At 67.4% G+C, this 57671-nt stretch carries 50 protein-coding genes, 1 pseudogene and 1 CRISPR repeat array (1 of these 52 only partly in view); of the genes and pseudogenes, 18 read left to right on the top strand and 33 right to left on the bottom strand.

Annotated features, from left to right (window positions below):
* The 5 genes from AB7V09_RS01240 to AB7V09_RS01220 all read left to right on the top strand — a co-directional run.
* A protein-coding gene (locus AB7V09_RS01240; RefSeq protein WP_009407064.1) for a hypothetical protein crosses the window boundary here: on the top strand, positions 1–977 show its 3' portion. It extends 310 nt beyond the left edge of the window; the window shows 977 of its 1287 coding nt (coding positions 311–1287); its start codon lies beyond the left edge, outside the window; its stop codon occupies positions 975–977.
* Entirely contained in the window at positions 977–2095 is a 1119-nt protein-coding gene (locus AB7V09_RS01235) for a putative T7SS-secreted protein (RefSeq protein WP_279012701.1), read from the top strand. Before AB7V09_RS01240 ends, AB7V09_RS01235 begins: the two co-directional genes overlap by 1 nt.
* A 66-nt stretch (positions 2096–2161) precedes the next feature.
* Complete coding sequence (locus AB7V09_RS01230; RefSeq protein WP_419142680.1) at positions 2162–2797, top strand: hypothetical protein; 636 nt, start codon at positions 2162–2164, stop codon at positions 2795–2797.
* Positions 2794–3246, top strand: a complete 453-nt coding sequence (locus AB7V09_RS01225) for a hypothetical protein (RefSeq protein WP_279012702.1) — start codon at positions 2794–2796, stop codon at positions 3244–3246. The genes AB7V09_RS01230 and AB7V09_RS01225 overlap by 4 nt, the downstream gene beginning before the upstream one ends.
* Before the next feature lie 92 nt (positions 3247–3338).
* On the top strand, positions 3339–3635 hold the full coding sequence (locus AB7V09_RS01220) for a WXG100 family type VII secretion target (protein WP_009747753.1): 297 nt from the start codon (positions 3339–3341) through the stop codon (positions 3633–3635).
* Positions 3636–3678: 43 nt separating this feature from the next.
* Here AB7V09_RS01220 and AB7V09_RS01215 read toward each other — a convergent pair whose 3' ends face one another.
* From AB7V09_RS01215 to rpsP, 12 genes are all read right to left on the bottom strand, one after another.
* Complete coding sequence (locus AB7V09_RS01215; protein ID WP_419142679.1) at positions 3679–5127, bottom strand: DNA-processing protein DprA; 1449 nt, start codon at positions 5125–5127, stop codon at positions 3679–3681.
* Complete coding sequence (locus AB7V09_RS01210; protein WP_419142678.1) at positions 5124–6695, bottom strand: YifB family Mg chelatase-like AAA ATPase; 1572 nt, start codon at positions 6693–6695, stop codon at positions 5124–5126. The genes AB7V09_RS01215 and AB7V09_RS01210 overlap by 4 nt, the downstream gene beginning before the upstream one ends.
* A complete protein-coding gene (locus AB7V09_RS01205; protein WP_419142677.1) occupies positions 6686–7246 on the bottom strand; it encodes a YraN family protein in 561 nt (186 codons plus the stop codon). Before AB7V09_RS01205 ends, AB7V09_RS01210 begins: the two co-directional genes overlap by 10 nt.
* Before the next feature lie 162 nt (positions 7247–7408).
* Positions 7409–7717: a DUF2469 domain-containing protein gene (locus tag AB7V09_RS01200; protein WP_003781502.1), complete on the bottom strand. Its 309-nt coding sequence runs from the start codon at positions 7715–7717 to the stop codon at positions 7409–7411.
* Between the two features lie 108 nt (positions 7718–7825).
* Positions 7826–8548 carry a ribonuclease HII gene (locus AB7V09_RS01195; RefSeq protein ID WP_419142676.1) on the bottom strand — a complete coding sequence of 241 codons (723 nt, stop codon included), beginning with the start codon at positions 8546–8548 and terminating at the stop codon, positions 7826–7828.
* Complete coding sequence (lepB, locus tag AB7V09_RS01190) at positions 8545–9765, bottom strand: signal peptidase I (protein ID WP_419142675.1); 1221 nt, start codon at positions 9763–9765, stop codon at positions 8545–8547. The genes AB7V09_RS01195 and lepB (AB7V09_RS01190) overlap by 4 nt, the downstream gene beginning before the upstream one ends.
* Positions 9766–9876: 111 nt before the next feature.
* Positions 9877–10224 carry a 50S ribosomal protein L19 gene (gene rplS / locus AB7V09_RS01185; protein ID WP_003786428.1) on the bottom strand — a complete coding sequence of 116 codons (348 nt, stop codon included), beginning with the start codon at positions 10222–10224 and terminating at the stop codon, positions 9877–9879.
* Between the two features lie 243 nt (positions 10225–10467).
* Entirely contained in the window at positions 10468–11382 is a 915-nt protein-coding gene (gene lepB, locus AB7V09_RS01180) for a signal peptidase I (RefSeq protein ID WP_315032727.1), read from the bottom strand.
* On the bottom strand, positions 11379–12797 hold the full coding sequence (trmD, locus tag AB7V09_RS01175) for a tRNA (guanosine(37)-N1)-methyltransferase TrmD (protein ID WP_419142674.1): 1419 nt from the start codon (positions 12795–12797) through the stop codon (positions 11379–11381). Before trmD ends, lepB (AB7V09_RS01180) begins: the two co-directional genes overlap by 4 nt.
* Complete coding sequence (gene rimM, locus AB7V09_RS01170) at positions 12794–13339, bottom strand: ribosome maturation factor RimM (RefSeq protein WP_314158463.1); 546 nt, start codon at positions 13337–13339, stop codon at positions 12794–12796. Before rimM ends, trmD begins: the two co-directional genes overlap by 4 nt.
* Before the next feature lie 311 nt (positions 13340–13650).
* On the bottom strand, positions 13651–13887 hold the full coding sequence (locus AB7V09_RS01165) for an RNA-binding protein (protein ID WP_003786440.1): 237 nt from the start codon (positions 13885–13887) through the stop codon (positions 13651–13653).
* A gap of 1 nt (position 13888) precedes the next feature.
* On the bottom strand, positions 13889–14371 hold the full coding sequence (rpsP, locus tag AB7V09_RS01160) for a 30S ribosomal protein S16 (RefSeq protein ID WP_070512919.1): 483 nt from the start codon (positions 14369–14371) through the stop codon (positions 13889–13891).
* A 620-nt stretch (positions 14372–14991) separates the two neighbouring features.
* Here rpsP and AB7V09_RS01155 point away from each other — a divergent pair.
* The 6 genes from AB7V09_RS01155 to AB7V09_RS01130 all read left to right on the top strand — a co-directional run bounded on the left by AB7V09_RS01155 (position 14992) and on the right by AB7V09_RS01130 (position 20583).
* Entirely contained in the window at positions 14992–16245 is a 1254-nt protein-coding gene (locus tag AB7V09_RS01155; RefSeq protein ID WP_419142673.1) for a hypothetical protein, read from the top strand.
* A gap of 106 nt (positions 16246–16351) precedes the next feature.
* Positions 16352–17371 (top strand): ABC transporter ATP-binding protein, encoded by a 1020-nt coding sequence (locus AB7V09_RS01150; RefSeq protein ID WP_419142672.1) that lies wholly within the window; start codon positions 16352–16354, stop codon positions 17369–17371.
* A gap of 59 nt (positions 17372–17430) precedes the next feature.
* Positions 17431–18315 (top strand): hypothetical protein, encoded by an 885-nt coding sequence (locus tag AB7V09_RS01145; protein ID WP_419142671.1) that lies wholly within the window; start codon positions 17431–17433, stop codon positions 18313–18315.
* 134 nt (positions 18316–18449) lie between these two features.
* The gene (locus AB7V09_RS01140; protein WP_419142776.1) at positions 18450–19544 is read left to right on the top strand and encodes a sensor histidine kinase; all 1095 of its coding nucleotides are present in this window, start codon (positions 18450–18452) and stop codon (positions 19542–19544) included.
* On the top strand, positions 19541–20152 hold the full coding sequence (locus AB7V09_RS01135) for a response regulator transcription factor (protein ID WP_009747724.1): 612 nt from the start codon (positions 19541–19543) through the stop codon (positions 20150–20152). Before AB7V09_RS01140 ends, AB7V09_RS01135 begins: the two co-directional genes overlap by 4 nt.
* Positions 20153–20196: 44 nt before the next feature.
* A complete protein-coding gene (locus AB7V09_RS01130; RefSeq protein WP_419142670.1) occupies positions 20197–20583 on the top strand; it encodes a DUF4440 domain-containing protein in 387 nt (128 codons plus the stop codon).
* Between the two features lie 149 nt (positions 20584–20732).
* Here the strand turns inward: AB7V09_RS01130 and ffh are convergent, their stop codons facing one another.
* Complete coding sequence (gene ffh, locus AB7V09_RS01125) at positions 20733–22418, bottom strand: signal recognition particle protein (RefSeq protein WP_419142669.1); 1686 nt, start codon at positions 22416–22418, stop codon at positions 20733–20735.
* Positions 22419–22769: 351 nt separating this feature from the next.
* On the opposite strand from ffh, the gene AB7V09_RS01120 reads away from it, so the two are divergent.
* From AB7V09_RS01120 to AB7V09_RS01105, 4 genes are all read left to right on the top strand, one after another.
* The gene (locus tag AB7V09_RS01120; protein ID WP_279014752.1) at positions 22770–23762 is read left to right on the top strand and encodes an ABC transporter ATP-binding protein; all 993 of its coding nucleotides are present in this window, start codon (positions 22770–22772) and stop codon (positions 23760–23762) included.
* A gap of 155 nt (positions 23763–23917) precedes the next feature.
* Entirely contained in the window at positions 23918–24646 is a 729-nt protein-coding gene (locus tag AB7V09_RS01115) for an ABC transporter permease (RefSeq protein WP_341463230.1), read from the top strand.
* A 22-nt stretch (positions 24647–24668) separates the two neighbouring features.
* Positions 24669–25826, top strand: coding sequence for a sensor histidine kinase (locus tag AB7V09_RS01110; protein WP_279014750.1), 1158 nt, complete (start codon positions 24669–24671; stop codon positions 25824–25826).
* Between the two features lie 78 nt (positions 25827–25904).
* Positions 25905–26516 (top strand): response regulator transcription factor, encoded by a 612-nt coding sequence (locus AB7V09_RS01105; protein ID WP_279014747.1) that lies wholly within the window; start codon positions 25905–25907, stop codon positions 26514–26516.
* A gap of 22 nt (positions 26517–26538) precedes the next feature.
* Here AB7V09_RS01105 and ftsY read toward each other — a convergent pair whose 3' ends face one another.
* The 3 genes from ftsY to AB7V09_RS01090 form a co-directional block, all read right to left on the bottom strand.
* Positions 26539–27699 (bottom strand): signal recognition particle-docking protein FtsY, encoded by a 1161-nt coding sequence (gene ftsY / locus AB7V09_RS01100; RefSeq protein WP_419142668.1) that lies wholly within the window; start codon positions 27697–27699, stop codon positions 26539–26541.
* 351 nt (positions 27700–28050) lie between these two features.
* A complete protein-coding gene (locus AB7V09_RS01095) occupies positions 28051–28425 on the bottom strand; it encodes a hypothetical protein (protein WP_010613567.1) in 375 nt (124 codons plus the stop codon).
* A gap of 161 nt (positions 28426–28586) precedes the next feature.
* On the bottom strand, positions 28587–32393 hold the full coding sequence (locus AB7V09_RS01090) for an AAA family ATPase (RefSeq protein ID WP_419142667.1): 3807 nt from the start codon (positions 32391–32393) through the stop codon (positions 28587–28589).
* Between the two features lie 166 nt (positions 32394–32559).
* Here AB7V09_RS01090 and AB7V09_RS01085 point away from each other — a divergent pair, with 166 nt between their 5' ends.
* Both AB7V09_RS01085 and AB7V09_RS01080 read left to right on the top strand, forming a co-directional pair.
* Positions 32560–33507, top strand: a complete 948-nt coding sequence (locus tag AB7V09_RS01085) for an ABC transporter ATP-binding protein (RefSeq protein WP_315175176.1) — start codon at positions 32560–32562, stop codon at positions 33505–33507.
* Positions 33507–34751, top strand: a complete 1245-nt coding sequence (locus AB7V09_RS01080) for an ABC transporter permease (protein WP_419142666.1) — start codon at positions 33507–33509, stop codon at positions 34749–34751. The genes AB7V09_RS01085 and AB7V09_RS01080 overlap by 1 nt, the downstream gene beginning before the upstream one ends.
* A 123-nt stretch (positions 34752–34874) precedes the next feature.
* Here the strand turns inward: AB7V09_RS01080 and ndk are convergent, their stop codons facing one another.
* From ndk to AB7V09_RS01065, 3 genes are all read right to left on the bottom strand, one after another.
* Positions 34875–35315, bottom strand: a complete 441-nt coding sequence (gene ndk, locus AB7V09_RS01075) for a nucleoside-diphosphate kinase (protein ID WP_010613562.1) — start codon at positions 35313–35315, stop codon at positions 34875–34877.
* Between the two features lie 87 nt (positions 35316–35402).
* Positions 35403–36083 (bottom strand): dihydroxyacetone kinase subunit DhaL, encoded by a 681-nt coding sequence (gene dhaL, locus AB7V09_RS01070; protein WP_010613561.1) that lies wholly within the window; start codon positions 36081–36083, stop codon positions 35403–35405.
* 318 nt (positions 36084–36401) lie between these two features.
* Complete coding sequence (locus tag AB7V09_RS01065) at positions 36402–38204, bottom strand: bifunctional folylpolyglutamate synthase/dihydrofolate synthase (protein ID WP_419142665.1); 1803 nt, start codon at positions 38202–38204, stop codon at positions 36402–36404.
* A 362-nt stretch (positions 38205–38566) separates the two neighbouring features.
* Between AB7V09_RS01065 and AB7V09_RS01060 the strand changes: the two genes are divergently transcribed.
* The gene (locus AB7V09_RS01060) at positions 38567–39889 is read left to right on the top strand and encodes a UDP-glucose dehydrogenase family protein (protein WP_419142664.1); all 1323 of its coding nucleotides are present in this window, start codon (positions 38567–38569) and stop codon (positions 39887–39889) included.
* Between the two features lie 23 nt (positions 39890–39912).
* On the opposite strand, the gene AB7V09_RS01055 is transcribed toward AB7V09_RS01060, so the two are convergent.
* The 14 genes and pseudogenes from AB7V09_RS01055 to AB7V09_RS00990 form a co-directional block, all read right to left on the bottom strand.
* Positions 39913–41340 (bottom strand): lipopolysaccharide biosynthesis protein, encoded by a 1428-nt coding sequence (locus tag AB7V09_RS01055; RefSeq protein WP_419142663.1) that lies wholly within the window; start codon positions 41338–41340, stop codon positions 39913–39915.
* Complete coding sequence (locus AB7V09_RS01050; protein ID WP_256699596.1) at positions 41324–42265, bottom strand: polysaccharide pyruvyl transferase family protein; 942 nt, start codon at positions 42263–42265, stop codon at positions 41324–41326. The genes AB7V09_RS01055 and AB7V09_RS01050 overlap by 17 nt, the downstream gene beginning before the upstream one ends.
* A gap of 292 nt (positions 42266–42557) precedes the next feature.
* Positions 42558–43997, bottom strand: a complete 1440-nt coding sequence (locus AB7V09_RS01045) for a lipopolysaccharide biosynthesis protein (RefSeq protein ID WP_419142662.1) — start codon at positions 43995–43997, stop codon at positions 42558–42560.
* 108 nt (positions 43998–44105) lie between these two features.
* Positions 44106–45212 carry an EpsG family protein gene (locus tag AB7V09_RS01040; RefSeq protein ID WP_075415125.1) on the bottom strand — a complete coding sequence of 369 codons (1107 nt, stop codon included), beginning with the start codon at positions 45210–45212 and terminating at the stop codon, positions 44106–44108.
* A 9-nt stretch (positions 45213–45221) separates the two neighbouring features.
* Positions 45222–46373 (bottom strand): glycosyltransferase family 1 protein, encoded by a 1152-nt coding sequence (locus AB7V09_RS01035; RefSeq protein WP_419142661.1) that lies wholly within the window; start codon positions 46371–46373, stop codon positions 45222–45224.
* Positions 46374–46438: 65 nt separating this feature from the next.
* On the bottom strand, positions 46439–47221 hold the full coding sequence (locus tag AB7V09_RS01030) for a glycosyltransferase family 2 protein (protein WP_075415123.1): 783 nt from the start codon (positions 47219–47221) through the stop codon (positions 46439–46441).
* A gap of 31 nt (positions 47222–47252) precedes the next feature.
* Complete coding sequence (locus AB7V09_RS01025) at positions 47253–47933, bottom strand: sugar transferase (protein WP_419142775.1); 681 nt, start codon at positions 47931–47933, stop codon at positions 47253–47255.
* Positions 47934–47935: 2 nt separating this feature from the next.
* The gene (locus AB7V09_RS01020) at positions 47936–49147 is read right to left on the bottom strand and encodes a DegT/DnrJ/EryC1/StrS family aminotransferase (protein ID WP_075415121.1); all 1212 of its coding nucleotides are present in this window, start codon (positions 49145–49147) and stop codon (positions 47936–47938) included.
* A complete protein-coding gene (locus AB7V09_RS01015; protein WP_419142660.1) occupies positions 49147–51225 on the bottom strand; it encodes a polysaccharide biosynthesis protein in 2079 nt (692 codons plus the stop codon). The genes AB7V09_RS01020 and AB7V09_RS01015 overlap by 1 nt, the downstream gene beginning before the upstream one ends.
* Before the next feature lie 540 nt (positions 51226–51765).
* Positions 51766–53010 carry a polysaccharide biosynthesis tyrosine autokinase gene (locus AB7V09_RS01010; protein WP_419142659.1) on the bottom strand — a complete coding sequence of 415 codons (1245 nt, stop codon included), beginning with the start codon at positions 53008–53010 and terminating at the stop codon, positions 51766–51768.
* 356 nt (positions 53011–53366) lie between these two features.
* Complete coding sequence (locus AB7V09_RS01005) at positions 53367–54308, bottom strand: ATP-grasp fold amidoligase family protein (RefSeq protein WP_308503502.1); 942 nt, start codon at positions 54306–54308, stop codon at positions 53367–53369.
* A 741-nt stretch (positions 54309–55049) separates the two neighbouring features.
* Positions 55050–55301, bottom strand: coding sequence for a hypothetical protein (locus AB7V09_RS01000; protein WP_419142658.1), 252 nt, complete (start codon positions 55299–55301; stop codon positions 55050–55052).
* Positions 55302–55413: 112 nt separating this feature from the next.
* The gene (locus AB7V09_RS00995) at positions 55414–55920 is read right to left on the bottom strand and encodes an ISAs1 family transposase (RefSeq protein ID WP_419142657.1); all 507 of its coding nucleotides are present in this window, start codon (positions 55918–55920) and stop codon (positions 55414–55416) included.
* A 79-nt stretch (positions 55921–55999) separates the two neighbouring features.
* Positions 56000–56092 (bottom strand): annotated as a pseudogene (locus AB7V09_RS00990) (DDE transposase family protein); the annotation flags it as partial.
* A 225-nt stretch (positions 56093–56317) separates the two neighbouring features.
* Positions 56318–57625: a CRISPR direct-repeat array (repeat unit 28 nt; unit sequence GGATCATCCCCGCTCGCGCGGGGTTTAC).
* Between the last annotated feature and the right edge of the window lie 46 nt (positions 57626–57671).

The following is a 57671-nucleotide window of genomic DNA, read 5'->3' as shown; positions in this document are numbered from 1 at the left end:
ATACCGGAAGCCAGCAGCAACCGCAGACCAGTTCAACACAATCCAGCACACCGCACAGTGGCGAACCCCGACAGCCACTCTCAGCTGGGGACACTCCAACAAACTCGACGGAGAGTGCAGGAACGAGAGCCACGCCCGAATCGAGCGCCAATCGCGGCACCTCCGGCCCCCTTACCCCTTCCTTCAGCGCTTCAGCACAGACGGAACCGACAGACTCTTTTCAAAGCGGTTCGCCACTTTCCTCCCCACTCAACGAGTCAGGTCACCCCGAAGTTGAGCAGATGCGCCAGCTGCTCGGCCCCGCGGTTGATATCGGCCTTGCAGCCTCACCCGACGGCTCTCTGACCATGAGAATCGGCTCATTGACCGGGATCAGTCTTGCAGCCATCAGCAGCGTTCTGTCACACCGGAAGACATCTCCCCCTACCATAGACACATTGGGATCCGACACTCGCCAAGGCGACTCCTCCAACGACCTGCGCCAAGCCCTTGCCGAAATCAGCAATAACGACATCCCCACCTCACTACACTCCGACCGGGAGAGCACGCTGGCTAGCCTCCAAGGCATTGATGAGCAGCCACCGAAGGCTCCTCTCACAACGTCAACACCCCCGGACATGACGAGCGGCTCGAGCGCACCCCCATTACCTCAGGACCACCTTCCCTCAGAAGTCGACACGTCAGCCTCCCCCATATCGCCGACACCCCCAGCACCTCAGGCAGGAGAATCGACACCCCCCTCGCTCACACCTCCGCAGCCCAGCCCCTCCCCCTCCACTAGTGCCACATCCTCATCCACGTCAGCAGGCCACAAGGCAGAACCCTCATCCTCTTCAAGCACCCCCCTCATGAGCGGAATGGGGATGGCCGCAGGTCTGGGGACAGGAAGTGCCATACAGTCAGCAAACGACGATAAGCGAAATGAAGAAGCCCGTCGCCTGCGGGACCAACTGCAATCTCTTAAGGAGAAGAACTGATGAGTGCACGTCCCTCTGACTGGAGCCCACTCGGACAACAAAAGGATCCCATCCCCGGAGATCCGCTGGGAGTTCAAGCCGCAGCCCGCCAATACACCGAGACTGTTGAGGCCATAAAAACCGCCCAGAGCAGCCTCCAGAGCATTTCCTACGAGTCTCACGGCGAAGCCGTGGCCAAGCTGCAGAGTAAAGCCAAGCATCTGGTGGAACAGATTGGCCAAGCCCAGTCGCGCTGCGAAGGAGCAGCAGCAGCATTGAACACCTACGCACCACACCTGGAGAACGCCCAGAAGATCTCCCTCGAGGCACTCAAAGAGGCGGAAGGGCACGCAGGTCAGCTTAAGCAGGTAGAAAACCAGAAGAAAAACATCGAGAACGCCTATAATTCCAGCCGAAACCCCGAGGAAATGAAGTCCCTGAGATCAAGCTATGCCAACCTGCTTGGACAGCAGAGCGAGATCCAGGGGAACATCAACGCATCCAAGAAAAAGTTGAAGCAAGCGATCGAAGAGCGCGACTCTGCAGCAAGCAACGCCATCTCCCAACTTGATAAGACCGACGAGAACAGCCCCATGAAAGACGATTTCTGGGACACCGTCAAAGAGGTCCTCAGAGTCATGGCCAAAGTGGCTGAGCTCATCGAGCCAGTCTTTGACGCATTCAGCGAGTTCGTTGAGGGCATCCTTCCTGCAGTCACCGAAATCGCCTATGCAATTAATCCGGAACTTGGAGTCGCTGTGAGCATAGCAGTTCCGGTCACCCTGACCCAAATGAAGGGATGGATTCAGCGCATCCAGGACATCTCTAAGGTCGCGGACGGCAAGATGAGACCAGGAGAGTTTATTAAGAGAGAACTTAATCGAACCGGCGAACTATTCAAGTCACTAGCCAGCGGAGTCACAGAAATCTTCAACAAAGGAAAAGGGGGAGGAAAAAACAAGAAGACCCCTAAAACAAAACCGAAGAACAAGCCCAACCATCAAACCCACAATCCTCAAGACCCCCACCGCAAGAACAAAAATAGATCCCCAGAACCCAATCGTTCCCCCAAAAAACAGCCACACCCCATACCGGGGCGAAAAACCCCCAAGTCGATCCCCCTGACCAGACTCGCTTGACGCCTCCGAAAAAACAGGCTCCCACGCACTACATACGACACTTAGACAGCCAAGGCGAGAAATATCGTGAGACCCTTCAACTACATCATTCCCCCAGAATGGAGAACAGTCCACCTCAGCGGAGACCTATCCGCTCAGGCTACCGAACTAGCAGAGGAAATGATTTCTGCAGGCAACAGCGAGACACTACATCACATACGCGGGAAAATTGCAGAGGCATTGGCGAGCCATCTCATATCGCTGGCCGACCTTGAGGCATTCTTGCTGCTCATGGAGGTCGATGCAGTTGCAGGCATCCGCACCGGTACTTTCCTTGCAGCCCTCCCATTTCCTTACCAGGAAGGCGAGGATCCAATGGACACTCTTCTCGCCATCGCGGCTTCGACACCAGGCGCACAAGCATTAGAGGGCGGAGATCTGCTCATCATGCGTACACGAGTCGCGAAGGATTGCACCGATTCCATCAACACGGCCTTGGTTACGGCCAGAGGAGACCTGGGTCTCGATCTGTCAACGCTCACCCCGGGTTCCGCTGTGCGCTCGGAACGACTGACCTACTACCTCGGCCATCCAGATATTCCTGACAGCTGGTTCACCATGGTTGGAAACATCACCACTCACGACGACGCCGACGGACAAGCGTTGGCAGGGTCACTTCGGGATGTATGTGATGCGGTCGTCGAGTCAGTGAGGTTCTCATGAACTCATACTCTCTTCCCGAGTCTCCACAATGGACCGAGGTCCCTCGTGCCGACCAGCCAGAAGGGACAGTTCAGCCCTTTGCCCGGCTGGGTCTGAACAACGCAGACGGGGACATCATCGGCATCGTCGACCTCATCGCCTTCCCCGCTGAGGGAGAGGAGTCTGAGAGCCTCCCTACCCTCATCACGGCGCCAGAAGAGGCACCTGGTCCCCATGTGTGGGACACGGTGCTGCTACCTGGCGGAACCACGGCCTACCGCTCTCTGGGGCCGACTCTCGAACCATTGAACGAGCGAAGCACCCCTATCGAGTTTGTGTGCTACCACGCGCTGCGCCGCGGCAGCATCGATGTCGTCGCAGCCACCTGGCTGGGACCCGACCCAGGCATTCTAACGGAGGTGATCACCCCGCTCGAGACCATGCTTGACTCGCTCCAGATTGAATCGTGAGCGGGCCGATGGGGGTTGAGCCCCATCGCCGCAGATCCTGATGACCGCAATACTTACGTTCAACAGCAACACCACATGAAAGGACTACTTCCATGGCCAACATCTCCGCTTCCTACGAGGACATGCGCTCGCAGGCCAACGCCCTGATCACCACCCGCGACAACATCCAGCAGCAGCTCCAGCAGGCCAAGATGCAGGTGGACAACCTGGTCTCCTCGGGCTTCGTGACCGACGCCGCCTCCGGCGCCTTCCAGACGAGCTATCAGGAGTTCACCACGAGCGCCACCAAGACCATCGATTCCCTGACCAGCATCTCCAACAACCTCAACCAGGTCGTCTCGACCCTGGAGGAGACCGACACCTCGTTGGCCTCCCAGCTGCGTGCCTGACCGTACACCGACTCAACGAGGCGCCTTGGGTGCGCTCGCGACATCATGCGGGTCCCCCAAGGCGCCTCGGTCGTTGTGCTCCGGTCTCAGCCACGACAGGAGCCCCGGTCCAGTCACGTGGCTGGGGCCGGGTGCGTCGCCTCCAGCCGGAGGCGGTGCGCTCCACCTTCCCTGAGAGCTCCAGGATCCCCAGTGCCGACGTGGTCTCCTTCGGGGACAGCCCGGCGGAGCGGACGATGGACTCGGTACTCGCCGCGGCCCGGGCCGGCATGGCGTCCAGGACCAGCGAGGCGGCCGAGTCCAGGCCGTCGAGGAGCCCACTGCCTCTCAACTCGGGGTCCTGCTCCTTGGCGGCGTCCGCGTCGACGGTGCCCAGGGGCGTCAGCAGCTCCAGGGCATCGTCGGTATCGGTGATGCACACCGCCCCTTTGCGCAGGAGCCGGTGGCATCCGACTGAAGACATGGAGGTCACGGGGCCGGGAACGGCTCCCAGCTGCCTGCCCAGCTCGAGGGCGCGGTGGGCAGTGGACAGGGCGCCCGATCTCCAGGCCGCCTCCACCACGATCGTCGCCTGCGAGATCGCCGCGATGACGCGGTTGCGTGAGACGAACCGGTGGCGGCCGGGCTGACAGCCCGGCGGTACCTCCGCCACCAGGGCCCCGGAGGCGATGACTGCCTCCAGCACCCCGGTGTTTCCCACCGGGTAGAGGCGGTCCACTCCCCCGGCTGAGATTGACACCGTTGGTCCCTCGCCCAGTGCCCCACGGTGAGCGCAGGCATCGATGCCGAAGGCTCCCCCGGAGACGATGAGGCCGCCCTTGGCCGTCACCCCCGCGGCCAGGGAGGTGGCGACCGTTTCCCCGTACCGGGTAGAGGCCCGGGCCCCCACCAGTGCCAGGCACAGTCCGCTGGCCGGTCCCACCGGCATCCGCTGCTCACGTACAGGTTGACCAGCACCCGCGACACGTGGAGCCTCGTCGTCTCCGACGGCCCCGGGCTCGCCTCCCTCAAGGCCCTTGTCCCTCAGGTCCCCGGCGTTGACCAGCAGCGAGGGGTCGCCGCGCACCCACAGGCAGAAAGGCGGGTGCTCAAGCTGGTCGAGTCCCGGCGGCCACCAGGGCTCCCCCGGGAGGATGAGGCTGCCACCCAGGCGGTCAAGCACATCGAGCTCACGGCGGATATCGAGACCCTCCAGGCGCGGCGCCCACCGGGCGGCGACCTGGGCCCAGCAGGCGCTGATATCGGCGGAGCCGGACATCCCCGGGGGCGGCTGCGGCACCGGTGGCCGCGGGGAGCCGCGCACCTGTCCGGAGGGGTCGATGGCCTCCTCCAAAAGCCACCTCAGGGCGGGACTCGGCCCGAGCCGGCCCACCACCATGGCTGCGGTGGCGTTGTCGGGCTCAGCCAGGCGGGACCAGGTCGCGCGTGCCAACGCCGGATCGTCGATGTCGTAGGGCAGTGTCATGGGCGTCATGGGTGTTATGGGCGTCATGGCCGCACTCCTGAGGTTCTCAGGGCCAGGGCGGTCCCGATGTGGGCGAGGGAGAGGGTGTCGAGCTCCTCGAGGTCGGCGAGGGTCCAGGCCAGTCTGAGGACCCGGTCCACCCCGCGCAGGGAGAGGTCGCCGCGTTCGAGGGCGGTCATGAGCCGGTGGCTGAGCGGAGCGCTGAGTCCGCCGTCGGGTCCTCTGAGGTAGGAGCCGGGGACCTCCGCATTGAGGCGCCACGGGGTACCGGCCAGTCTGCGCTCCGCGGCCCGGCGGGCGCGCAGGACGCGCTGCGCCACCTCGGCGCTGGACTCTCCGTGTCCGGCGGAAGCGAGGTCGGCGGCGCTGACGGCACCGACCTCGACCTGGATGTCGACCCGGTCCAGCAGTGGACCGGACAGTCGTGAGAAATAGCGCCGCCGCTGCAGGGAGGTGCAGGTGCACTCCAGGCCGCGGCCGCCGGCCTTGCCGCAGGGGCAGGGGTTGGCGGCCAGGACGAGCTGGAAGGCGGCCGGGTAGCTGGCACGTCCACCCACCCGGTCGATGGTAACCGCTCCCGACTCCAGCGGCTGGCGCAGGCAGTCCAGAACGCCGGCACTGAACTCGGGGGCCTCATCGAGGAAGAGCACCCCGCGGTGAGCCAGGGAGACATCCCCGGGGCGGGGCAGGCCCGAGCCTCCCCCGACGACGGCGGCCCGGGTCGCCGTGTGGTGCGGCGCGCGCAACGGCGGCCGGGTGATGAGTCCGCGGGCGGGATCGAAGATGCCGGCCACGGAGTGCAGAGAGGTGACGGTGACGGCGTCGGCCTGCTCCAGGGGCGGCAGGATGGAGGGGAGCCTCTCAGCGAGCATGGTCTTGCCCGTACCCGGGGGCCCCACCATGATGAGGTGATGTCCCCCGGCGGCGGCGACCTCCAGGGCCTGGCGGGCCTCGGACTGCCCGACGACGTCGGCCAGGTCCGGCTGCTCGGCATCCTGCGGCGGGGTCGTGGGGGCATCGTCTGTGGCGGCCTCGGTGACCTGCTCCAGCGCGGCGGCCACGGCCGCGCTCAGGCGCCCTCCATAACGCTCGACGAGCTGGCCAACGTGCCTGACGGCGGTGACGCGGGCGCCGGGGACGAGCTCGGCCTCGGCGGCGGCCTCGTGGGCGACGACGATCTCCTCGACCCCAGCGGCCACCGCGGCCTGGACGCTGGGCAGGACACCGCGCACCGAGTGCACGGAGCCGTCCAGCCCGAGCTCGCCGATGTAGACGGTCCGTCCCAGGAGCCCGGCCGTGCTCCGTCCGAGCCGACCGCGGGCCCCCAGGACGGCCAGGGCGAGCGCCAGGTCCAGCCCGGTCCCGGTCTTGCGCAGATCCGCTGGGGAGAGGTTGACGGTCAGGCGCTGCTCGCCCCAGGTGACGCCGCAGGTGCTCAACGCGGCCCGGACGCGCTCACGCGACTCACGCACGGCGGCGTCGGGCAGGCCCACGAGGGTGAATCCGGGCAGGCCCTGGGCGGCATGAGCCTCGACCTCAACGATGTGTCCGGCCAGCCCGGTCAGCGTGACAGCGAGTGTACGAGCTAGCCCCATGACGCATCCACCGCCCGGTGGTGGCGCAGCAGCGCAGGACGCGCGTCGCGCAGAAGGATGGAGACGACGTCCAGGCGCATGCCGGCGTGCGGCGGGGTCTCGTGGGTACTCGCCCAGGCGGCAGCCAGGGCCCGCAGTCGGGCGACCTTGCGGGCGTCGACGGCGGCGGCCGGCGGCCCCTGGCGCAGGGAGCTGCGGGTCTTGACCTCGACGATGACGAGCCTTGCTCCTGCCCGCCCCTGAGCTGGGTCGGTGACGGACTCACTGCCCGGCTCGCGGTGCGCGTGACCGGGTTCCAGGGCGATGATGTCGAGCTCTCCGCGCAGGCCGTGGTCCGGACGCCAGTTGCGCTCCAGGACCTGCCAGCCGATGTCCTCCAGGTAGGTGGCGGCAAGATCCTCTCCACGCCGTCCGGTGCTCTGGCGGGACGTCCCTGCGCGGGCAGCTCCTGCGCCTCCCGGGCCCTGGAACGGCGGCGTGAGCGCGTGATCGCCGCACCTGGCTGCGATCACCGTTCGTCCCCTTGTGGCTGCTACGACCTGGTCGGTCATCCCGATCACCTCCGCCACTAGCGTGAGGCCGGATCAGCCGGTGCGCGTCATGGCCCGATCGGCTCTGTGGAAGGCGCTGTCAGAAGACGAGCTGTGGCCCCCGGCGAGCGGGGAGGGACAGCCGAACGGAGCTTTCTGAGGTGGCGCGGCGTGGGAAGGACGCTAGGAGGAGGGGATGTCCATCTCGAGCTTGGTGAGCTCCTCGACGTTGACGTCCTTGAAGGTGACGACGTGAACGGACTTGACGAACCGGGAGGCCCGGTAGATGTCCCACACCCAGGCGTCCTCGAGGGTCAGCTCGAAGAAGACCTCCCCGCCGCTGGTGCGTACCTGGACGTCAACGGCGTTGGCCAGGTAGAACCGCCGTTCAGTCTCCACCACGTAGGAGAACAGGGAGGCGACGTCGCGGTACTCCCGGTACAGCGAGAGCTCCAGCTCGTTCTCATAGGACTCGAGGTCTTCTGCGCTCACCGGGCCATCATGCCTGGCCTCAGCCGCTGGAGGCGGCAGGCAGCGGGGGCGAGTCGGCCCTGCCCGCACCTCGCCCCCGGGGCCGCACACCCGCGTCAGGCGGCGCCGTCAGCGGTGGCACTTGTCCAGGCCGGGCAGGTGCCAGCTGTGTCGATGCTGGTCACTGGCCCCCAGGGTGGCGAGTCCCCGGATGTGGGCCGGTGAGGCATAGCCCTTGTTGGAGGCCCAGCCGTAGCCGGGGTCATCGAGATCGGCCATGAGGCGGTCGCGTTCGACCTTGGCCAGGACACTGGCCGCGGCGACGACGGCGCACCGGGCGTCGGCCTTGACCTCCATGCGCACCGGCGGGGTGGAGAGAACCTCAGCCGGCTCGGGACTGTCCTTTGGGGCATGAGTGCTCTCCAGGGTGGTGAGCAGGTCGGGTTGGGGGGCGGTGAGCCAGTCGGCCACGCCGTCGAGGATGATGACGCCGGGGGCGTGACGGCGATCAGCGACCTGCTGCAGGGCCCGCAGACCCGCCACCCGAAGGGCCCCGATGATGCCGTGCTCATCGATCTCTGCCGGTGAGGCGTGGGCGACGGCGTGGTCCACGAGCCAGCCGCGCACGGGCTCGATCAGGCCGGTGCGGGCCCGGGCCGTCAGCTGCTTGGAGTCGGCGAGTCCCTCGGGGAAGTCATCGTCGGTGCGCCGCGCCACGATCGCCAACCCGACACTGACCGGTCCGGCCAGGGCCCCGCGACCGACCTCGTCCAGACCGCCGACGTAGTCGTAGGTCTCCAGCAGGGCCTTCTCCAGGGACCGGTCGGGGCGGGTGGGTCCTCGAGGACTCACCTCGTTCTCCCCGCAGCCTGCTCCTGGCCGGAGGAGTGTGCCGAGACGTCCGGGCTGTCAGCCGGCCCGCCGGGTCCGGTCTGCGGCCCGTCATCAACACCGGCCCCCTCGCCACCAGTGCCAACGTCATCGGAGTCCCTGCCCTCGGGGGCCGGGGAGGGGGGCTCCTCCTCGGAACCCGTCTCCCCGTCACCCGTGGGGGCAGCGGGAGACGAGGGAGGTGCCGGCGGCGTCGCCTCCTGCGCCGGGACGTCTGAGAAGGCGCGCTCCCCTCCCCACAGCAGCCCCCACCGGCTCAGGTGCGTCCACTGGAAGACCACCTTGGCCACCCCGACGACGTTCTTGAGCGGCACGAAGCCGCCATGGGCGTCGTCACGGTGGTAGCGGGAGTCGGCCGAGTTGGAGCGGTTGTCCCCCATGACCCACACGTAGCCTTGGGGGACGGTGACATCGAAGGAGGTCAGGGACGGGGACTGACCGTCCTTGACGTAGGGTTCCTTGATCGCGACACCGTTGACGCTCAGTGTCCCCTTCCCGTCGGCGACCACATGGTCGCCGCCGACACCGACGACCCGTTTGACGAGGTGATGGCCGGTGTTCTCCGGCAGAAGGTTCACTGAGACCATGAGCCTCTGGGTGGCGCCGCGCAGTCCCGTCGGTTCCTTGACGTGAAGCCAGTCGTCGGGATCGGAGAAGACGATGACGTCACCCCGCTCGACGTCGTCGGAGCCGTACATGGGCACGGCGACCTTGTCCCCGTCACGCAGGGTACGTTCCATGGAGCCCGAGGGGATCTCGTAGATCTGGACGACGTAGGACCGGAGAAGAGCCGGCACCATGATGACGACGACCACGACGAGCACCAGTCTGATGACCCGTTGGTACAGGGGGCTGGTCTGCGGCGGGGGGATGGCGGGGGCCACCTGCCGGCGGGGCGGGATGGAAGGGGGCAGCTCGGTGGGCTCGTCATTGGGCTCGGGCTCGGCGTCGGGGTCGATGAACGGGTCGTAGTCCCACTGCTCGCTGTCGTCGACCGGGGCCGCACTGGGAGGTTCCTCGGCGGCCTCAGGAGCCGTGCGGCTCTCCTGGGGGGAGTCCGCTGACGGAGAGCTGCAAGCCGGTGTGATCGCGGACCTGGAGGTCCGGCCGATCTGAGAGGGATCGGCCTGCTTCAGGTCCAGCCCGACGTCGTCGGCCCCATCCTGCACCGGACTCACCGTGCTCCTTCCCCGGAATTGATGGACATGGGTCCACCGCTGCACGGCGGTGGGAGATGGCGAGCGCCCGGAACCCGTGGGCTCCGGGCGCCGCCTGGAGAGTGCAGGCGCTCAGTCCTCGCGACGCTCCTTGATCTTGGCGGCCTTACCGCGCAGGTTGCGCAGGTAGTAGAGCTTGGCGCGGCGGACCTGGCCCCGGGTGACGACCTCGATCTTCTCGATGGAGGGCGTGTGGACGGGGAAGGTGCGCTCAACACCGACGCCGAAGGAGACCTTGCGGATGGTGAAGGTCTCCGAGACGCCGCCGCCCTGGCGCGCGATGACGACGCCCTGGAAGACCTGGACGCGGGTACGCGATCCCTCAACGACCTTGACGTGGACCTTGAGGGTGTCCCCAGGACGGAAGGAGGGGATGTCGTCACGCAGTGATGCGGCGTTGATCTCGTCGATCAGGTTCATGTTTCTCTCCACACCCGTGCCACTGGTCAGGAGTGCTGGTTCGGCGGCGCCGCGCCGTGCGGGGCAGCGCCGGAGGTGGACGCTCCTGGGCTCCTTCACGGCGGCCGCCTCCCCAGTGGCAGAGGAGCCGCAGGACCCAAGTGCCCGCTCAGTTTGCCACAGCCTCAGTCCACGGACGAGTGCGTCAGCCTCGACGTGCCTGAGTTCACGCCTTTCTCACGCCCCGGCACGCATTCGGGGCGATCAGTCCCCGGAGCCCGCCAGCGTGCTCGCCGGGTTGGGCGCGGCCGGTCCGGCAGGGAGCGCCGTGGGGGTGGAGGTCGGCTTGGGAACCTGGGAGAAGACCTCCTGCCCGGAGGTGAGGCTGGACCAGTGGGAGTAGGGCCACACGACGTTCTTGGCCACGCCGACGACGTTACTCAGGGGCACGAAGCCACGGTGGACATCGTTCTGGTGGTAGCGGGAGTCCGAGGAGTTGGAGCGGTTGTCGCCCATGACCCAGATGTAGCCCTCGGGGACGGTGACGTCGAAGGCGACCTCGGAGGCCGACCGGCCGGGCTTGAGGTAGCCCTCATGGAGCTCGACGCCGTTGACGGTCAAGGAGCCCTTCCCGTCGGCCACGACGTGGTCACCGGGCATCCCGATGACCCGCTTGATGAGGTGGTGGCCGGCGTTCTGGGGGAAGATACGGATCGCGACGAGGAAGTCCTGCGCGGCGCCCTGCAGGCCAGTGGGCTCCTGGGTCGTCAGCCAGTGGTCAGGGTCCGTGAAGACGACGACGTCACCCCGGTGGACCTTGTCGGAGTCGTACATCGTCACGGTGACGCGGTCGCCCTCGTTGAGGGTGTTCTCCATCGAGCCCGACGGGATGGTGAAGCTCTGGATGATGAAGGTGCGGATGAGGGCGATGATCGCCACGGCGACGACCAGGTAGGACAGGGTAATGCCCCACTGCTTGAGGCGGAAGACGATCCGCTCACCCAGCGAGGCCGGCTCAGCGGCCTCGCTGGCCCCGGCCTTGTCCTCGCCGGCGCGGTCCTTGTGACGGTGGTTGTTCCGGCGGTCATGGTCGGTCCGCAGGTGCCTGCCCGAGGTCACGTCCTCATCCGCCTCATCATGGATCCTGCCCTGAGGGCTCTGGTCGGGTGCGCTGCTCATAGGCCTTCTCCTGTCCGCCGGGTCATGACGACGTCGTGGGCGTCCTGGCCACCGACGTTGTAGGTGCGGGTGCCGACCTGGCGGAAGCCGGCCCGCTTGTAGGCCTTCTGGGCGCGTTTGTTGGTGACGTGGGTGCCGAGCCAGAGCAGGTCTGTTCCGTGGGCGCCGGCCTGGCGCGTCACGGCGTCCATGAGCGCGGGGGTCAACCCGGATCCCCTCATGGCGGCGTCGACGTACACCTTGGACAGCTCGCCGACGACCTCTCCCCCGGCGGGCCGCACGCAGGCGGGACGGGGGTCGATCCCGTGGGGCTGTTCCCCGTCGGAGTCGGCCTCCTCGCGCAGCACCGCGGCGTAGCCGACCAGGGCCGGAGCGGTGCTCGTGCTCGCCCTCCCCTCGAGGCCGCCGTCCCGCACTGACGGGGGCTCCAGCAGCTCGGCGAGAATGAGGTCGACGCGGTCGTCGTCGGCCCAGGTGGCGAACAGCTCGGGAACCAGGTTCGTGGCGATGTGGCGCTCGAGGAACTCGGGGTCGATGACGTTGCCGCAGGCATCGGGAAAGGTGCGCGCCGCGAGCTCGGCCAGGGCGTGGGCGTCGTCGGCGGTGGCGTTGCGAAGGCGCACCGGAACCGGGTGGTCCGCCCCGGCCGGGACTGCCCATCCCAGGCGAGCCAGGAGCGCGCGGTCCTCACGATCCAGGCCGGCGGGGTCCAGGGCCCGGATCATGTCAGGTCGGCGCTCAACGGTGCGGGTGAGGGCCTGGTCCCGTCTGGCTCGAGCGATACGGCCGTGGTCGCCGGAGAGCAGGACGGGGTCGACCTCCAGGCCTCGCCACCGGGTGGGGCGGGTGTGGACGGGGTACTCCAGCAGGCCCGCGACTCCGTGGGACTCCTCGACCAGGGACTCGGGGTTGCCCAGGACCCCGGGCAGAAGCCGGGCGATGGCCTCGATCATGACAATAGTGGCGACCTCTCCCCCGTTGAGCACGTAGTCGCCGATGCTCAGCTCGCGCACCTCGATGCCGCGGGAGGCGTAGTGCTCGGGCACGCGCGCGTCGATGCCCTCGTAGCGGCCGCAGGCGAAGACCAGGCGTTCGGCTCCGGCCAGGTCCTCGGCGGTGCGCTGGGTGAAGACCTCCCCGGCGGGGGTGGGGACGATGAGGACCTGACGGGGCGCACCGGGGGTGTCCACGGCGAGCACCTCATCGAGAGCCTCGCCCCACACGTCGGGCTTCATGACCATGCCAGCCCCACCGCCCAGGGGCGTGTCGTCAACGGTGCGGTGCCGGTCGTGGGCGTGGTCGCGCAGATCGTGGACGTGCAGGTCGAGGGGGCCGTGGTCGGCCGCCTTCCCGATGAGGGAGAGGTCGAGGACCTTGAGGTAGTCGGGGAAGATGGTGACGACGTCGATCCTCACCTGGCCTCCTCCGCCTGGCCGCGTCCGGGGAACAGGCCACCGGGCGGGGCCAGCGTCACGGTGCCGGCCTCGGAATCGATGGCCGGTACGAGAGCCTCAACGAAGGGCACGGCCACATCGTCCCCCTCAGGGGTGGTGACCACGAGCCGGTCCTGGGCGACGCCGGGCTCCAAGTCGGTGACCTCTCCCAGCTCCTCACCGGAGACGCTCAACGCTCGTAGACCGACGAGCTCGTGGCGGTACCAGGCCTCCTCGGAGTCCTCAGGGCCCTCACCGCCCTGGTCGTCGTCGGTCTCGACCAGGAGCCTCACTCCTCGCAGGGCCTCGGCAGCCGTGCGGTCGCGCGCCTGCTCGAAGGCGGCGAACCAGCGCGTACCGTCGAAACGCAGACGGCTGACCGTCAGCGGGCCCGCGTGGGCCGGCTCCGTGGGGACGGTGGTTCCAGGTGCGAGACGGCCCTCGGGGTCATCGGTACGGATCTCGAGACGCACCTCGCCCTTGAGGGCATGGGCGGGACCGACGACAGCAAGGGTGAGCAGCACCTGTTCTCCTGGGATCGGGGCATGGAACGGTTTGTCCGGAAGGTCTGGATGTCTGCGGCCAACCTACCGCGCCGTGGTCTGCGTTCCCATCGGCCGCGGGGATGAGGTGGCGAAACGCCGGAGTGAGGTTGGCCAACTCGATGCGGACCATTCTCCTGTTGGCCACGGTCGTCGCCACCGGCGGCGCAGGAGCGCCCGCCCCGAAGGACGACGACGCCCGGCCCCCTTGGGCGGGGACCGGGCACCGGCGTTGATCGATCAGACCGGCCGAGGCCGAGACGGCCTACTGCACCGACCTGAAGGCCCTGCGCTCAGCGGCGGTCAGTGTCGACGACGTCGACGCGCACCGGCGAGTCCGCCAGCGCTCCGACCACTGTGCGCAGTGCTCGAGCAGTACGGCCCGAGCGGCCGATGACTCGGCCGAGGTCCTCGGGGTTGACCCGCACCTCCAGCAGGTCGCCACGGCGCAGCGACCGGGAGGTGACGGTGACGTCGTCAGGGTTGTCGACGATGCCCCGTACAAGGTGCTCGAGGGCGTCGGCCAGCATCTCAGGCCTCCTCGGCGGCGGCCTCATCGGAGGCCTGGTCCTCAGCGGACTCCTCGGCCTTGGACTCGGCGGCCTCGGCCGCTGCAGCGGCCTCCTCATCAGCCTTGGCCTTGGCGGCGGCGGCCTTGCGCTTCTCAGCGTCATCGGCGGCGGCCTTGACCGCGGCCTCCTTGGCGACCGCGGCGGCGTCGGCGTCCTTGACCTTGAGGGTGCTCTCGACACCCTTGAGGCCCTTGAACTGGTGATAGTCGCCGGTGATCTTGATCAGCTTGTAGACAGCGTCGGAGGGCTGAGCGCCCACGCCGAGCCAGTACTGGACGCGCTCGGAGTCGATGCTGATGAGCGAGGGCTCCTGCATCGGGTCGTAGACGCCGATCTCCTCGATGACACGGCCATCGCGCTTCTTGCGGGAGTCGAGGACGACGACCCGGTAGAAGGGGGCGAACTTCTTGCCCATGCGCTTGAGGCGAATCTTGACTGCCACTTGGTTGAACTCCTGGTTCTGGATGGTTTGGCGCGCGCTGGTCCCCGGTGGGGTCAAGCAACGGTTTCCGGCGTGAGCCGAGACGCGACCGGGGCCGGGAGAGGGACCGACGTCCGACCGAGTACAGCCGGACATTCTGCCAGAGCCTCCGAGGAGGTCGCCAGCCCGAGCCGGGGCGCCGCCCCACCACTCGGTGCGAGATCGCCCACAACTGTCGCCGAGAACAGCGCTGAACGGAATTCACGGTTCGGCCGGGTGGCGATGCCAACACACTCAAGCCCATCCGGGCCGCACCGGTCCAAAACCCGGCATTACATACGAAATCGGGGCATGCTTCGTTCATGAGGCCTCCCTCCTTCAGCAGTCGCAGCATCCAGCCACCCGGCAAGACCTCATCGATCCGACCACCCCGTTCCGGACAGAGCGCTCCGACGTCGATCCGTCCTCCCAGCACCCCCTCGACGGACGGACTGCCCTCAGGCGCCGACCACGAGAGCGCCACGACCGGACCGAAGCGCCCCCAGCGCACCCCACAGCCCCTGACTGGTGACACGCAGGCCATCAAACCCCGCCTCACTGTGGGGCTTTGGCCCGCGGTCATCCTTGGAACCGTCTGCGTGATGGCACTCGTCATTGCGGGACGGGTGGCCGTGAACTCCACGTCACACGTTGCACCGAGCGCCTCTCCCCCACCACCTCCGCCTGCCTCCTGCGAGATGGAAGGACATCAAACGGAAGGCTCTTCATGGAAGAAGACGTGGAGTCTTGACACCGGTCTCCCGGAATGGGAGAACAATTTCACGTGGGACACCTACGCGTGCGGGCACTATATCGTTGTCATTCACCACAAGAACGACGATGAGGCAGATCTGACAGGATTCCACATTAAAGGCAATACACCCAAGAAGATCTGGTCGACGTCACTAGGATATACGTTCACCACCGGCTACCGACATTGGTGGGGAGGGCACCTGCTACTGAACGGCCAGGTTCTTGACCCAACAACAGGAAAGACGACTGAACTCCCAACGGTTTTCCAGTCTTTAACCTTCGTCGCCAATGATAACACAGCCGTCTCATGCAGTTCCTCATACTCGGACGCGAACAGCACCTGCACGGGTTGGGACTGGAATAATGGAGAGCCGACTCAGCGCTGGCAGCAGACCTACGACTTCACATCAGTCCACCCACTCTGGCACCATGCCGATGGAACACCATCATCAGAGTCGATCGCGGTGTCCGTTGAAAGCTCCCCCAAAGACTCTTCCAGCATCGGAGTTCTTTCGACGAGTGACGGCTCCCTTGTGACCCTCTCACCGGAAAAGAACAGTCAAGGGCACCCCATTCAACTGCTTTCCGCCAGCGACGGCTGGGTCACTATCGATCCAGACAGCTCGACAGCATCCACCTTCTCCAAGAATGGGGCACCCGCGGAGTCCTTCGCCCTTAAGGGCTCCGCAGCGTCCCTCCTCATCAAGGATGGCCAACAACCCACACTGTCACAGTTCAAGGCCGCTTACGAGTCGGGCGACACGAGCTGGGCCGATATCGACCTCACCTGCACCGATGCCACGCACTGCAGTCTCAATGGAAACCCATTGACGCTGTCCGACGACGTAGCCACGTGGAACACCCCGGCCCGTGCGCAGTTCCAGAGCTCCTGGAAACTGAGTACCGACAAGCGCACGCTCACCATACGCGGCCGCTCCGCCAGCAGTGAGATCGGTGCGGTGTTCATGATCGACACGGCATCGAAGACGCCGTTGGCTCCTCTGCCCATCACATCCCGTGGCGCAGTCATCCCCGTCTGGCGCCAGGATTTCATTGTCGCGATCGACGGCTCCACGTTGGTCGGCTACGCACCGCAGTCCTGAGGACACGACGGCCTTCCGCACAGCCCGCTGCTGCATGACAGGTGTCATGCGCCAGCGGTGACAGCGCTCAGTACCGGGAGCCGGGGACCGGCGAGAGCCTGGGGCCATGATCCGAACCACCACAGACGCCACCGCTTACTTCCCGGGTTCCTGTCCTCAGGTTGGGCGCACGGCTCCAGCCCCCGCGATCGACGCCCATGGCCTGCGCAAGGTCTTCGGCAGCCTCGTCGCCGTCAACGGCCTTGACCTGACCATCCGGTCCGGAGAGGTGGTTGCCTTCCTGGGACCCAATGGCGCGGGCAAGTCCACCACCCTGGACATGGTCCTGGGGCTGACCCAGCCCGACGCCGGGACGATCGAGCTTCTGGGGACCTCTCCCGACCGGGCGGTCCAGGCAGGTCGCGTTGGTGTCATCTTCCAGGACGGCGGTCTCCTGGACGACTTCACCGTCGGGGAGACCCTGCGGGTCGTGGCATCGATGCAGCCAGGGCGCCCCGGCCGTCGTTCCCGCGCTCGCCACGCGCCCAGGCTCAAGGATGTCGTCGACGAGGCCCATCTCGGGCCGATCCTCGCCCGCAGAGTGAGCCGCTGCTCGGGAGGCGAGCGTCAGCGCCTGCGCCTGGCCCTTGCTCTGCTGGCAGACCCCGACATCCTCGTGATGGACGAGCCCACCGGCGGCATGGACGTCAGCGCCCGGATCGCCTTCTGGGAGACGATGCGCACCCAGACCCGCCGCGGCCGCACCGTCCTGTTCGCCACCCACTACCTGGAGGAGGCGGCCTCCTTCGCCGACCGCATCGTCATCATTGCCCACGGCCGCCTGGTCGCCGACGGCAGCGTCGACGACATCCGGGCTCTGGGCGATGGAGCCCTGGTCACCGCCACCTGGCCCGGGCTCTCCGAGGAGTCACTGGGACAGCACCTGGCCGACTGTCCCGCGGCCGGCAGCATCGGGCACGCGGTCGTCCACGGTGACCACGTGGAGCTGCGCACGACGGACTCCGATGCCGTTGCCCGCTGGCTGCTGACTGCCACCCCCGCCGAGCACCTGGGTATCGGTGCCGCAAGCCTCAATGAGGTCTTCACCGCTCTGACCTCCGACGGCTCTGATGAGGCAGCCCCGTAGAGGACTGAGCCCACACCCTTCACCCCGACCGCCATCACCACCAGCAATGAGGCCACATCATGACCGCGACGTCCCAGACACCCTCTGATTCCTCAGCATCCAACTCCCCTGTCGATCCCGACGCGGGCAAGCTCGCAGGCCGATCACCTCGTCCGGGAAGGCTCAGGCCCGCGCGCCCTGTCCTGACCTACCTCTGGCTGGACCTCTATCGGAGCCTGCGCGAGCCGGCCAACCTCTTCTTCGTCATCGCCTTCCCTGTGGCGATGTACCTCGTCTTCGGCCGGTTGAACGCCTCGGCCGGAAACTACGGCCCGTACGCCCACGGCAACGTCTCGGCATCAGTGATGCTCGCAATGGCCTCCTTCAGCGCCTGTCTGGGTGCCACGAGCGCCTCGGCGGCGGCCGCTGTCGAGCAGTCGGCGGGCTGGGGCCGGCAGATGGCCGTCACCGGTCAGGGCCTGCGCGGCTACCTGGTGGTCAAGACCGGAACCGCGGTGGGAACAGCGGCTCTTCCGGTCACCGTGGTCCTCACCGCTGGAGCACTGACGGACTCGCAGATGGAGGGCTGGGCCTGGGCCGCCAGTCCCCTCATCTGCCTGATCGGGGTCCTGCCCTTCGTCCTGTGGGGTCTGGCCGCCGGGATGTGGCTGCCGTCCTCGGCATCGATCGGTATCGCGACCTCCTTGGTCTCCTTGTTCGCCTTCATCGGCAACACCTTCATGCCCCTGAACCACACGCTGCTGACGATCAGCCGCTTCACCCCGATGTACGGGGCAACGGCGCTGGCCCGGTGGCCGCTGGGCGAGGGGTGGGTCTACGTTCCGGATCGGCAAGGGGGCGTTCAGGACCCGTTGTGGATGCCGTTGGCTAACCTGGTGGCGTGGACACTCATCTTCGGGCTGCTGGTGATCGGGGCCCGACGTCGGGCGACCAGGCGCCGGTGAGGCCGGAGATGACCATGCCACAGCCCCTGCGTGACTCAGCCGACCTGACGGCATCATCGTCTGGGTCAGGGCGGTCCCGTTCCCGCTCCTGGCGCCTTCATCGTCGTCATATCGTCTGGGACGCCACAGTATGGGTGCTGTTCCTGGCCCTTCCCATCATCCAACTTTTCCTCGGTTCCTTCGCCTGGTGGCAGCGTCTGCTGGGGCTCACCGGGGTGCTGGGGTTTATCGCCGGCTACGTCTGGGCGTTCTCGACACCGGACAACCGTGCATCGAGCGTCGGAGTCCCTCCTATCGGCCTCCCGACTCGCGTCCTTCTCAGAGAGCTCGCGGTCCAGACCTTCTTCACTGTACTGACGCTGCCGGCACTGGGATGGTGGACGGTCTGCTTCTTCCCCTTCTTCTGCTCGTTGATCCTGTTCTCCACGACGTTGCGCCGGGGCATCCCCACCGTTGTCATGGCGACGGGTCTTCTGGTTGCCGCCTCTCTGTTATGGAACACGCATCCGGATTCGCACTGGCAGGTACTGGGCATATCGCTCACTGAGGTTCCCATCGTCATCGCCCGCATCGCGGTGGAGCTTCAGGAGCGTCGAACGGCCGCCGAGCGCGAGCTCGCCCTCGTCTCCCAGCGAGAGGCACTCGGGCGCGATGTCCACGACATCCTGGGGCACTCCCTGACGGTGCTCACTCTCAAGGCCGAGGTCGCCCGCCGGCTCATCGAGCACGACCCAGCCGCCGCCTCCCGAGAGCTCGACGAGGTCATCACCCTGGCCCGCGGAGCCCTGACCGACGTGCGCTCCACGGTGACGCGCCTACGGTCCCCGGACCTGGCCAGCCAGGTGGAGGCCACGCGCACCGCCCTGAGCGCCGCCCAGATCGATATGGAGATGCTCGGCAGTGCCCAGGACATTCCTGAGCGTCAGCGTGCCCTCATGGCTTGGGCCCTGCGTGAGGCGACCACGAATATCGTCCGGCACGCACGCGCCACCAATGTCACCGTGCACCTGGCACCGGGGATGCTGCGAGTGAGCGACGATGGTGTCGGCCTGGCCGGCGACCAACCCGGCAACGGGTTGGAGGGCCTGCGCTCCCGTTTCGAGCAGGAGGGCGGTTCCCTCACCATCGTCAGTCCGCTCACCCGTCGCACGGACTTATCCGGCGACGTCGAGACAGACTCCGCTGACGAGCCGTCCGGCGGAACCAGACTGGAGGTGAGGCTGCCGTGACCCCGATCCGTGTGCTCATCGCCGATGACCAGGCCCTCGTGCGCGGTGCTCTGGCGACGCTCCTGGGACTCGAGAGCGATCTGGAGGTCGTGGCCCAAGTGGGGCGGGGCGACGAGGTCCTGGAGGCGGTGCGCGAGCACGCCGTGGATGTGGCACTGGTGGATATCGACATGCCGGGGCGCGACGGGCTGGCGGCCACCGCCGAGGTCGTCGGCTCGGGTTTGCCGTGCCGGTGCCTCATCGTGACGACATTCGGCCGCCCGGGCTACCTCTCACGGGGCATGGAGGCAGGGGCGGCGGGCTTCATCGTCAAGGACACCCCGCCCGAGGCGCTGGCCGAGGCGATCCGCAAGGTCCATGCGGGTCTGCGGGTCATCGACCCCGAACTCGCCCAGGAGTCGGTGCTGCTCGGGCCGAACCCTCTCACTGAGCGGGAGAAGGAGGTTCTGCTGGCGGCGGCCACGGGTGCGGACGCTCGAGAGATCGCCACGCGGCTGCGCCTGGGCGAGGGCACGGTGCGCAACTACCTGTCCTCGGCGATCGCCAAGACCCACGCCCGCAACCGCACCGAGGCGGCCCGCACCGCCGAGACCAACGGCTGGTTATGAGCCCAGTCACTTCCAAGCCGTCGGCGTAGCACAGAGAGGTAGAGATGGAGAGCTCATCACAATGGCATGAACTGATCCGACGAGAACCGATCTTCCACCACCCGGAGCTGATCTGGGACGCCGGCTCTTTCGATGAGCAGATCGCGGAGGACTTCAACGAGGTCGGTGCCTCGGGACGGCGTTACAGCCGCAGCGAGGTCAAGGAGATCGTCCTGGGACGCTTGGAGGGAACGCATGCGGAATCCCTCACCGATGGATACAGCATCGAGGAGGCTGAGTCCCGCATACTGGCCGACGACCTCGTCCAGGTCCTCTACACCTTACGTACGCCGAGTCGTGTCACCCGCAGATCCACGCTCTACCGTCGCCGGGGCTCGACCTGGCAGGCGGTATTCCACCAGGGCACCGTCATCGAAGGCGCTACCGGCTGAGCCCCACGACGGCCGCCCGGGGCGGCGACGAGGCTCTGACCACGAGCTCGTACGCTGGGGCTCGCGGGCAGCTGCGGAGGATCAGGCCTTGAGGCCTGCCGTACGTACGCGAGGGCCAAGCAGCTCCCAGGCGCCGCGGGCCGTTGTGTCTACAGCCCGAGGTGGCGGCGCAGGTCATCGGGCAGGGCGCTCATGGCGTCGGCGACGTCATCGCCCGAGGGCTGTGCGCCGGTCTGGGCCTGCGGCTGGCCCTGAGGCATGATCCCGTAGCCGGAGGCATCGCCCTGGCCACCTCCGAGCCCGAAGGAGGAGCCGGCTGCGGGCGCAGCCCCCTGCCCGCCCTCGATCTTTGCCTGCTTGGCGGCCGCCGCCTCCTTGGCCTGACGGGCGGCCTTGGCGGGGTTGCCGCTGCGGCCCTTCTTGCCGCCCTTGCCGCGCTTGGCCTTGGGGGCCTGACGAGCCTTGGAGTGCTTGCCCATGCCAGGCAGCGACCCCATGCCGGGCATGGGACCGCCCTCACCGAGTCCGCCCATGCCGCCGGAGGCCATGGCCTCCATCATCTTCTTGGCCTGCTCGAAGCGGTCCACGAGCTCGTTGACGGCCTGGACCGTGGTCCCCGAGCCCTTAGCGATACGGCTGCGGCGAGAGCCGTTGAGGATCGACAGGTCCTTGCGCTCGGCGGGCGTCATGGAGCACACGATCGCCTCGATACGGTCGACCTCGCGCTCGTCGAAGTTGTCCAGAGCCTCACGCATCTGCCCCATCCCGGGCATCATGCCCAGGAGCTTCTTCATGGAGCCCATCTTGCGGATCTGGCGCAGCTGGCCCAGGAAGTCGTCGAGGGTGAAGGTTCCCTTGGCGAGCTTGGCGGCGGCGTCCTCGGCCTCCTGGCGGTCCATGGTCCGCTCGGCCTGCTCGATGAGAGTGAGCAGGTCACCCATGTCCAGGATGCGCGAGGCCATCCGGTCGGCGTGGAAGCGCTCGAAGTCGGTCAGGCCCTCACCGGTGGAGGAGAACAGGACCGGGGCGCCGGTCACGCCGCGCACGGACAGGGCCGCACCACCGCGGGCGTCGCCGTCGAGCTTGGAGAGGACCACGCCGGTGAAGCCGACACCGTCGCGGAAGGCGACCGAGGTGTTGACGGCGTCCTGACCGACCATGGCGTCCAGGACGAAGAGGATCTCGTGGGGGGAGACCGCATCGCGGATGCGGATCGCCTGGTCCATCATCTCAGCGTCCACACCCAGGCGGCCGGCAGTGTCCACGACGACGACGTCGTAACCGCTGGTACGCGCGTGCTCGACACCGGAGCGGGCCACCGCCACCGGGTCGCCCACGCCGTTGCCGGACTCGGGCGCCCACACGTGCACCCCGGCGCGCTCGGCGACGACGCTCAGCTGGGTCACGGCGTTGGGGCGCTGGAGGTCGGAGGCCACCAGCAGGACGCGCTTGCCCTGGTCGCGCAGCCAGCGTCCGAGCTTTCCGGCCAGGGTGGTCTTACCGGCACCCTGGAGACCGGCGAGCATGATGATCGTGGGGCCGCGGTCGGCCCAGTGGATCTCCCGGGTCTGGCCTCCCAGGACCTCGATGAGCTCCTCGTTGACGATCTTGACGACCTGCTGGCCCGGGTTGAGGGCCTGAGAGCGGGCGGCGTCGACCGCCTTCTCGCGCACCGCTGCGGTGAAGGCGCGCACCACGGGCAGGGCGACGTCGGCCTCCAGGAGGGCGCGGCGGATCTCGGTGACCGTGGCGTTGACGTCGGCCTCAGTGAGACGACCCTTGCCGCGCAGCTGGTTGAAGGAGGCGGTGATGCGATCGGAGAGGTTGCCGAACACGCGATGGTCCTTCCTGGCGCCTTCGGGCGCGTTGGTCGGGAGACTTCAGGGCGGGTGAGGGTGGAGCGTCCATGCCCATGGGCCATGGCGCTCACCTCGACTGTGACCCAGGATAGCGGCAAGAGGGGCCCGTCCTCTCCCCCGCGCCCGGACCGGGACTGACCCCACACTCTCCAGCCGGATACGTCCCCCCGCGTCATGTCCCAGGGTCCCGGCCCCCTCCACCTCGAGCACAGGTTTTCTCCCGGTATTCCGCCGTATTTCACCGCCCGGTGACCCCTGAGATATGTCATGAGCAGGTGATGACCGATGGGCCATGGACCGCAGCCGACGCGGGGCGAGTCTTGAGCCATGAGCACAGCAACGCCTCGGACTGGCCTGGAGGCCACCGTCACGGAAGACCCCCGGACGGACCACATGGACGCCGTCCGACTGACCGATCTGCACAAGTCCTTCGGTGAGGTCACCGCCGTCGACGGTGTCGACCTGACCATCCGCCCCGGCGAGGTCGTCGCCCTCCTGGGCCCCAACGGCGCAGGCAAGACGACGACGATCGACATGGTCCTGGGACTGAGCCGCCCCACCAAAGGCGATGCGAGAGTCTTCGGGATGAGCCCGCGCCAAGCGGTCGACCGGGGCCTGGTCGCCGCAGTCATGCAGACCGCCGGGCTCCTGCCCGACATCACCGTGCGTGAGACGGTGCAGCTGACGGCGAGTCTCTTCTCCCACAGAATCGACGCCGAGGAGGCCATGCTTCGCGCCGGTGTCACTGACTTCGCCTCGCGCATCGTCAAGAAGTGCTCCGGGGGCCAGCAGCAGCGCCTGCGCTTCGCCATGGCGCTCGTGAGCGACCCGGCACTGCTCATCCTCGATGAGCCGACCACAGGCATGGACGTCGAAGGGCGCCGCAGCTTCTGGGAGGCCATCCACGCCGACGCCGAGCGCGGGCGCACCATCGTCTTCGCCACGCACTACCTTGAGGAGGCCGACGCCTTCGCCGACCGGATCGTCCTGATGCGTCATGGGCGCATCATCGCCGACGGCACCGCCGCCGAGATCCGCGCCTCCGTGAGCGGCCGCTCCCTGCGAGCCACCCTGACCTGCACACCCGAGCAGCTGCACAGCGCCCTGACCGATCTGCAGACCCGAGGACGGATCCACGACATCGAGATCCTGGGCAACACGCTCGCCCTGAGCTCGACCGACACCGACGCCGTTGCCGCGCTCCTGCTCAGCGATCACCTGGCTAAGGACCTGGAGATCACCAGCCGAGGCCTGGAGGACGCCTTCATGGCCCTGACCAGCGACAGCGCCTCCGCCCCCAGTACCGGAGCGTCAGCATGAGCCGTTCCGTCCGCCCCAGCAGCACCGTCACCCTCCCGTCCACGTCTTCCACCGGAACCGCAATGTCCTCTTCTCAGTCCTCCTCGTCCTCCTCCGCCTCATCAGTAGTCAAGCGCCTCGATCTGTCCTCCCGGACCACGCCCCCGCTGGGAGGGTTGAGCCTTCCCCTGCTGTCACTCGAGGCGCGCCGGCGCCTGCGCAACCGTCGCTCCGTCATCTTCTCGATCGTTCTTCCGGTGGCCTTCTTCCTCATGTTCACCACCACCGACTACTCGGCCATGCCCTACGGCAACGGCAATGTCGTGGCGAACATGATGATCGGCATGGCCCTGTACGGCGCCCTCATGACCACCACCGGGGCAGGAGCGGCCGTGAGCAACGAGCGGGCCTCGGGCTGGAGCCGACAGCTACGTCTGACGCCGCTGAAGCCCATCGCCTACATCACCGCCAAGGCGATCGTGGGGATGCTCATCAGCGCTCTGGCCATCGGCGCCGTCTACGCCTGCGGCCCCGTGCGTCACGCGCAGATGCCTGCGAGGGTCTGGATCTCCTCGGCCCTCATCATCTGGCTGGGCTCCCTGGTCTTCGTCGCCTTCGGACTGTTCGTCGGCTACCTCCTGCCCTCGGACAACGCCATGCAGGTGGTCGGCCCGCTCATGGCCCTGCTCGCCTTCCTCGGCGGCATGTTCATCCCGTTGACACCGGGCTCCACCATGGATCGCATCGGCAGCTTCACGCCCATGTACGGGCTGCACAACCTGGCGCTGTGGCCCATGGGCGCAGAGAGCTTCTCCTGGTGGTGGGTGGTCAACGTGCTGACCTGGCTCGCCGTCTTCCTGGGCGGGGCCGCCTGGAAGATGGGCCGGGACACCGCCCGGGCGTGAGACCGTGAGTACCATCAGGGTCATGAAAGCCCGCGCCTCCTCCTTGGCCGAGGCGCGGGCGCGCCGCACCCGCGTTGTGGCAGTCGGCTGGGGGATCGCGTGGGCCGCCTCCATGGTTCCGGTCGTCAGGGAGGGGCTGACCCGAGGAACCAGCGGCGGGGTGTGGGGCGCTGTCAGCGCCATCGTCTCCTGCGCGTGCCTGTACGCCGCCTGCTCGCTCAGCGTGAGACGGGTGCGACAAGGGCTGACCTGGCCCAGCCGCCTGAGTCTGTTGCTCATCGTCATCGGCGCGCTCACAGCGATCGGGGCCGCCCTCGGCGTGGGCCCTCAGAGCCTGCAGCTGGTGGTCTTCCTGGCCATCGTCCTGGCCTTCTCCCTGCCCTGGCAGGCGGCCATCGGCCCCATCGCGATCCTCGCCGGCACACTGTTCCTCGTTCCCAGGATGAGTCCCTCCTGGTCCGCAAGTGAAGGGGCCTGGATCGCTCTGCTCGGTGCGGGCGGCGCCTGCGTCTTCGGGCGCTACATCATGGAGCAGCGGAGGGCGGCCCGCGTTCTGGAACAGCGCACCCACGAGCTGGAGATCAACGAGGAGCGCAACCGCATGGCCCGGGACATGCACGACATCCTGGGGCACTCGCTGACGGTCATCGCCTTGAAGACCGAGCTCGCCACCAGGCTCGTCGATGCCGCCCCCGATCAGGCCAAGGCGGAACTGACCGAGGTTCAGTCCCTGGCGCGCTCCGCCCTGGCCGACGTGCGCGCCACCGTCAACAGCTACCGCGAGCTGAGTCTGGCCGGCGAGCTGGCGCGCGCCACCAACGTCCTGACCTCGGCCGGCGTCCGCGCCGACCTCCCGCTGACCGTCGAGATCGTCGATCCCGAGCTGCGCGAGCTCTTCGCCTGGGTGGTGCGCGAGGGCGTCACCAACATCGTGCGCCATGCCCACGCCTCGCACTGCCGGGTGGTGCTGAGCGCCGACTCCATCGAGGTGGCCGACGACGGTATCGGGCTCAACTCGGCCGCCGCCGGTGACGGTCACGGATTGGAGGGGCTGCGCCAGCGCTGTGAGGACAACGGCGCCGACCTCACCATCGAGACGCCCTCCCATGGCAGCGGCACCGTCCTGAGGGTGCGCGCCCGCCGTCTATCCTCACCTATGGTGCCCGACGCGGGCCAGTGACCCGGTCGCGCGCATCCCGAACTCCGGCGAGCACTCATGCCGTCGGCCCTGAGGAACCTTGAGTAACGGAGCCGAGCGATGATCCAAGTGATGCTGGCCGATGACCAGGCCATGGTGCGCGGAGCACTGGCCGCACTGCTCGCCCTGGAGACCGATATCGAGGTCGTCGCCCAGGTCGGGAACGGGAACGATGTTCTGCCCGTCGCGCTCGAGCACCGGCCCGACGTCGTCCTCATGGACGTTGACATGCCCGGCACCGACGGGCTGAGCGCGACCGCGAGTCTCCTGGAGCGGTTGCCGGCCACGAGGGTCCTCATCGTCACGACCTTCGGGCGTCCCGGATTCCTGCGGCGCGCCATTCAGTCCGGGGCCCACGGCTTCGTCGTCAAGGACGCCCCGGCCACCGAGCTGGCCGAGTCGGTGCGCCGGGTCCATGCCGGGCTACGAGTCGTCGACCCGGCACTGGCCGCCGACTCGCTCATCTTCGGGGACTCCCCCTTGACCGCCAGGGAGACCGAGGTGCTCCAGGCGGCGGCCGATGGCGCCACCGTCTCCGAGGTCGCCCGGCGGGTCCATCTCTCGGAGGGAACCACCCGGAACCACCTGTCCCAGGCCATGGCCAAGACCGGAGCCCCCACCCGGGCCGCGGCGGTGCACATCGCCGCCCAGAAGGGGTGGATCATCGAGTAGCGCGGGGCGTCGGTTCTTAGGCTCAGCCCAGCAGCGCGTCGACGAAGCCCTCCGGGTCGAAGGGGGCCAGGTCGTCAGCGCCCTCCCCCAGGCCCACGAGCTTGACGGGCACGCCCAGCTCCTTCTGGACAGTGACGACGATGCCGCCCTTGGCGGTGCCGTCGAGCTTGGTGAGCACGATGCCGGTGACGCCCACGGCCTCGGAGAAGACCTGGGCCTGACGCATGCCGTTCTGGCCGGTAGTGGCGTCCAGCACCAGGAGGATCTCGCCGACCGGGGCGATCTTCTCCATGACGCGCTTGATCTTGCCCAGCTCGTCCATGAGGCCGGCCTTGTTCTGCAGGCGCCCGGCGGTGTCGACGACGACGACGTCCGCCTCCTGGGCAGCGGCCTCACGGGCGGCGTCGTAGGCGACTGAGGCGGGGTCGGCCCCCTCCTTCTCGGAGCGCACGACGTCAACGCCCACGCGCTCGCCCCAGGTGCTCAGCTGCTCGGCCGCCGCGGCGCGGAAGGTGTCGGCCGCCCCCAGGACGACGGTCTTGTCCTGAGCCACCAGGACGCGGGCGAGCTTGCCGCAGGTGGTGGTCTTGCCGGTGCCGTTGACCCCCACCATGAGGATGGCCGCCGCAGGCCTGCCCTGGGCCCCTTCAGCCGGGGTGGGGCGCTCCAGGTTGAGGGAGCGGTCCAGTGAGGGGTCGACGAGCTTGAGCAGCTCGGCGCGCAGGACAGTGCGGACCGCCTCGGGGTCGGAGGTTCCCAGGACCTTGGCCTGGGTGCGCAGCTCGTCCATGAGGGAGGTGGTCACCTCGATGCCGAGGTCGGAGGTGAGCAGGGTGTCCTCGATCTCCTCCCAGTCCTCCTCGGTGAGGTCTCCTCGGGACAGGACGGACAGGACCGCCTTGCCGAAGCCGCCAGCACCGGCCAGGCGGGCGCGCAGGCGCTGCATGCGGCCCGGGATGGACTCGGGGGACTCCAGCGTCGCAGCCGGCTTGGCGGCGCCCGCCCCTTCCGCATCCTCATCGGTGTCCTCGTCCCCCGAGGGCAGAAGGTCCTCCACGGACATCGGCTGGTGGGCGCTGATCTCGTCGGAGACCTGGCCCCGCCGTCTGCCGGCGTAGAGCCACAGCCCTCCTCCGATGACGATGACCAGGATGATGCCGAGAACGATGAGGATCGGTTCCATGGGCCCATCATGCCCGATCATGGGCTCCCTGTGGCGGGGTCGGTCTGCCCGGGTCGCCTCTCGCCCGCGGACGGCACGACGGCCATGGCGTGCGACGCAGCTGTGGCATGAAGAAAACTGCAGCACGCCTGTTGACGTGCTGCAGGACGGGCCGCCGTCGTAGCGGCAATGCCCATTGAGCCGTATCGCCCTGAGACCAAGGCGGCTCTAGGACAGTGAGAGAAAGTGCGAGAGGGTATCGGAGCGGCGATCTCCCACGGCCAGGATTTCATCGAGAAGTAGCGTCATCGCGGCATCACGTAGTCGTGAAAAAACGTTGACCGCAGTATTTCACGAGACGACCGCCGCTACTCAACTCTGAGACTGCGACAGGCCACCGGTTGCCGGCTCGTGCGCCTGAGCGCGACGCCGGGCGCCGGCGGAGCCACGGGTCCTCTCGGCAGCGTCCATCGCCTTTCCGACGACGCCGACCAGCCCTCCGAAGCCCTCGGTGCCGGCGTAGGCCGCCGGCCCCTCACGGGTCATGAGGTCGGACAGGCTGACCTCCTGGGGCACGACCTCGACCTCGACGTCCTGCTCCGCCAGGCGCACCTCCTGGGAGTTGCGGACCACGCTGCGAATGCGTGAGGGCCAAGAGCGCACCGGGAAGCGCTCAGCACAAACCATGCCGAGCACAAGCAGGCCGGCAACCAGCACGACAACGAGGGGAAGAATCATGACACCCATAGTTAGGATTCTGCCTTGCGAATTACGATCTGACCAGACTTTGCACGCACTTGTCGTCCAATCAACAACAAAACCTGACAACTTCCTGACACAACAATGGCTCATATCTGAAAACGAGCGTCATGCTGCCAGCAGTCTATCACATTCCCATCACGTTTCACTCAGACATCAGGAGTCACAGCCGTACCGCGGTCGGGCTGGGCCAGCCTCTGCGAGACGGCCTTGGTGACCCCGTCGCGCATCGTGATGCCGTAGAGGGCGTCGGCCACCTCCATGGTCCGTTTCTGGTGGGTGATGATGATGAGCTGGCTGGAGCGCCGCAGCTCGGTGAAAATCTCCAGCAACCGCCCCAGGTTCGTGTCGTCCAGGGCCGCCTCGACCTCGTCCATGACATAGAAGGGCGAGGGCCGTGCCTTGAAGATCGCCACCAGGAGTGCCACGGCGGCCAGCGAGCGTTCCCCTCCTGAGAGCAGGGAGAGTCGTTTGACCTTCTTGCCGGCGGGGCGCGCCTCGATCTCGATGCCGGTGGTGAGCATGTCATCGGGATCCGTGAGCACCAGCCGCCCCTCCCCGCCGGGGAAGAGCCGATCGAAGACGGAGGCGAACTGACGGGCGGTGTCCTCGTAGGCCTGGGCGAAGACTTCCTGAACTCGCGCGTCGATCTCCTCGACGATGCTCAGCAGGTCGTCCCGCGAGCGCTTGAGGTCGGCCAGCTGCTCGGCCAGGAACTGGTGACGCTGCTCCAGAGCCGCGTGCTCCTCCAGGGCCAGCGGGTTGACCTTGCCGAGCCGGGCGAGGTCGCGCGAGGCCTTGGCCAGGCGCTTCTCCTGCTCGGAGCGCACGTAGGGACGGCCCAGGTGGCCCGAGCCGCCGGCCGACACCTGAGCAGTCTCCTGAACCGCGGCGGAGTCGGAGCCAGAATCGGCGGCAGCCTCGGCGTCCTCAATGAGCTCGGGAACGAGCATGTGCGGTCCGTACTCCTCCACAAGGGGATCCAGCTCCAGGCCGAGCTCGTTCATGGCGCGCTCCGCCAGGGCTTCCAGACGCATGCGCTGCTCGGCCCGAGCCACCTCCTCGCGGTGGGCGGCGTCGGTGAGGCTGCCCAGCTCCTTGGTCAGCCGGTCGATCTCCTCGCGAACCTCGTTGGTGGCGGCCAGGGCCTGGGCACGTTCAGTCTCAATGGCGGCGCGCTCATCTGCCGCCTGCTGCACACTGAGGCGTGCTGCCTCAGCGGCCGCGCGCGCCTGGTCCCGCACATGGGTGGCGACGGCCAGCTGGGCGCTGCGCCGCTGCTGGGCCCGCTCGGCGGCGGCACGCTGGTCCCTTTCACGGCGCGCCGCCGCTCGCAGCGAGTCGGCCCGCCCGCGGCTGGAGCGCTCGCGCTCCTCGGCGGTGCGCAGGGCGAGCCTGGCGTCGGTCTCCGCGGCGCGGGCCTGGCGCGCGGTGTCCGCAGCGGCCTCACGCTCCCGGCGGGCCACCTCCAGGGCGCGCTCAAGGCTGTCGGGACTCCCCTTCCCCGAGGCGCCCGCCGCTCCCGCCCCACCGGCACCTCCGACGCCGTCACCGTCCCTGGTGTCACCCACCCCGTCCTCCACCTCGGCCAGGGCGGCAGTGGCGGCGGCGAGCTCGGCGGTGCGCTGGACCGACTCGGCCTCGGCACGCTCCAGCACCCGGCGAGCACGCCCGGTCTCCTCGGCGGCGGCGTGGGCGGCGGAGGTCAGGCGGGCCATCGCCTCGGCGGCCCGGGCGGCCTCGGCGTCAGCCTGGCGCAGGGCGGACAGTGCCTCGCTGAGCGCCTGGCGAGCAGCATCCTCCTGGCGACGGGCCTCCTCCAGGGCCGCGTCGGCCTCAGTCTCGGCCTGTGCGGCGGCAGCGGCCTCAGCGTCGGCCTCCTCGTGGGCAGCGGTGAGCTCGAGGACCGAGGAGGCCCCCCGGCCGGCCCCGGCGACCCAGCCGGGCGCCAGGACGTCTCCGCTGCGGGTGGCCACGATGGCATCGGGCAGCTCGCTACGCAGGGTCCTGGCTGCCTCAAGGTCCTCCACCACCCAGGAGTCCTTGAGCAGCCGGTCGAGGACCCGCTCGAGACGTCCCGGCTGCGCGGGACCGACGAGGTCGTGAGCCGCCAGGGCCCCGTCAACGGGAGCCGCCCCTGCCTCTTCATCCGTGTCGGCTTCGGCAGTCAGTGATGGGTCGTCGGCCAGCACCAGTCGTACCGCCCCGATGTCCTGGCTTCGGGCATGATCCAGCCCGGCCAGGGCCGCCTCAGCATCTGTGGCCAGGCCGGCCTCGGCGAGCGTTCCCAGGAGGGCGGCGACGGCGTTCTCCCAGCCGCGCTCAACATTGAGGTGCTCGGCAAGCGGTCCGAGGAGACCGTCGATACCGGCTTGCAGCAGCGCGGCGGTGCCGTCCTGGCCACGCAGGGACATGGCCAGGGTGTCGCGTCTGGCGGTCCAGGTGGCCCGGTCGGAGGCCGCCTCCCGGCGGGCGTCGGTCGCGGCCGCGACGGCTTCACGGGCCTGGGCCAGGCGGCGTGCGGCCTCGTCGTGCACGGCGGCGGCCCGCACCGCCGCGTCGGCAGCCGCGCCGGCCTCGGCAGGTACCTGCGCTGGGACGACGGCGTCCCGCGCACCACCGGCGGCCACCTGCGCCGGTTCCGCTTCTCCCCCGGCTTCGGCCAGGGCGGCCCGGGCACTGTCCTCGCGGGCCTCAGCGGCGCGCAGCGCGCTGCGCGCCTGCTCGAGGGCGGCCAGGCTGGCCTCGTGGCGACTACGGGCCGAGGCGACGCGCCCACCGGCCCGGGCGATGGTCTCACGTCTGTCTGAGACGCGACGCTGAGCCGCTGAGAGCTCCTGGTCGGCTGCCTTCTCGGCGGTTTCCGCGTCCGCACGCACCCGGGTGGCGTCGCTGAGCGCGGTGCGGGCGGCCTCGAGGGTGTCGGCAAGCTCGGCCTCCTCACGGGCCGCGGCCTCGGCCCGCCGCTCGAGCTCCTCAGGATCGGTGCCGTGACTCGGGGCCGGGGCGGAGGCCAGGAGCCGGATCCGCTCGCCGGCCACGTCCGCGAGCGCCCCGAGGGACTGGGCCGCGGCCGTGAGCTCCTCCCAGATGCCGCCGGCGCGGGCGAGGCGCTGGGCGGAGGTGGTCTCGATGGCGGCCAACTCGCTCAGGCGGGCCCTGGCGACACGCTCGGCCTCCTCGACGGCGCTGCGGCGCCGGGCCAGGGCCTCCTTGTCCTCGTCACCGGCCTCCAGGAGGGACTGGGCCTGGACGACGTCGTCGGCCAGGAGCCGGGCGGTGGCGTCACGGACCTCGACCTGGATGCTCCGGGCGCGCCGGGCAATGGCGGCCTGTCGGGCCAGGGGGCCGAGCTGGCGACGCAGCTCCTGGGTGAGGTCAGCGACGCGGGCGAGGTCGGCGGCCATGGACTCCAGCTTGCGAAGGGCGCGTTCCTTGCGCTTGCGGTGCTTGAGGACGCCGGCGGCCTCTTCGATGAAGCCGCGGCGGTCCTCAGGCGTGGCGCTCAGGACCGCGTCGAGCTGCCCCTGCCCGACGATGACGTGCATCTGGCGCCCGAGGCCCGTGTCGCTGAGGAGCTCCTGGACGTCGAGGAGGCGGCACGGGCTGCCGTTGATGCGGTACTCCGACCCGCCGCCACGGAACAGGGTGCGCGAGATGGTGACCTCGGTGTAGTCGATCGGCAGGGCGCCGTCGGTGTTGTCGATGGTCAAGGAGACCTCGGCACGCCCCAGGGCCGGGCGGGAGCCGGCGCCGGCGAAGATGACGTCGGCCATGGAGCCGCCGCGCAGGTTCTTGGCGCCCTGCTCCCCCATGACCCAGGTCAGGGCGTCGACGACATTGGACTTGCCGGACCCGTTGGGTCCGACCACGGCGGTGATGCCTGGCTCCAGGCGGAGGGTGGTCGACGACGCGAAGGACTTGAATCCCTTGATCGTCAACGTCTTGAGGTGCACGGGCGCCACCCTAACAGCGCCAACGGTTCTCACGGGGACTCAAACGACAAAGAGACTTGACACAACCACGTGAGACAAGCACACTTTCCATATCAAGGGAGTCGGGCACGCGGCGCGCACGCCCTCCCCGCCATCCCGCCTCGTTCCCGAACCCGAAGGAGCCACGATGCTTGAACTGTCCGGCCTGTCCAAACGCTTCGGGAGCCTGCAGGCCCTGGACGATCTCTCCTTGTCCCTGGACCGCGGTGAGATTGTTGGCTTCGTCGGTGCGAACGGAGCGGGCAAGTCCACCACGATGCGCATCGTCATGGGGGTGCTCCACGCTGACGCCGGCACCGTGACCTGGAAGGGAGCCCCCGTGGACGCCGCCATCCGCCGCAGTATCGGCTATATGCCTGAGGAGCGCGGCCTCTACCCCCGAATGAAGGTGGCCGAGCAGCTCATCTACCTGGCCCGTCTCCACGGTCTGTCCGCCTCCGCTGCCAAGGCGGCCGCGAGCCAGTGGACCGAGCGCCTGGGCCTGGAGGAGCGCCGCGGCGACGAGGTGCAGAGCCTGTCGCTGGGCAACCAGCAGCGTGTCCAGCTGGCTGCCGCGCTGGTGAGCGGCCCCGAGCTGCTCATTCTCGATGAGCCCTTCTCCGGCCTGGATCCGGTGGCCGTGGACGTCATGAGCCAGGTCATCTTGGAGCGGGCGGCAGCAGGCGTGCCCACTCTGTTCTCCTCCCACCAGCTCGACGTCGTCGAGCGCCTGTGCGACCGGGTGGTCATCGTCCGCTCGGGCCGGCTCGTGGCCGATGGGACGATTCCCGATCTGCAGGCCACCGCGACGCCCCGTTGGCGGGCCGTTGTCGAGCCGGCCGCGGGGAGCGCACCAGTGCAGACCGCCTCCTTGAACCTGCCCGCCCCCACGCTCGTGGTCGATGACGCCGGCCGCCTGGTCATCACCGCGGCGGGAGCCGATGAGCAGGAGCTGCTGAGCACGGCCCAGCGCCTGGGGACGGTGCGCGAGCTCGGCCCGGTGCGCCACCGGCTCACCGAGATTTTCCGGGATGTGCTGACCACGCCCTCCCGTGAGGGAACCGCCGACACCAATGAGACGAAGGAGACGCACTGATGAGCGACCGGACCACCCCTATTACTCGCCGTCAGGAGATCGCCCTGGTCACCGGCCGCGAGCTGCGGGCGCACCTGCTGAAGAAGTCGACCATCATCCTGACCCTGGTGCTGCTTATCGCCGCCGTCGGCGGCATCGTCGGCGTCAAGCTCTACACCTCGGGCCAGGACCAGGCCTACCGGATCGGGCTCAAGGGCATGTCCCTCTCCCAGGCCGCCGGCCTGGACAAGGCGGCCGCCTCCAACGGGGAGGCGATCGAGCTCGTCGACGTCTCCGCCCACCAGGCGAAGGACGTCCTGGCCGGTGACGCCCCCGAGGGCACGCCGCACGTGGACATGGTCCTGGACGTCTCCGGCTCGACCCCCACCATCACTGTAGACAAGTCAGCCGACGACGCAGTCGTCTCAGGGGTCACGGCCTACCTTCAGCAGTCGGCTCTGGGCCAGCAGATCGCGTCCCTGGGAGGCGACCCCGCCCAGGTGGCCTCTCAGCTCAGCGCCGCCAAGCCCGAGGTGACAGTGCTCCACGCCCCTCAACGCGATTCGGCCGACTTCGGCTCACGCTACGCGATCCTCATGACGATCGACATCCTGCTGCTGTTCGCCATCATGGGAGGCGGTCAGTTCATCGCCCAGGGAGTGGTGGAGGAGAAGTCGAGCCGGATCGTGGAGATCCTCCTGGCCTGCGTGCGGCCCAGCTCGCTGCTGGCCGGCAAGATCCTGGGGATCGGCATCGCCTCGGTCCTGACCACAGGACTCGTCGCCGTGGCCGGGGTCGTCGCCGCGAAGGCCACGGGAGTCATGCCGGAGATCAGCCTCAACCTGGACGGCGTGCTCGTCGCAATGATCGTGTGGATGATCGTGGGCTATGCAATCTTCTCGGTCGCCTTCGGGGCCGCGGCCTCGCTCGTGAGCCGCCAGGAGGACGTCAGCTCGGTGAGCATGCCCCTGGTCATGCTCTCGATGATCCCCTATGTCCTGAGCTTCATGATGGCCACCGGAGACACCAACAGCATGACCTTCCGAGTGCTGTCCTACCTGCCGCCCTTCTCCCCCTTCATGATGCCTGCGCGCCTGGTGCTGGGGGTCTCCTCCTGGACCGAGCAGTTGATCGCCCTGGGGCTCGCGCTCGTCTTCCTGCCACTGCTGGTGCGCGTGGCGGCGGCGATCTACACCCGGGCCGTCACCCGCACCGGCGCCCGAGTCCCCCTCAAGGAGGTCCTCAGGAGGGCCGAACGGGCCTGAGCGAGAGGTCTCATCGGCTCTCACCTGCCACACCGCGACGACGATGGTGCGACTCCTATGAAGGGAGTCGCACCATCGTTGTCTCATGGCAGGCGTCAGGCGCCCCGCGAGAGGGGCTGGTGGTCAGTCAGCCAGCTCGGGGAACCAGATGGCGATCTCACGGGCGGCGGACTCGTCGCTGTCCGAGCCGTGGACGAGGTTGAGGATGGCGGGGGTGCCCCAGTCACGTCCCAGGTCTCCGCGGATGGTGCCGGGCGCGGCCGTGGTGGGGTCGGTGGGACCCATGAGGCTGCGCACGCCCTCGACGACACGCTGCCCCTCAGCAACTGCAGCCACCACGTTGCCGGAGGTCATGTACTCCACAACACCGGGATAGAAGGGCTTGTCCACGTGCTCGGCGTAGTGCTGGGCGAGGATCTCCTCAGTGGGGGTGAGGACCTTCAGGGCCGTCAGGGCGTACCCCTTGGCCTCGATACGACGCAGGATCTCACCGGTGAGACGCCGCTCGACGGCGTCGGGCTTGATGAGGATGAGGATGCGGCCGGCGTGGGAGGTGCGTGCCATGGGGGCTCCTTGGTGGGTTGGCATTGGAGGGACCAGATGGACCATAACGGGTCCGGGCGCCTACCTGCCATGGCGGGGCCGGTGAAATCAGGCCTGCTCGACGACCAGGATCGGGTCGGCGGCGCGGTCGCGGGCGGCATCGAGGGCGGCCTGAAGGATGAGTGCGGAGGACTGGGCTCCGGGATCGCGGTGGCCGCAGGAGCGTTCTCCCAGGAAGGAGGCCCGACCACGACGGGCCTGGAGAGGCTCGGTCTTCTGGGCACCCGTGGCCGCGGCCTGCGCGGCTGCGGCGAGAACACCGACCTCGTCCTGCCCGCTCTCGGCGGCTTCCCTGGCGGCCATCGCCGCGGGCCGCCAGGCATCGGCCATGGTCTTGTCACCGCTGATGGCATGTCCTCTGGCCTCCAGACCCGAGGTGGCCTCCTCCAGGGCGCGAGCCAGGTCCCCAGGCCCCCAAGCGGCAGCCTCACTGGAGCGGGCGGCCTTGAGGAAGGCCGTTCCCAGCAGTGGCCCACCGGCACCACCGACGGTGGCCATGAGCGTGGTGGCGACGAGCTTGAGGACCCCTCCGGGACTTGCTGGGACACCTCCGGACTGCTGAGCAGCATCGAGCTTGGCGACCACCGCCTTCATGCCGCGCTCCAGGTTGTCCCCGTGGTCGGCGTCTCCGATGGCTCGGTCCAGCTCGGTCAGCTCCGCGCGGTTCTCGGCGATCAGCTCGGCGGCGCGACGGGCCCAGTCAAGGGCCCAGGCGGCGTCTAAGGACATACTGCTTCCTTCTCGGGTCTTAGCAGGTGTTGGTTCCAGGCATGAGCGCCACGCACCCGAGGGTGAAGGACGACCATGCGGCTGTGATCGGGCTCCGCACGGCCCCGATGAGTCCCGACGCGTCCTGGGAACGTCTGTGGGACGCGCCGGAGCAGGCCGGCGAGGTGCTCATCGCCCGCTCGCGCCCCCATCCTCTCACGCCCCCTGCCGCCTCGCGCGCTGAGACGACCGCAGGGCCTGCGACCAGCCCAAACGCACATGCCTCCGCAGTTGGAACGGGGACTCAAGGAGCGCCGTCGAAGGAGCGGGCCGCTGCTGTCAGGGCCTGCCGAACAGGGCGCGAGCCTCGGCAGCCAGGACCACGGAGCCGACGATGAGGATTCCTGAGGCGGTCAGCGGGGCGTCATACCCCTCGGACAGGGCGACCGCCCGCTCCACTCCCTCGCCGAGCTGCTGGCTCACCACGACGCGGTCGGCGCCGTAGACCTCCCGGGCGATCTCACCCAGGTCCTCGACGTCCATGGCCCGAGGCGAGTCGATGGGGACGCACACGACGGCGTCGGTCACCGGTTCCAGGCCCGCCAGGATGCCCTCGGCGTCCTTATCGGCCATGACACCCAGGACCGCGACGAGGTGCTGGAAGCCGAAGGCCTCCTCGATGGCTCCGGTGAGGGCCTCGATGCCGTGCGGGTTGTGCCCGGCGTCGACCAGGACCGTGGGCGAGGAGCGCAGCACCTCCAGACGGCCCGGGCTGGTGACGGAGGCGAAACCGTCCTCGACGATGCGCGCCGGCAGCCGGCGCCCGCCGTGGACCGCCTCGGCGGCGGCCAGGGCGAGCAGGGCATTGTGGGCCTGGTACTCCCCGTGCAGCGGAACGAAGACATCCTCATAGACGGCCGCCGCCGTGGCGAAGGTGACCATCTGACCGCCGACGGCGAGCTGACGGTCGAGGACCTGCAGGACGCCGGCCTCCGGTGAGGTGGGATCCTCCTGCGGGTCCCGCTCCCGGCGCACGACGACCCGGTGAGAGGCCGCGGCCTGCTCGATCTCAGCGGCCGCCTCGGGGACCTGGTGGGCGACGATGACGGTGGAACCGTCCTTGATGATGCCGGCCTTCTCATGGGCGATCTCGGTGATCGACGAGCCCAGCCAACGCTCGTGGTCGCGCCCGATCGGGGTGATGACGGCGACGTCGGAGCCGATGACGTTCGTGGCGTCCCACCGCCCGCCCAGGCCCACCTCGATGACGGCGACGTCGACGGGGTAGTCGGCGAAGGCGGCCAGAGCCATGACGGCCAGCACCTCGAAGAAGGACAGGCGGGGCCCCCCGGCGGCCTGGGAGCGCTCATCGACCATGGCAACATACGGCGCCACGTCCTCCCAGGCGGCGATGAAGCCCTCCTCACTGATCGGTTCACCATCGAGACTGATGCGCTCGCGGATAGTGGCCAGGTGCGGGGAGGTGAAGCGGCCGGTGCGCATGCCGCCAGCGGCCAGCAGGCGCTCGGTCATACGGGCGGTGGAGGTCTTGCCGTTGGTGCCGGTGATGTGAACGGTGCGGTAGGTGCGCTCGGGGTTGCCCAGGAGGTCGAGGACGGCCTCGACCCGCTCCAGGGAGGGCTGGACCTGGTGCTCGGGGGCGCGTGCGAGAATCTCGGCCTCGACCTGGCGCATGCGGGCGGCAACCTCGACGCCGCGGGCGGCGGCTTGCAGATCGCGCAGGTGCTCACCCTCGGAGTCGTCGGCGAGCTGGGGCTCCCAGGAGTCCCAGTCGTCGGAGTCGTCGGCGTCCACCTCGGCCAGGAGCTCCTCGAGGCGATCAGTGTCACCACCCGGAATCATGTTGGCGGCAACGAGCTCACGCAGAGCCTCGAGGTCCTCGCGGTCCTGGGACTCGGCGTCGGCCTGTCGCTGAGCACCGGCCTCCTGAAGCTCGGAGACGGTCAGCCCCTCGCCCTCGGCCAGATCGGGGGCGCCTGCGGCCTCCAGGTAGGGCAGGAGCTCGGGGTCGATGCCGGCCTGGCCGAAGACGGCGTCGACAACCTCCTCCCCCGTAGCCCCCTCGGGGATGCCGAAGGCGGCGCCGGGCCTGACCTGCTTGGAGTCGTCGTCTACGGGCACTGTGCCATCCTTTACTCGACGTGACGGGTTGGGCGGAGGCTCTCTCAAGCGCCCCCTCCCAGCCCTAATCTAGCCGAGGCCCGAAGACTCCCAGCCACTGCATAGTCACGACTGATCGGCAGGGGAATCACGTGAGCGCAATCTCTCACAGCAAGGTCCGCACCCGAACAACGATTTCTTCTTAAATCTTTTTCGGGGCACAAGCCCATTCGGGCGGCTTCGACAATACGACTACCATGATTGTTGTACAAAAACTCGATGAATACATCCTAATTCTCGGTGAAATATTTGAGGAATTCACCAGGGAACCCTATGGGTATAGGGGTAGACATACCCCCCACATGCCTGCCTAGGCTTCCTCCATGCGTTTGTCAGTGATTGGTTGCGGATATCTCGGTGCTGTTCACGCTGCGTCAATGGCGGAGCTCGGGCATGATGTGGTGGGCGTGGACGTCGACGCCCACAAGGTAAATCTTCTGAGTAACGGCAGGGCGCCGTTCTTCGAGCCCGAGCTTGAAGGGCTTCTGGCCCGTAACGTGGAGGCCGGACGCCTGACCTTCACTCAGGACTTCTCCGCCATTAAGGGAGCCCAGGTCCATTTCATCGGCGTGGGCACACCGCAGTCCGAGTCGGGGGCGGCGGACATGACGTACGTCGACGCAGCCGTGACCGCCATGCTCCCCCACCTGGGGCACTGCACCAGCGGCCCTGAGGTGGTCGCCGGCAAGTCCACAGTTCCCGTTGGCACCGCCGCCCGCCTGTCCCAGCTGATCGAGCCGACCGGGGCGCTGCTGCTGTGGAACCCGGAGTTCCTGCGGGAGGGCTTCGCAGTTCAGGACACGCTGCGTCCGGACCGGATGGTCTACGGCCTGCCGGAGAATCCCGACGCCGCCGGCCGCGCCCAGGAGACGATGGACGCGGTCTACGCGCAGATCCTGGCCACCGGCACCCCGCGTCTGGTCATGGACTACGCCACCGCCGAGCTGGTCAAGATCAGTGCGAACGCCTTCCTGGCCACGAAGATCTCCTTCATCAACGCCATGTCCCAGGTCTGCGACGCCGCGGGGGCCAATGTGACGGCCCTCGCTGAAGCGATCGGCATGGACAACCGTATCGGGCGCCGGTTCCTGCGCGCCGGTATCGGCTTCGGCGGAGGCTGTCTGCCCAAGGACATCCGTGCCTTCCAGGCCCGCGCCGGCGAGCTCGGCGTCGGCGACGCCCTGGCCTTCCTCGCGGAGGTCGATCGCGTCAACGACACCATGCGTGCCGGCGTCATCCGCACAGTCGCTGAGCTCCTCGGTGAGCACACGTCGGCGGCCACGGTGACGGTCCTCGGGGCCGCCTTCAAACCGGACAGCGACGACATGCGCAACTCTCCCGCCCTGGATCTCGCCGTGGAGCTGTCGGGCATGGTCGAGCGAGTCGTCGTGCACGACCCGGCCGCCGGCCCGATCCTCGCTCAGAGGACGAACCGCCCCTACGAGGTCGCCGCCTCAGCGCAGTCCGCCCTGGAGGGAACCGACCTGGTCATCATCGGCACGGAGTGGCGCGAGTACCAGGATCTTGACCCCGCCCAGGCGGCCGGTCTGGCACGTAACCGCTATGTCATTGACGGACGCAACTGCCTGGATGCACAGGCCTGGAAGGCGGCCGGTTGGAGCTACCGCGGCATCGGCCGACGGTGAGCGGCTTGGGCGGCGCGGGCTCCTCAGCGCCGCCCAAGCCTGCCGGCGAACGCTGCGGCCACGGCTCGAGCGCCGCCACCCAGCACTGACATGTCGCTGGTCGCCAGGAGGATCAGGCAGACCCAGACCGCCCCGTTCAGCCATGAGCCGCCGTCGAAGGACGTGCACACGGCCATGACGCTGAGCAGCGCGAGCTGGTAGGTCAGGCGCGAGCGGTCCATGGGCAGGTCGATGCGGCGCCTGAGGTCCCGGGCTCGCACCACCAGGACGAGGGCGTAGGCCACCGCTCCGGCCAGGCCGGCGCCCCACGGTCCCATGAACGGCACGAGAGCCACGCCGAGGATCACGTTGACCATCGCCCCCATCATGGTGGAGACCATGAGCATGCGGCTGTTCATGAGTGCCTGGTAGAAGGTGCCGAAGAAGATGGTCATGACCCCGAAGGTCGCCGCCAGCATGAGCAGGGGGACGTAGCGCCATCCCTCGGCGAACTCGGCCTGGAGCATCACCCTGGAGATCGGCCGGTTCAAGGCGATGACCAGCCCGGCGGTCGACAGAGTGGCCAGCGAGTAGCCCCGCAGGACGGAGCCGAAGAAGGCGCCGCGGTCGGGTGAGTCGATCTCGCGGGCGGTGGAGTACTGCCAGGCCTGTTGGAAGACGGAGGCCACGATGTTGATGAGTGAGGGCATCTTGCTCGCCGCGGTGAAGAGCCCGGCAGCTGCCAGGCCGCTGCCCCACAGGACCACGTACCGGCCGGAGACACTGACCAGCCACCACGACAGCAGGTTGGGCACGAGCGGCAGGCTGTAGACGAGCATCCGGCGCAGCAGCGCCCGATCGAACCTGAATGGGGCCAGGAGCCGGTACTCGGCCGACCCCAGGAAGGCGACAAGACCACCCACCAGGTAGCCGATGGTGTACGACCACAGGTAGCCCTCGATACCTGTATGCGCACGGACCAGGAGCAGGTAGGTGGACACCACCATGGCGAGCGCATTGATGAGCCCGTAGGCCACGAAGCGGCGCACGTGCCCCAGCCCACGGGCGAGCTGGGTCGTGGCCTTGAAGACGCACACCGAGCAGAACAGGGCGAAGAACGCTGCCGCGTGCTCCATGTTCCACAAGACGCTGCCCAGGGCGCACGCCACCCCGGTGCACACGACGCCGCCGCCCAGGACCACCAGGGAGTTGGCGAAGAGCTCGCCCTTGGGAACGTCGTCGTCAATGGAGAAGCGGTAGAGGGCCTCCACGACGCCAAGCGAGAGCAGTGGGAGCACGATCTCGATCGCGCTGTTGAGCAGCTCGGCCGTCCCGTACTCACCAGCCGTCAGCGCAGTCGTGTACAACGGCATGAGGACCAGCGAGACGGCCTTGACCGCCAGGCCCCCCAGGGCGAAGACCAGGGTGTTACCCAGCAGGAGCCTCATGCGCCCCTTATGGCTTGCCGACATCGAACTGAGCCTTCCACTTCTCGATACGGTCGAAGTCCAGGCCATGGATCGCGGTCGGCCAGGAGGACTCGATCAAGTCGGCCAGATCGGTCTCGATGGAGTCGCGCTCCACCAGCGGCAAGGAGTAGTCCTTGGCCATCTCCCGCGCGCGGTAGTCAATGGCCACGATGATGGCGCGCCGCTTGCGCTGCAGAGCGAAGATACCCCCGTGCAGACGGTTCCCCACGTAGTCGACGCCCCGGTCGAGCACCTCCCGGAAACCTGCCAGGCTCGGCGTGACGATCTCGACGCCGTCGGCCGCTCCCAGAGACTGCAGGTAGTCCAGGTCGTCGATGGACTGGGGCCAGAAGTGCAGTCGCGAGTAGCTCCTGCGCAGCACGTCGACCATTGCCCGGTCCTTGCGCGGGTTCGGGTGGTAGGAGGTGAGCGTGAAGACCACCTCGTCGCCCTTGGTGCGGGCAATGGTCTCGCAGTGCTCAGGGGTCAGTCCCCACAGGGTGGGGCAGCCGGTGTTCCAGGCTCGCAGTCCCACCCGCTGCAGGAGATGCTTGGTGCGCTCGTCACGCACCGAGTGCACCAGGTCATGGGACAGCACCTTGCGGTAGAGGGCCCGCGTGTAGAGGTTGACCGATGAGGAGTTGGCCCCCGCACCCACGCCGAGACACACCGTGCCTGTGGCCATCCCGCAGTTGAGGTAGTTGATGTTCCATGTCGGCAGGGGCCGCAGCATATTCGTGTACAGGGCGTTGGTGCCGCACAAGAGCTTGATGTCGGCCCCTTTGAAGATGCTGAGCCGGCGCTTGGACAGCAGATACTGCGCCGGCGTGTACATCGGGGTATGGGTGGCCAGGCGCATGACATAGTTCGACGAGAACAGTTCGCGCCAGTTCATCTCAATGGATCGCCCAATGATCTCATCCCCCATATTGAGGGATCCAACGGATGTATCTAAAAGCAGAATATGCTTCATAATCTTCCCTTCTTGCGTCAGCAAGATACTTCAGCTCAACCAGTCAGATCGGCCCAGCAAGGATACGCCGTGTCGACAGACTCGCTTTCCCATAGACATCACGAAAAGACAACAGGGATCATCACACTGTACAGTTAAGACAAAACGCACTGGTTGACACAAAAGCATTTTTACAAGCAGGGCAGTGAATCGTCGCTTTGCACACAGAGCCGTTATACCGCGCACATCCTGCGCCGCCCTCCCCGAGTCAGAGCTGGCGCATCAGTCCCCCGCTCCTGCGCCTCAGGGACTCCGTCACGGCTCGAGCACTGTTGGTGAGAACCGTCATGTCGCTGGTCGCCAGTAGCCCCAGGCAGGCCCAGACCACGGCAGTCAGCCATGAACCGCCGTCGAAGGACATACATGCGGTGATACTGATGAGCAGCGCGAGCTGGTAGGTGAGACGAAGGCGGTCTATCGGCAGGTTGATGCGGCGCCTGAGGTCTCGCGCCCGCACCACCAGGACGAGCATGTAGGCCACCGCTCCGGCCAGGCCGGCGCCCCACGGTCCCATGAACGGCACGAGAGCCACGCCGAGGACCACGTTGACCCCTGCGCCCAGAGCGGTCGAGGCCATGAGAACGCCGCTGTTCTTCAAGGCCTGGTAGAAGCTCTCGAAAAAGATGCTGATGACCCCGAAGGAGGCGACCAGCATGAGCAGGGGGACGTAGCGCCATCCCTCGGCGAACTCGGCCTGGAGCATCACCCTGGAGATCGGCCGGTTCAAGGCGATGACCAGCCCGGCGACCGTGAGAGTCGCCAGCGAGTACCCCCTCATCACGACGCCGAAGAAGGCGCCGCGGTCGGGCGAGTTAATCTCGCGGGCGGTGGAGTACTGCCAGGCCTGCTGGAAGACGGAGGCCACGATGTTAACCAGCGCAGGCATCTTGCTCGCCGCCGTGAAGAGCCCCGCGGCCACGACTCCGCTGCCCCACAGGACCACGTACCGTCCGGAGACACTGACCAGCCACCACGACAGCAGATTGGGCACGAGCGGCAGGCTGTAGACGAGCATCCGGCGCAGCAGGTCGCGATCAAACCTGAATGGAGCCAGGAGCCGGTACTCGGCCGACCCCAGGAAGGCGACAAGACCACCCACCAAGTAGCCGATGGTGAAGGACCACAGGTACCCCTCCACGCCCAGGTGCGCGCGGACCAGGAGCAGATAGGTGGACACCACCATGGCGAGCGCATTGATGAGCCCATAGGCCACGAAGCGGCGCACGTGCCCCAACCCACGGGCGAGTTGGGTCGTGGCCTTGAACAGGCACACCGAGCAGAACAGGACGAAGAAGGAACCCGCATGCTCCATGTTCCACAAGACGCGCCCCAAGGCGCACGCCACCCCAGCGCACACGACGCCTCCCCCCAGGACCACCAGGGAGCCGGCGAAGAGCTCATCCTTGGGAACGTCATCGTCAATGGAGAACCGGTAGAGGGCCTCCACCACGCCCGCCGACAGTAGCGGCAGCACGATCTCGATCGCGCTGTTGAGCAGCTCGGCCGTCCCGTACTCACCAGCCGTCAGCGCAGTCGTGTACAACGGCATGAGGACCAGTGAGACGGCCTTGATCGCCAGGCCCCCCAGAGCGAAGACCAGGGTGTTACCCAGCAGGAATGCGATGCGGTTCTTATAACTCGCCGGCATCGAAGTGCACCTCCCACGTCGGGCTGGCGTCGCGTCTCTCCCGCAGGCAGCCGCCATTCAGATCACCGACACCGGACCTACACGAACTCGCGGAACGGACAGATTCCATCACGGGATCCCTTTCTCGAAGAAGGTTCGGTAGGGGAACAGGTGGTACCACTCGGGCCGGTACAGGAAGAAGATCGTGGAGGCTGCGAGGGCGATGATGACCAGGAGGGCGCCGATGTAGGAGCGCTCGGGCCTGCGGCCCCGCACGGTGAGGTTCACCAGACCGACGACGAAGGGCATGGTCAGGTACATCTCGAGACGATCGACGAGGTTGAAGCCCAGGGACACCGTCACCATGGCTATATCGGCAACGGCCAGTGCCAGGAGACTGCGGGTACGCCCGGAGGGGTCTTCCTCCACGGCGGCCTCCCATCCGCAGGTTGAGGCCAGAAGTATGAGGAAGATGCGCACTACGATCAGCAGAACGGTGGCCGAGCGCACCCCGCCGTCGGCGTAGTCGCTGTTGAGGTAGTGACCGTAGTAGGCGGAGGACGCCGCAAGGGAGTTCATCACCCAGCTCAGTGAGAGCATGCTGGTCCCGATGAGGGCGCCCCATTTGATCCAGTCACCGAAGGTACTCAGCCGCATGGCGGAGACGAGGTAGATGACGAGCAGGAGCAGGGCGCTGAGATGGAACTGGGAGGCGAGCGCGATGAGCAGGGCGTAGCGCAACAGCTTGCGCTCCATGAGCGCGGGGACGGCCAGCAGGAAGATCGCCACCGCAACGCTCTGTCGGGTAAAGAGTGTGAAGTCGTAGAAGGCGGATATGCCGAAGGCGAGGAGGACCGCCAGGGAGTAGTTGGCGGCGTACCGCTTGATGAACAGCACCGCTGATCCGTAGACGAACACCGAGATGATGAGCAGCAGGATGTTGAAGCTGTCCGTGATGCGGCTGACCAGGTAGTTGAGTACGACATAGCCGTACTCGAAGCGGCTGACGGTGAAGGCCTCCTGGAGGGAGGTCGTCGCCTTGATCTCCTCGAAGACCCGGTGGTACTCAATCGTGTCATTGCCAACGCTGACGGCTCGCATGGAGGAGAAGGCCACGAAGGCCACGAAGGCCACGACCAGAATGACCCGGGAGCCCCGCCGACCGGCATTGCCCCGCAGCCCCAGGAGAGCTGCTGGCAGGAGAAGAGCGGCGAAGAGCGCGAAGTGAATCCACATGCTCCGGCATCACCATTCCGCCAGCGCACGGTAACGGTGCGCCAGCCGCTCGGCTTCGTGAGTGATGTCGAAACCCGCGACGCGCGTGGCCCGCTCTGCCTCCGCCCTGCGCCGCGGGTCCCGCCCGTGGTCGAGGGCCTGGCTGACATGGTGCGCCCACTGAGGCGCCGGCATGTCCAGCGGCAGGAAGGAGACCTCCCCAATCGTGACCTCATCGGTCACCTCGTCGGAGCACACCAGCGGGAGCCCCGCGCACTGCGCCTCCACCCCCACCATCGGCAGCCCCTCGTAGAGGGAGGGCAGAAGGAACATGTCCATGGCCTGGTAGAGGTCAGGGACGTCCTTGCGGTCCCCCAGGAACAGAACGCGGTCACTCAGGCCGCGCTCGGCCACCACGGCCTCGATGCTCGGCCGTAGCGGGCCGTCGCCGATGAGCATGAGACAGGCCTCGGGGCGCGCACGGAACAGCTCGGTGCACACATCAATGAGGAACCGGTGGTTCTTCTGCTCACTGAACCGTCCCACATGGCCGACGACGGGTGCCTCCCCCAGCCCCAGCCGGGAGCGCACCTCGGCACGGACCGACTCGTTGAAGCGGTAGGTCTCCACATCGATCGCGTTGGGAACTACCTCGAAGCGGCCTGAGCCGAACAGGAAGTCGCCGGCCGCCCGGGAGCAGGCCAGGCGCGCGTCGGAGTAGGCCCCGATATTGCGGCAGACGAGCCAGTTGCGCAGGCTCCGCAGCCGGGAGTCGGAGTACGCCGTCGCATGGGAGTGGACGGCGAAGGACCGCACCCCGTGGCGATGGGCCACCGGGTAGAGGAAGCGCGACAGGATGGGGTCGTGCAGGTGCGCCACGGGGTACTGCCCCGCATGCTGCTCCAGCACCTGCCCCACGGATGATCGGATGCGTCCGATATGGTTCCCGGCATCGATGACGTAGCAGCGCCCGCCCAGTGCCTCGATCTCCTCACGGTGGGTCTCGTCGGGCGTGGCGTAGCAGAAGAAGTCGAACACCACCTGCGAGCGGTCCATGTGCCTGAGGTAGTTCATGAGCACGCTCATGACTCCGGAGCGCCGGGAGATTGATGAGTTGATCTGCAGGACCCGCAGGGGGCCGCCCCCAAGGTCACGCGTGGTCGATGACTGTTCCTGACTCATTGCCTGTCTGCCTCCGTCGGCCCCGGATCGGTCCGGGGAACTGCTCGTCCTGCTAACGCCGGTCCTCATTTCACCTTGAGGGTCTTGATGAGGACCCACACGCCGATGTGGAAGACGGAGCGGGGGACGCTGAGATGCTCGATGTCGCGGTAGAGCGTCCAGTGGTACTTGACCAGGCTCCGTTTGTTGGCCGACACCGATCCCGAGCGGAGCCGGTACCTCATGAGCACCACCGGCATCCCCCAGATGTAGGGCTCGGTGCGGAGCATGCGCAGCCACAGGGCGTCGTCGTTGCGTTTGCGGATGTTGGGAACCTCGAACTTGCCCAGGCGCGCCACGTCGTACATGACGGTGGAGTTGCCCACCGGGCAGTCCAGGAGCAGGCGGTTGTAGCTGATCCTGGCCGGGCTGCGCACGATCCTGCCGGTGGGCACGCCCTGCTCGTCGATCTGGGCGTAGGCGGTGCAGGACATGGCCACGTCACGCGAGGTCATGAAGTCGATCTGCCGCCTGAGCTTGTCGGGGTGCCACAGGTCGTCGGAGTCCAGGAAGGCCATGTAGCGCCCCTGGGCCAGTTCCATCGCCCGGTTACGGGCCATGGCGGCACCGCTGTTGGTCTCCAGCCGCACGTACCGGATCCGCGGGTCGTCCTTGGCCAGAGCCCCGACCACCTCAGTGGTGTCGTCGGAGGAGCAGTCGTCGACGACGATCAGCTCCCAGCGGGGGTGGGTCTGGGCCTGGACGGTGGCGATGGTCTCGGCGATGAAGGCCCCGCAGTTGTACGTCGGCATGATGATGGAGACCAGGTCGGAGTCCAGTTCGTGATCGTGCTCAGTGCCTGCTGTCATGCTTGCTCCTTAGGTGTCGTCGTTGCGCGCCTCACCTGGCCACCGCCAGGACGGTCCTCAGCGCGATCGACAGATCTCGTCCGATGCTGAAGTTCTGGACGTCACGCAGGTTGAGGCGCATCTTGGCCGGCAGGACCTGAGTGAGGTAGGCATCCTGGCCCGGCGGGGCGGCCGCCAGGATCTCGGCCTCGTCCTTGAACTCGATGGAGGCCGTGGAGGTGACTCCGGCGGGCAGCAGCAAGGTGGCCCGCATCTGCGGGGTGTACTGCTGGACGTACTCGGGCACCTCCGGCCTGGTCCCCACGAAGCTCATCGTGCCGCGCAGGATGTCGATGAGCTGACTGATCTCATCGAGCCGGTAGCGGCGCAGCACCGCTCCGACCTTGGTGACCCGGGGGTCGTTACCCCGGGTGATCTGGTCACCGGGATCTGCCGGCCGGTGCGTCATGGTGCGGAACTTGACGATCCGGAACTCGCGCCCGAACTGGGTGACCCGCCGTTGGCGGAAGAACACCGGTCCGGGCGAGTCCAGCTTGATGAGGGCCGCCAGGATGATGAACAGCCACCCGAGCAGCACGATCAGGATCGTCGCACCGACGACGTCGAGCAGGCGCTTGAGCCGCAGCTGGACTCCGCGCCGGGCCAGTGCCTCGTAGTAGGGGCGGACCTCCTCGGTACGCAGGGAGACCGGCAGCTCCTCCCAGGGCGGCATCGTCATGAGCGGCCCATCGCCGCGAGCGTCTCGAGCGCGCAGCTGATGACGTAGTCGACCTGCTCGTCGGTCAATGAGGTGTGCAGGGGCAGACTCACCTCACTGGCGTAGAGGGCGTAGGCCTGCGGGAAGTCCTCAATGGAGAAGCCGAGGTCGCGGTAGGCGCTCAGCAGGGGCAGCGGCTTGTAGTGGACGTTGCAGGCCACGTCCGCGCGCGCCATGCGCTCGATGAATTCGTTTCGCGCCTCCTCCCCCAGGCCCGGCAGGTTCGCCAGGTAGAGGTGCCCGGAGGAGACGCTCCCGTCCTCGTAGTGCCGCAGCGATGTCACGCCCGCCGGCGCCAGGGCCTGGTCGTAGCGGGTGATGATCTGGCGCCGACGCTCGAGCATCGAGTCGTAGCGGGTCATCTGCGCCAGGCCGATCGCGGCGCACACGTCGGTCATGTTGCACTTGTAGGCGGGGCTGACGACGTCGTACTCCCAGGCCCCCAGGCGGGTCTTGGACAGGGCGTCCTTGCTCTGCCCGTGCAAGGACAGCAGCATGTACTGGCGGTAGAGCTCCTCGTCCAGGCCCAGCTCCGGCCTCCACGTGACGGCGCCGCCCTCCGCGGTGGTCAGGTTCTTCACGGCGTGGAAGCTGAAGGTGGTGAAGTCGGCGGCGCTGCCCGAGGGCGTGCCGTCGCGCCGGGCACCGAAGCTGTGGGCGCCGTCGGCGACGAGGGCGACACTTCCCAGCGCATCCTGGACCGCCCCTGCCGGGGTGAACAGGTGGCTGTGGCTGTCGACGACCGCGCGCAGCGCCGGGTAGTCGCACATGCGACCACCGATGTCGACCGGGATGACGGCCTTGGTCCGCGGGGTGATGGCGGCCTCCAGGGCGCCGGGGTCCAGCCCGTAGCCGCCGTCGGCCTGGCCGGCATCGACGATCACGGGGGTGGCGCCCACATGAACGATCGGGGAGGCAGAGGCCGTGTAGGTGTAGGCCGGGACGATGACCTCGTCTCCGGGACCGATGCCCAGGACCCGGAGGGTCAGCTCCAGCGAGGCGGTCGCGGAGTTCAGGCAGGCGGCCCGGGTGGTTCCACAGCGCTGCGCCACCTGCTTCTCCAGGGTCTTGGTACGCGGTCCGGTGGTGATCCAGCCAGAGCGCAGTGCATCCACCACTTCCTGGCACTCGGCGTCGGTGATGTCTGGAGGCGAGAAATCAACACGCATCAGTCAGCTGTCCTCACTGTTGGCGACGGATTCGTACTGTTGTCAAAACGTGGGTGATAGGTGGGCACCGCGCGAGCAAGCTCCCGCTTGATCTGCTCGCCGCCCTGGGGCAGACAGGCCATGAGCCGAGCGATCTTGTCCTCCACCTCCAGCCTGGTGGGAGGCGGTGCCGTGGAGACGAGGATCGAGGGGTTCTGCGTGGGGTGCAGATCCTCATCGCGCATCTGCAGCTCCTCGTAGAGCTTCTCGCCAGGACGCAGCCCGGTGAAGACGACCTCGATGTCACGCCCCACCCGCAGGCCCGAGAGCTTGATGAGGTTGACAGCCAGGTCGTAGATCCGCACGGGCTTGCCCATCTCCAGGATGAAGATCTCTCCGGCCTGGGCCATGGAGCCGGCGGTGATGACCAGCTGGGCCGCTTCGGGGATCGTCATGAAGTAGCGGGTGATGTCGGGGTGGGTGACAGTCAGCGGCCCACCTGATCTGAGCTGGCGCCTGAACAGCGGGATGACCGAGCCGTGGCTGCCGAGCACGTTGCCGAAGCGCACGGCGGCGAAGACGGTGGAGCGGCTGGTCTGGGCCAGGGCCTGGATCTCCAGCTCGCACAGCCGCTTGGTGGCCCCCATGACGTTGGTGGGGTTGACCGCCTTGTCGGTGGAGACCAGGATGCAGTGGCTGCAGCCGAGCTCCTCCGCCAGACGGCAGACGACCCAGGTGCCCAGCACGTTGTTCTCCACGGCCTCACGGGCGTTGTCCTCCATGAGCGGCACGTGCTTGTGGGCCGCCGCGTGGAAGACGACCTTGGGCCGGTACCGCTGGAAGCAGTCGCGGACGATGCGCTCGTTGGTCACCGAGCCGATGACGACCGAGAGCGTCACCCCCAGCTCGGTCGCCTTGGGCTGCATCTCGTGGAGCAGCTCGTAGGCCGTGTTCTCGTAGACGTCGAAGATGATGATCTGGCTAGGCCGGGCCTCGATGAGCTGACGGACCAGCTCAGAGCCGATGGAGCCACCACCGCCGGTGACCAGGACGACCTGGTCGCGCACGTACCCCATCCCCGTGGAGTCGAAGGCGACCTCGTCACGGGAGAGCAGCTCGGTGATCTCGACCTCCCGCAGTGCGATCCGCCCGTCATCCTGCTGAGCCAGGTCCCGTACGTTCGGGAGGGTGAGGATCCTCAGGCCCGTTGTCAGGCAGATGGACAGGATGCGCTGGCGCTCGGAGGCCAGCGCCGAGGGGCAGGCCAGGACGATCTGCTCGGCCCGGCACTCCTGGGCGATGCGGGGGATGTCGTCACACGCACCGTAGACCTTGACGCCGTGGACGTGGCGACCGTGCTTGGTGATGTCGTCATCGACCAGGGCCACCGGTTCTCCGCACATGTCCTCGTCCCCCAGGTGCATGCGCTTGATGGTCAGAGAACCGGTCTGCCCGGCTCCGACGATGAGGGTACGGGGGCGGGAGCCCGGCTCACCTGCGCGAGCACTGCGGTGGGCGCGGCTGTGCCACAGCGCCCGGGCGGCGAGGCGAGTCCCCGCGGTCATGATGACGAGCAGCGCCCAGGCCATGACGTAGGAACGCACCGACAGCCCACCATCGAAGGCCAGGGAGAAGAGCAGATCGCCGCAGATCGAGCCGACGACGGTCGCGTACAGAATCCTCAGCGCCTCCGCCATCGAGGCGTAGCGCCACAGGCTGTTGTACATCTTGAAGGTGGCGAAGACGCCCACGTTGACGACCCCGAGCACCCCGACGGCCAGGAGGCCGCCGGTCGCCCCCGTGGCGGTCGCCCATTTCGTGGTCCCCCAGGCCGCGGAGTACAGCGCCATATACGTGGCCAGGAAGTCGATGACCATCAAGGCGACCGGCTCGAGCCGGCACAGGGCGAAGCCTCCCCGCTGCGCGCCGCAGTCCGACGGTCTCACGGGCGCCGAGCCCGGTGCTGAAGGGGCGCCCGCGGTGGCACCCCCGGGCGCTGCGAGGGATCGTGCGGGTTGAGGTGCGCCAGGGCGACCAACCTCGGTACTGCGCTCATCACGGCCGGCGGTGCCATGGGAGTCCTGATGCGCTTCAGCCATGAGTCGTCACGCTCCATTGAGTCTGCTGAGGAGCATGGGACACACCGCATGAGAGTGAGGAACTCCGATCAAGCGTTTGACGCTGGCAGGAGCGACAGATTTCAAATGTCATCAGGGTTTCAATCTGCATATGGGCGAGCAGGTTTCACTGCTTCGCGGGACGGACTTGGGGATGCGGCTCCTACTGCTCAACAGGAGGAAACGACACAGAAAAGGGCACACGGAACCCATTGAAAAATCACTAACAGATTCCGTACTTAATGCTCAGCATTAATCTAACACCAAGAGTCACCGATTGGAAGATTTTGAGGATGCTACTCCTCGATCGTCGTTTACCAACAGATCCACTTCGGCACAATGGTATAAATCCACAGGCGACTGGGCCCGAGAGCCTGAAGCGTCAAGATTCATTCCAGCGGAACCCCGGAGCACACACCCCAACGACTAACGTCAGTGCGACTGCAAAGTAACATTTGGATAAACATCCTTGACGTCACGTCTCGGCTCTCTGCACACGTGCCGCATTCAGTGAAGGAAGGGTCAGACGGTGGCACTCTCCGCATGAGTGACGGCAGCCTGGGCACTCCGACTACCGCGCCCGAGATCGGACACGTTGGTGAGCACCACGCCGAGCATGTGCCCGCCTCCCTGCCCCACGGCCAGCGCGGCCTCGCGAAGCTCTTCGGCAGACGTGCGCCCGGCTCGCGCCACGAGGAGGACGCCACCGGCATACTCGGCCAGCACCACAGCGTCGGTGAAGCGGCATACCGGAGGCGCATCGATAATCACGATGCGGTCTGCGGCCAGATGATGCAGGAGGTCACTCATGTTGCGGCCCCCGAGCAGCTCAGAGGGGTTCCCGGGCATGTCGCCGGCAGGCAGGAGCTCCAGGCCCGGCACCTCGCCTTCGACCAGGACCTGACTGAGACGAGCAGTCCCCACCAGGACCTCCGCGAGCCCTGGGGCACCCGGGGCGCCGACCGCACTTGGCGAGCGCAGGTCTCCCCCGACCAGGACGACCCGATGACCGGACAGAGCCAGGACTCGCGCCAGACCGGCAGCCGTCGTCGAGGCCCCCTCCCGCGGACCAGCAGAGGTGACGACCACGACCTGCCGAGCCCCGTGAGACAGGGCATGGAGCACGTTGGTGCGAGCGGCCCGAAGCCGCTCCTCGACCTCCGTCTGCGCACCACGACCCAGTCGCAGAGGCGACGGATCCTTCGGCAGCACGCCGAGCACGGGCGCCGACAGGGCCTTGCGCACATCCTCGGGCCCCTTGAGGCTCTTGTCGAGCAGCTCCTGGACGAGAATCCACACGTACCCCAGAACCAGCCCGGCCAGCAGCCCCACACCCACACAGGTGACCAGGGCGGGGGACCGAGTAGCACTCACCAGCTCGGCGGAGGACAGCAGGGAGATCTTCACCGGAGAGTCACTGCCCTCCAGCTCAGTCACCTCTTCGGCCGTCTGGCGGACGACCTCATCGGCCAGAACCTGAGCCTGACGCGAGGTGGAGGCCTCCACGGAGACCTGCACCGACACGGTCTCAGGCGTCCGCGTCGCCGACACCGAGGAGGCGAGCTCTTCCGGGGTGACATCCAGCTTGAGGGACTCGATCACGCGCTGGGCGACTGCCTCCGAGGTGAAGACCGGAACGGCGGCGTCGGCCTTCAAGTCGGCGAGCTGTGCCGCGTTGTAGTGGGACTGCGTGTTCAGCCCCGGGTCTCCGCCCACCTCCACGTGCAGGTAGGCCTGAGCCGTCGCCGTATAGGAACTCGGCGTCACGAAAGCGAACGCTACTGACAAAAGTACACAGATCACGATCGCCAGCGCGAGAGATCCGAAACGTCGACGAGTTAGATGAAGAAGGTCCTCGAGCGTCATCCGCATACCACCTGTCATTATTCAGGACTGATAGGACACAGCACTCACCAGCATGAAGCGACAGTCACGATACCCCACGAAGGAGCGCCAGAATTAATGACACAGACAGTAACACGCGAGAACCCGAACAGGGCAAGTGACCGACGGACTTAATGAGAAAGCCCTCACGCACATCGAGAGACTTGATAGGTCTCACTCACCGAGCACGACGATTTTCGTAGAAAATCTACAGACACCATTCCCTGAGCATTAAACCATCACAGGATGATGCCCTTGAACGACTTCTTCTCGGGAAGGACGATTCGATCACCGAATATACGGTTGTAGCGAGCGGGAGCAAATTCAGACAACCCATCGGCGTCGGTGAAGGTGATCTCACCGAAGTAGACACGTCCCCGCACCTGGTAGAAGTCAACGCGCGCGCAGGCGAACCCCTTCCCGAGCCTGCTGGCGAGCCGGAGCATGGTCTCCAGGCCGCTCGGCGGGGGAACGTCCGGGGCACGGACAGCCTCGCAGGTGTACTCGAAGGGGGCTCGGGTCCAGTCGGGCAGGTAGGTCCCCCGCATCGCGCGCCCCGCGCGCCTGTCCACGGTGAAGGCGAACTGGACGACGCCGTCGAACACCATGAACTTGTAGTCTCTCAGGCCCCCTGTGCCGTCACGCAGGAAGCGCTCGCACACGATGCGCGGCTCGCAGTACTCGTAGTGCAGCTCGAAGCCGCCCTTCATGGCCTGACGCAGGCCGAGCCACTCCCTGAGGCGTCCACGGGCCCACTCCTCATCAAGAGCACTCTTGTTCGGTACGAGGATGTTCCACCCCGAGCCGTGCGTGGCCTTGAGGACGAAGCTGGTCGGCAGGGAGGCGAAGTCGATCTCATCAGGCGAGTCCCACACACCCAGCAGAGGTACGAGGTACTCCTCCCCCACCGTGTCGGCGACCCACTCGCGCACCAGGAACTTGTCCGCCAGACGCCCTTTGAGGGGTGTGGAGTCATAGAGCTTGAGCCAGTGGATCTTCTCAGTCATGGTGCGCGGCGCCTCCAGGTGGCAGGGGCGTCCCTTGAAGAGCCAGTACCAGTGCTTGAGGGCCGCACGGTACTGGGGCGGCGACAGGTGACAGTTGCGGTGGTAGATCGCCTGCTTCAACCATCCCTGAGCCGGCGGGGGAAGAACTGCTTCTGCAGCACCCTTGATACTCATCGTCCGTACCTCTCACAACCAAGGCCACCAGCGAGCCTGCTCCAGGGAGAAGGCTGCGCACGAAGCCTCCCCTACCGCCGTCATGGCGGTAGAAGGCATGCTGACCGGGAGATGGGAGAGGCGAACCGCGGGAGGAGGAGCACAGTTGCTCAACCAGTTCCTGGTGGCCGAGCAACGGGATTATTCTGCCTCACACCTCAGGTAATAGGAAAGTTAACCTACCGGCGTGTCGGATCGGCTCCGCGTCGCCGTGCGCAGCGCCCCTCCCGGCAGCTCATCGCCACGATGACATCACTGGGCTGGGGCGGGAGAACCTCAACTCGTCTCTCGGACCTGGATGCAGGAGTGGGGCCGGCCAGACCGAGCTCATCGGTCTGGCCGGCCCCACGACGCGGCCCGTTCGCCGGCTGGGTCAGCTATCCCTCGCCTCGGCGACCTTCTCAACCGTGGCGGTGGGCTCCTTCGCGGCCGGGTCGGCCACGACGGAGGCGTCCACGCAGCCGACCTCCCGCTTGATGAGGTCCAGGTGGGCACCGGTCCAGGCGCCCCGGACTCATGACCCGGTCACGCTATCTCAAGCACACAGGCCGTTCTCCCCGCTCGCGCGGGGTTTACGGGCACAGCGTGCCCGTGGGCCGCAGTTGGGTCGGATCATCCCCGCTCGCGCGGGGTTTACCGAGTCTTGACGATACGCGATGCGCGACATATGGGATCATCCCCCAGGGGGTCGGCAAAGTCGGGTCAGGTGGTTGGCTGGGTGATGAGCTTGATGGCGCGTTTTGGTTGTCGTGACAGGGATCTGGCGGTGGAGGCGATAGCGGCTTGGGCGCCGTGGGCCAGGCGGATGAGGCTGATGGTCAGGTTGCGCAGGGTGGTCATGATCTCGGGGCCGTTACGGGTGCGCAGCTGGTGGCGGCCCTCATCGAAGACGACATCACGGACCGACGTGGAGCCGGTTCTCGATTCCCCAGTGCCCTTGGACCCAGGCGGCAACCTGCTCAGGCTGGGCCTGTTCCATGGGCAGTGAGCAGACCCGGGTATGCCACCTCAACGTGCTTCCTGCCCTTGACGGTCCTGGTACGTCGGACCTGGAGAACCTGAGCCGCTACGGGGAAGTCCACCCACTTGGGTGCCTGGACAGCCTCGGGCGGTGCGCCGCACCCGCCGCCCGAGGCCGGTGTCGACACTCGAGACGGACGGGACCTTCTTCCAGGGCAGGTCCTTGAACGTCCTGCGCAGAGTCTTCTGGTTGCCTTTGACGGTGGAGCACGTAGTGGCCTCCCTGATCGCGGATCCACTGGGCAGTATCCACCTGTGTGTGCATGGCGTCGGCGGTGACCACTACCCCGTCGAGGTCGAAGGGCTCAAGAAGCTCTCTGATGACGGGGATCTCGTTGGACTTGTCCACTACCCGGGCCTGGGTCAGCACGGCGCCCGTGGCGTGGTCCAGAGCCGACAGGAGGTGCGGCGCCGAGGCCTGCCCCAGGCGGGCCCCGCGCACGGTCTTGCCGTCCACCGCGATGACTGTTCTTCCCTCGACGGTGCCGGTACGAGTGCACAACCACGACCTCAGACGGGTGTTGAGGTCGGTGGGGTCCAGGTCCTGCAGCACCCGCCGGATGGATGACTGCCGACGGCAGGGCCTGCCCCGTCTCCAAGCCCAGGGACCGCAGATCAGACGGGGGCAGGTCGGTGGTGTGCTCCCAGATGGCCGTCAGGCTCCGGCAGCCTGCGAACACTCCTGTCACGGCCAGGGACAGGACCGTGAACAGGCTGTGGCGCACGCCCCGCCGATCCCGGGGGTCAGTGATGCTCCTTAAGAACCTGGGCCAGGGGCTGGCGCGACAGGACAGACGTGGTGGCCGATGACATCAGCGCGGGCTCCCAGGACGAGGAGATGACTAGACACCACTCATCGTCCCTACGGGGCCCGCGCCCCCGTCCCAGCGACACACCACCCCCATCAAAGCGGCTCAGACACCCTCACCCACCGACCTTGCCGACCCCCTGGATCATCCCCGCTCGCGCGGGGTTTACCCCTCGTTGTCAATCTTGGTGCGCTTGTCGGTGGGATCATCCCCGCTCGCGCGGGGTTTACTCGCTTCCGGCTTCTCCAGCGCCACCGATCAGGGGATCATCCCCGCTCGCGCGGGGTTTACCACGGTGGCCCCTCGTTCCTGAATCCGCCGTCAGGATCATCCCCGCTCGCGCGGGGTTTACTTGTGCTCTCGGTGCTGGGGGCGCTGAGTGTTGGGATCATCCCCGCTCGCGCGGGGTTTACTGTTCGCGCGCTTCAGGGCGGCCGCCGCCTGCGGATCATCCCCGCTCGCGCGGGGTTTACTTTGCCGGTCTGCGAGACCGGTGTCCCCCGGGCGGATCATCCCCGCTCGCGCGGGGTTTACATCTCCCGCCGGAAGATCGGCGCATCCGGCGGGGGATCATCCCCGCTCGCGCGGGGTTTACGAATCGACGTGGCTGACGATGTGGCGAGTATCGGGATCATCCCCGCTCGCGCGGGGTTTACATGACATGGCGGGCGCCTTGCCGGGGAAGTGGGGGATCATCCCCGCTCGCGCGGGGTTTACCGAGCCCTCGTCGCCACCCGCGACGGGGGCTCCGGATCATCCCCGCTCGCGCGGGGTTTACCTACGCCGTTGACCGTGCGAGCGCGCGTTTCCGGGATCATCCCCGCTCGCGCGGGGTTTACAATCGGGCGCCGTGGGTGAATAGCGTGTCGTCGGGATCATCCCCGCTCGCGCGGGGTTTACACCCCCTGGTTCTCGAGCAAGGCGAACGCCATGGGATCATCCCCGCTCGCGCGGGGTTTACTATGATGCGATATTGGAACTAACGATAGGACCGGGATCATCCCCGCTCGCGCGGGGTTTACAGTGGTGGTGGCCGGATGGTCGAGGCCCCCACGGGATCATCCCCGCTCGCGCGGGGTTTACCGCCTCGAGCTCGGTGAGCGCGGCGAGGTGCCCGGATCATCCCCGCTCGCGCGGGGTTGACAGCCCCTGCCGGAGGTTCCCGGTCCAGTGGTCGGGATCATCCCCGCTCGCGCGGGGTTTACTGCCCCCACTGGGTGGACACGGGCACCAGCGGAGGATCATCCCCGCTCGCGCGGGGTTTACCAGTGACGGTGAGAATCTCGGACCCGAAGAGGGGGATCATCCCCGCTCGCGCGGGGTTTACCCGAACGGGCCGGCGCCAAGGTAGCGGCCGTTCGGATCATCCCCGCTCGCGCGGGGTTTACTGGCCGAGCAGGTCCCAAAGCGTCCCAAGGCCGGGATCATCCCCGCTCGCGCGGGGTTTACGCCAAGGCCGCGCCCACCCTCGGCAACCTCGGCGGATCATCCCCGC

The organism is Actinomyces sp. SKVG-SVH-4(1), assembly GCF_048514265.1.
GTDB lineage: Bacteria > Actinomycetota > Actinomycetes > Actinomycetales > Actinomycetaceae > Actinomyces > Actinomyces oris.
This window is presented reverse-complemented; position numbering and strand designations above follow the sequence as displayed.

Coding starts and splice junctions, on each gene's coding strand:
- AB7V09_RS01235 (WP_279012701.1), top strand. CDS start 977: ATGAGTGCACGTCCCTCTGACTGGAGCCCACTCGGACAACAAAAGGAT.
- AB7V09_RS01225 (WP_279012702.1), top strand. CDS start 2,794: ATGAACTCATACTCTCTTCCCGAGTCTCCACAATGGACCGAGGTCCCT.
- AB7V09_RS01220 (WP_009747753.1), top strand. CDS start 3,339: ATGGCCAACATCTCCGCTTCCTACGAGGACATGCGCTCGCAGGCCAAC.
- AB7V09_RS01215 (WP_419142679.1), bottom strand. CDS start 5,127: ATGACGCCCATAACACCCATGACGCCCATGACACTGCCCTACGACATC.
- AB7V09_RS01210 (WP_419142678.1), bottom strand. CDS start 6,695: ATGGGGCTAGCTCGTACACTCGCTGTCACGCTGACCGGGCTGGCCGGA.
- AB7V09_RS01205 (WP_419142677.1), bottom strand. CDS start 7,246: ATGACCGACCAGGTCGTAGCAGCCACAAGGGGACGAACGGTGATCGCA.
- rplS (WP_003786428.1), bottom strand. CDS start 10,224: ATGAACCTGATCGACGAGATCAACGCCGCATCACTGCGTGACGACATC.
- lepB (WP_315032727.1), bottom strand. CDS start 11,382: ATGAGCAGCGCACCCGACCAGAGCCCTCAGGGCAGGATCCATGATGAG.
- AB7V09_RS01165 (WP_003786440.1), bottom strand. CDS start 13,887: ATGCTGGCCGACGCCCTCGAGCACCTTGTACGGGGCATCGTCGACAAC.
- AB7V09_RS01155 (WP_419142673.1), top strand. CDS start 14,992: ATGGCACTCGTCATTGCGGGACGGGTGGCCGTGAACTCCACGTCACAC.
- AB7V09_RS01150 (WP_419142672.1), top strand. CDS start 16,352: ATGATCCGAACCACCACAGACGCCACCGCTTACTTCCCGGGTTCCTGT.
- AB7V09_RS01145 (WP_419142671.1), top strand. CDS start 17,431: ATGACCGCGACGTCCCAGACACCCTCTGATTCCTCAGCATCCAACTCC.
- AB7V09_RS01130 (WP_419142670.1), top strand. CDS start 20,197: ATGGAGAGCTCATCACAATGGCATGAACTGATCCGACGAGAACCGATC.
- AB7V09_RS01120 (WP_279014752.1), top strand. CDS start 22,770: ATGAGCACAGCAACGCCTCGGACTGGCCTGGAGGCCACCGTCACGGAA.
- AB7V09_RS01110 (WP_279014750.1), top strand. CDS start 24,669: ATGAAAGCCCGCGCCTCCTCCTTGGCCGAGGCGCGGGCGCGCCGCACC.
- AB7V09_RS01105 (WP_279014747.1), top strand. CDS start 25,905: ATGATCCAAGTGATGCTGGCCGATGACCAGGCCATGGTGCGCGGAGCA.
- ftsY (WP_419142668.1), bottom strand. CDS start 27,699: ATGGAACCGATCCTCATCGTTCTCGGCATCATCCTGGTCATCGTCATC.
- AB7V09_RS01095 (WP_010613567.1), bottom strand. CDS start 28,425: ATGGGTGTCATGATTCTTCCCCTCGTTGTCGTGCTGGTTGCCGGCCTG.
- AB7V09_RS01085 (WP_315175176.1), top strand. CDS start 32,560: ATGCTTGAACTGTCCGGCCTGTCCAAACGCTTCGGGAGCCTGCAGGCC.
- AB7V09_RS01080 (WP_419142666.1), top strand. CDS start 33,507: ATGAGCGACCGGACCACCCCTATTACTCGCCGTCAGGAGATCGCCCTG.
- ndk (WP_010613562.1), bottom strand. CDS start 35,315: ATGGCACGCACCTCCCACGCCGGCCGCATCCTCATCCTCATCAAGCCC.
- dhaL (WP_010613561.1), bottom strand. CDS start 36,083: ATGTCCTTAGACGCCGCCTGGGCCCTTGACTGGGCCCGTCGCGCCGCC.
- AB7V09_RS01060 (WP_419142664.1), top strand. CDS start 38,567: ATGCGTTTGTCAGTGATTGGTTGCGGATATCTCGGTGCTGTTCACGCT.
- AB7V09_RS01055 (WP_419142663.1), bottom strand. CDS start 41,340: ATGTCGGCAAGCCATAAGGGGCGCATGAGGCTCCTGCTGGGTAACACC.
- AB7V09_RS01050 (WP_256699596.1), bottom strand. CDS start 42,265: ATGGGGGATGAGATCATTGGGCGATCCATTGAGATGAACTGGCGCGAA.
- AB7V09_RS01045 (WP_419142662.1), bottom strand. CDS start 43,997: ATGCCGGCGAGTTATAAGAACCGCATCGCATTCCTGCTGGGTAACACC.
- AB7V09_RS01040 (WP_075415125.1), bottom strand. CDS start 45,212: ATGTGGATTCACTTCGCGCTCTTCGCCGCTCTTCTCCTGCCAGCAGCT.
- AB7V09_RS01035 (WP_419142661.1), bottom strand. CDS start 46,373: ATGAGTCAGGAACAGTCATCGACCACGCGTGACCTTGGGGGCGGCCCC.
- AB7V09_RS01030 (WP_075415123.1), bottom strand. CDS start 47,221: ATGACAGCAGGCACTGAGCACGATCACGAACTGGACTCCGACCTGGTC.
- AB7V09_RS01025 (WP_419142775.1), bottom strand. CDS start 47,933: ATGCCGCCCTGGGAGGAGCTGCCGGTCTCCCTGCGTACCGAGGAGGTC.
- AB7V09_RS01020 (WP_075415121.1), bottom strand. CDS start 49,147: ATGCGTGTTGATTTCTCGCCTCCAGACATCACCGACGCCGAGTGCCAG.
- AB7V09_RS01015 (WP_419142660.1), bottom strand. CDS start 51,225: ATGGCTGAAGCGCATCAGGACTCCCATGGCACCGCCGGCCGTGATGAG.
- AB7V09_RS01005 (WP_308503502.1), bottom strand. CDS start 54,308: ATGAGTATCAAGGGTGCTGCAGAAGCAGTTCTTCCCCCGCCGGCTCAG.